Source organism: Promicromonospora sp. NPDC023805, from assembly GCF_040639635.1.
Lineage (GTDB): Bacteria > Actinomycetota > Actinomycetes > Actinomycetales > Cellulomonadaceae > Promicromonospora.
Genome location: NZ_JBFAAH010000021.1, coordinates 1 through 57,063, shown reverse-complemented (window position 1 = coordinate 57,063; position 57,063 = coordinate 1). Strand labels below are relative to the sequence as shown.

Sequence of the window (57,063 nt, the reverse complement as noted above, 5' to 3'; positions counted from 1 at the left end):
GTGGACGCCGGCAAGGTCAAGTACCTCGGCCTCTCGAACGCCGACGAGGACACGATCCGGCGGGCGCATGCGGTGCACCCGATCTCGGTGGTGCAGGAGGAGTACTCGATCTTCGACCGGGAGTCCGAGGCTCTGCGGCCGGTGCTCGAGGAGCTCGGGATCGGGTTCGTCGCCTACTCGCCCCTGGCGCGTGGCTTCCTGAGCGGCGCTACCAAGCCACGCGACCAGTACGAAGCCGACGACGTACGCCAGATGATCGGCTGGTGGGCTCCCGAGAACTTCGACGCCAACGTCGAGATCGCGAGCCGGCTCGGCGAGCTCGCCGCGAGCAAGGGCATCACGCTCGCGCAGCTCTCGCTGGCCTGGCTGCTCGCCCAGAAGGACTACGTCGTGCCGATCCCGGGGTCACGCAGCCCTGGGCGCGTGGCGCAGAACGTGGCGGCGGTCGGCATCACCCTGACGGACGACGGCCTGGCGCGGATCGCTCAGATCGTGCCGGACGGGGCGGTGGGGAGCCGGGGCGTCTGACGCTGGGGTCCTAGGGGCTCGGGGCGAAGAAATGACCATGCAATTGCTGCCAAGCTGCTGCGCGTCCTGGCAGCAACTGCATGGTCATCTCGCCTGATGCGGCCGCTATCGTGCCGGGATGACCGGTGCCGCGCGCCCCATCCTGTTCCTCGACGTCCACGGGACGCTCCTACCGTTCGGTGGATCCGGCATGCCGACCCTGCCGGAGTGACGCCTCGCCACGCTTGTGACATTGCTGGGGCGGTGGGAGCAGGGCGGATCCGGTCACGGGCGGGTCGAGATCTGCTGGACCGACCAGGCGTTGCCGTCCGGGTCGTTGAAGAAGCAGAATCCCACGTTGTCGAGCGGCTCCGGCATCGGCGTCGGGTTCTCGCCGAGGACCTGGACCTCGCTCACCTCGACACCTCGTTCGGCCAGCTCCGCCCGAGCCTTCGTGACGTCGTTGACGACGAGCTGCAGGCCCTTGAGCGATCCTGGCGGCATGGCCGCAACGACACCTTCGCCGATGACGACCGAACATCCCGATCCAGGCGGGGTGAGCTGGACGATGCGCTGGCCCTCGCCGATCTTGGTGTCGTGGTCGACGTGGAAGCCGACCTTGTCGCTGTAGAAAGCCTTGGCGCGGTCGACGTCGGAGACCGGCACGACGACGACTTCGAGGGTCCACTTCATGGTTGCTTCTCCTGTGCTCTGGCGAGTTCGGTGAGGATTGCGTCGAGCCGGTCGTACGCCTGACCGACTCCTCGGGTCATGGGGTAGCGGAGCACGATCTCGCGCGCTTCCGGAGACGGGTAGCGCAGCGTGCTGGTCAACGTCGTGGCGTCGGCGCGCTCGGTGAGCTGGTGCTCGATCAGCGTCTCGCCGGGATAGGACTGGTCGTCGAACACCTCGGTGTAGACAAGCCGCGACGGTCGCTCGACCTCGCGGTACGTCCCGGACTGGGCCAGCTCGGCGTCGTCGGGGCCGCGGGAGACGAACCGGTAGTGCCCGCCGACACGCAGATCGATCGTGCAGGTGACGAGATTCCAGCCGCGGGCGCCGTACCAGCGGGTCAGCAGCTCTGGTTGCGTCAGCGTGTCGAAGAGGAGACCTGCGGGAGCGTCGAACGTCCGCGACAGCACGATCTCGCGGTCACCCGGCGCGGCGACGCGCAGGCGACTGTCGGCACTCACGACCGGCCGTCCTGAGGGGTCGCGGCGGAGCCCCCGTCGGCCGTGAGTTCGGTGAGTAGCGCATCAAGCCGTTGATAGCTCTCGCCCCAGTAGTCGCGGTAGTTCGCCAGCCACGCGGTGGCGTCCCGCAGCGGCCCTGCCTGAAGCCGACACGGCCGGCGCTGCGCCTGCCGGCTCCGCGTGACCAGTCCCGCTCGCTCGAGCACCTTCACGTGCTTCGAGATTGCGGGCTGGCTGATGTTGAACGGCGCGGCCAGCTCTGTGATCGTCGCTTCGCCCGAGGCGAGCCGGGCCACGATGGCGCGGCGCGTCGGGTCGGCGAGGGCGGCGAATGTCGCATCGAGCCGCTCAGCGGTGACGGTTCCCATAACCAACCAGTTTCATAACCATATGGTGATGGAACCGCATCTGCGGCCGGCCTGTCAAGACTGGGGGTCGTGAGCGGTGCGGCTGGTGACTTCAGGAGCGTTTGGAGCGCTCGAAAAGCAGTGGATCAGCGCTGCTGTGCGCCATTAGCGTGCTGCCGAACGAAGTCGTCGAGCCAAGGTCGTGCCGTTGTACACCCTGTGAGATCTCCCGAGTGCTGATGTGTCGCGCGTCGCGCCTGTGCGCCGCGCACCTTTTTGCTGCGGACCTCTCACTGAGACCGGTGTACTTCTATGCTCAAAACCTGGGCAGTCATGCCCACCTGCCTGCCGCTCGTTCGCCGCCGTTGTCACGCGTGCGAGTCCGAGCGCTTCCGGGCAAGCGGAAAATTCCGCGTCAACGCACACCACAAAATCATCGACGCCTGGCTTCTCGCGCTCTGTACCGTCTGCGAGGAGACCGTCAAGCTCACGGTTCTGGAACGGGTCAAGGTGCGTTCCATCCGCCCTGAGCTACTGGACCGGCTGCACAACAACGATCCTGGCCTGATACCTCAGGTGCTCCAGGATCCGGCGGTGCAGCGCCGCAATCGCATCACCCTCGACTGGGACGGCGCCTGGCGTCTCGACACGGGCGGACCGGACGGCCTGGACCACTCGGATGAACTGGACCACGAGGTGCTCGACGTCTCGGTCCGTTTCGCGGCGCGGATCCCGGTCCGGCCGATGCGACTGATCGCTGAAGGGTGCGGTCTTTCGCGGGGCGAGGTCGAGAGGCTGCTCGTTGCGGGGAAACTCGTCTCGGCGGTCCGGTTGAGCGGCAAGCTCTCCGGCGACTTCGCCTTCACGCTCAAGCGCTGACCCGCGCTTGGGATTGCGGCCTGTCCGGCATCATCTGCCGGACAGGCCGCACTGAGCCCGGGTCTACTCGGAGACGAACGTCCGAGCCAGCTCCACCATCGCGTCCCTGACCTCCGCCAGGTCTCTGCCCTCCTCGGTCAGCCAGTGCGCGATCATCTCGCCCGACAGCGCCGCCAGGAGCGCGTCCGCGCGCAGCACGGGGGAGGGCGTGCCGGCGAGGCTCAGCAGATGACGGCAGTGCGTGCGCCAGAGGGCGTGCGCCCCGCTGCGGAACCGCGCGCCCGGAGCCGCCGTCTGCGACAGCAGCACCAGCTCCAGCTGTTCGGCGACGAGCTCGGTGTACCCGGCGACGAACGCCGTCAGCCGCTCGACAGGCTCCGCTCCCGGGCCGAGCGGGGGAGGCCCGGAGATCATCAGCTCCTGGAACTGGCGCTCGCGCTCGCCGAGCAGGGCCATCGCCAGCCCGGCCTTGTCGCCGAAGCCCCGATAGAGCGTCCCAACGCCGACGCCGGCCTCCTTGGCCACGGCCTGCATGGTCACGCGCTCCACACCGTCGCGCGCGAAGAGCCGCTCCGCCGCGTCGAGCACCTTGCCCTGGTTGCGGGCGGCGTCCGCGCGCCGGGTGCGGGCCGCGCCTTCAGGCTGCCCGTGCACGGGCAGGGGAAGGCTCGTTGACAAAGCGGAATCGGTTCCGCTAACTTCCTTCATGAAGCGGAACCTATTCCGGTTTCGCGTTGCCGTCGATCCGACACACCGGAGCTGACCATGACCCGACTGTTGCATATCAGCGCTTCCCCACGCGGCGAGGCGTCCGAGTCCCTGGGCCTTGCCACCGCGTTCCTGGACGCTTATGGCCAGGCTAACCCCGGCGTCGACGTCGAGCACTTCGACCTGTGGGACGGCACGCTGCCGGAGTTCGGCCCCGCCGCGGCGAAGGCAAAGATGGACGTCTTCGCCGGCGTCGAGCCGAGCGGGGAGGGCATCGCCGCGTGGGAGGCGGCCAAGGCGACATTCGCCCGGTTCGACGCCGCCGACCGGTACCTGTTCAGCGTTCCGATGTGGAACTCGGGCGTGCCCTACGTCCTCAAGCAGTTCATCGACGTCGTCTCGCAGCCGGGCATGGTGTTCGGCTTCGACCCGGTGACCGGCTACGAGGGCCTGCTGACGGGCAAGAAGGCCGCGGTGATCTACACCGGCGCGGTCTGGGGCGAGGGCCGCGGGCCGGAGTTCGGCAGCGATTTCCAGAAGCCCTTCTTCGAGGGGTGGCTGCGGTGGGCGGGGATCAGCGACATTGCGAGCGTCCGGTTCCAGCCGAATCTTGCTGCGGCGGATGTCGACCTGGCGCGCAAGAAGGCGCATGCTGCGGTGCTCGACACCGCTGGGTCGTTCTGAATCTTGGTCAGCCGCAGGGATCTCCGCCCGAGTAGCACGGGTCGTAGTCCACGTTTTGCTCCACGGGTGGGGGATCGTTGAGGGATCGCCAGTCCACCTGGGGAACGATCAGCAGCACGATCGCCGCGACCGCCCAGATCCCGACCAGCACGTGCCAGATGTACGCGATGATGCGCGCGTTCCGCCGTCGGGCAGAGAGGAAAGTCCAGGTGACACCGGCCAGCATGATCGCGGCGACGACCGCGTAGAAGGTGGTGTGCCGTGGCTCGGGTGTGGACGGCGCCAGGAATCCGTAGGCGTCCACCGTGTTCATCAGCAGCGCCACGGGGCCCGCGAGGGCGACGAGCGATGCGACAACTTCGAATGCCACGCCGGGACCTGCGTTGGCGAGTCTCTCGTCCTGGCTGCTCATCGTGACGGCTCCTGATCCTCAAAGGTGGCATGGTTCCGTGAGAGATCAGGCGAGGAACCGCGAGGCGCGCGCGATCAGGCTCTCATCCCGGGCGATCACGGCCCATCCGACGGCGGTACCGAGGCGGTTGCGATCCTCGAACAGTTCGCGGGCGATAGGGCCGAATATCTTCCGGGCGGCGGGGATGTCCCGCACTTCATTCAGGACGATGGCAACGACGCGCCAGGCCCAGTGGTCCTGGCGCGCGATCCTGACGAGGACTTCCCCTTCCTCGGCCCCTCCGTGCAACAGGTACAACGCTGCCGCGGCGGTCGGGCGCATCGCCTTGCTGTCGTCGAGGAGCTTCCGCAACCTGGCGACGTCGGACCCTGTGGCATGCGGCCGGGTGGCGATATACGGCAGGACGTGGTCGGACAGCGACACGGCATCGTGCCTCGTCGTGATCGCCGCGTCCAGAACCCGGCTCAGGGTCTGGTCGCCGAACACGTCGCGCCCGGTCAGGCGGCGGTAGGCCCAGGCAGCAAGGCCGTCGTCCTGCTCGGCACGCCGCGCGAGCAACCGTGCCGCACGACGATGCTGACCGAAAGCAACCGCACTGAGGCTCCCGATCGCCAGGGCTGCATGCCGCCACTTCTCGTCATCCTTCAGCAGGTCCACGACGCCTGCGGGCACTTCTCCGCGAATATCCCAGTCCTGGAGCACCTCGGCCAGGCGTAGCGTCAGGAAGGGCCGTTCGTTGCGGGCCATGGCGCGCAAGACGTCCGCCAGCAGTGCATCGGCGTACGCGTGCAGGGGGCGCACCAGGTCGTCGATACTTACGTCCCGCACGGTGAAGTAGGAGCCGCCCGAGCTGTACTTCGTCGCAGAGAACAGGTTCGTGCGCCCATCCAGCTCATCGCGTACGTACGGCAGGCACCTCGGGTCACCGATCCGAGCCATTGCCCAGACGGCGGCCGCTGCGACCACTCGGCGAGCGTGGCGCTCCTCGTTGATGGCTCGGTCCTGGAGCAACAGGGCAATCTCGTCGGCGTAGGGCCGGGCAGCATCGCCCGTGCAGGCGAGCAGGTAGCAGGCTGTGTACCGCACGCCAGGGTCGGGAGACGCTAGATAGGGAGCGATCAGAGGCACCACCTGGCCGGCCGCATCGCGCTGACGCGACAGCAGTCGGCCGCAGCCTTCCAGTGCCCGCTGCGCGAGCTCGTCAGGCACTGCCTCACCCGCTTCTGGGGCGAGGAACTTCTTGAGCAGCTTGAGGTAGGTGACTTGGTCCGGTAAGACGGCGTTCAGAATCGCGAACAGCACACCACCCGCACCGACGTCGTAGGCCGCTGCTTCCTTCCACGGCCTTGCATCCATGTCGACGAGCGACTGTGCAGCGACGACTAGACGCACGGCGCGATCCGTGGCGTCTGGGAGCTCAAGCAGCGCCGCGATCGACAGCTGTGCGTCGCCACCAGTGGCAGTCTCCTCCAGCACCGCACGCACCCGCGCCCGCTCTGGGTCGCGCTTGAGCACTACCGACAAGGCATCGATGAGGTCGATCCGCGTCGCCTGGTCCAGCTCGGTTTCCCATAGGCCGAGCAGCAGCGTCTCCGCTGCCTGTGGCTCGAGCAGCCCGGCCGCTACATGGATTGCCGGCCGACGTACCAGTGGATCGTGGTCCGCGACCACAGCACGGACCCGCGGTTCTACGGAACGGACGGCCGCCGGCCACGCGCGGTCGATCCATTTGTCGTCCGCCGTCTGCCACGTGAGGCAGTGGTCCCAGACCAGGTGTACGAACGCGGCCCGGTGGTGGGTCGCGGAGGCGGCGAGGTGTAGAAGGAACGGCAAGGCGGCTGACGACGCCGAGCAGATCCAACCTCCTTGGTGGTGCAGCGCGCTATCGAGTTCTGAGATCGCCTCGGCGACTTCATCGGCGTCGGTGGATGTGCAGCGCTGCAGAAGGTGTGGGATGTCCGCGGCAGAGCCGTAGTTGTGCTCCAACGACGCCCAGTCGATCCCGTCCCACGCTTGCATTCCCAGACGGTACGACACTTCCCAGGGGTGCCGGGCTGGTCACCGCGCGGGTTCCTGGCAAGGTGAAGGACCTCGCCGCCCGGGCAGAATCAACCCCATGAACAACGACGCCACGATCGAGTCCGTACGCGCCAGGCTCCGCGACTTCGCTGCAGCTCGGGACTGGGGTCAGTTCCACAAGCCAAGAATCTCGCGATGGCGCTCGCGGGCGAGGTGGGTGAGCTTCTCGCCGAGATGCAGTGGCTGACGGACGATCAGGTCCACGAGAAGCTGGCGGACCCCGAGACTCGAAACGGTGTCGAGGAAGAGTTTGCTGACGTCTTCCTATATCTGGTGCAGCTGGCCGACGTCTGCGGCGTGGACCTGGTCCAGGCGGCGCACGCGAAGATCACGAGAAACGATCAGCGGTTTCCACCGGGGCAACCGAGAACCCGGCTGTAGGTGGTCAGCAACTCGCCGACGGTCAAGGCCCCGAATCCGGAGTCATCGTCTGTGGATGCTGTTGCCGCTGTCGACGTCGACCTCGAGAAGTGCATGTGCAACTGCTCGACTTGCTCGGCGGTGAGCGTCCACGGGCTGCCAAGTTCCACGGGATGCCGCCAGCCTTGCCGCCGCATCCAGCCCCGCATTGTCTTCGCGGCTATACCAAGCTCCACTGCGAGCTCTGAAACGGTAGGTGTGGTCCTATCCATCGCCAGAGGTTAGCGCGAATCGATTTCCGAGAGACGTGTAACGACCGATGCCGAAGACTGTGGACCAACGGGGGACTGCCTCAGGAATGGGCGACACGTCGGTTGCAGTCGGCGAGAGCTCACACGGCTGACAGTCGTCGGTCACTTAGCCTTCCGTGTCGTTTCCCCGCCGACGGAGCGCTCGCTCGGCAATCCCGCTGGATAGCTTGCCCGTCACGGAACGGGCCTTGTCGAAGGTTTCGTTCCCGAGGCGCCTAGCTGTGCCGACGCCCTCGGCTCCGGTCTCGAGCGCCTTGTCCTTCACCTCAGTGGCCGCATCGACCCATCGCCTCGCCTCCAGTGCCTGTCGATCGCTCTCGATCCCGAGCAGCCCATGGAAGTCGACGACGGCGGTCGTGACACGGCTGCTCGAATACACCACTGCTCGTGACGTGGTCGGGTGCAGCAACACTTTCGCGTTCGCAATGCCCGCTGCCGTCTCGATCCGGTCCATTAGGTGCTTGGTGCTCTGCGAGATGAGATCCAGGCGGTTGCGACGGGCGACCCTCAGTGCGAGACGATGCTGATCTAGTTCATCCGGCGATGCATCTAGCACGCGGTCCAGCTCGAGCACGGCGATCGCATCCTGCAGCTGGAAACAACGTGCCAGAACGGCGAGCCACTCCAAAACCTTGGACTCGGCTTCCTTGGATGTCTTGGCGAGATCGGCGACGTTGGCCTTGTGCTCCAACTTCTCCGCGAGGGCGTCGAGCTGACGCAACACATACGCCTGAGTTCGTGCGATCGTCATCGGTGTGGCTTGGACCTTCGACCAGGTGACCTCGGAGACCCGACCTACATGCTCTCGGACGGTCATGGCTTCTTCGATAACGAGGTTCACGCCGATCATGTCCGCCAACACAGCGTCCTTCTGGGCGCGGAGCACGTCGTCGACTTTCTCGTCGATCGTTGCGAGGTAGTCGGCTATCTCGTCCATGGCCTGTTGCATCGCGAGCTGCGCCATGATCCCTGCGGCACCAGCAAGGATCGCCGGGTTGGTCAGAAGAGACCCGTGCCCCTTCGCGAATTCGACGAACCCCTTGATCTGACCGCTGTTCCCCTTCAGTACACCTGAGCTGAGCCCTGTTTTCGAACTCGTCCTCAGCCCGTGTTCGGTGACAAGCCGAGCCGACTCCTCAGTTAGCTTGAGCCAGCGACCGGAGTTGGCAGCGATCTCGGAACTTGCCTGCGCGGCCCCAGCCGCGGTGCCAAGGACCGGCCCTAGCCGGTGCAGTCCGAGGTCCTTCGACGGCAGCCCTTTAGAGTCAAGGAAGCGTTCGACAACCATCGGATCGCCGATGAGCGCTAGACCATCGCCGTCACTGATCAGCTGAATCCCGTGGTCCACCGTTGGCTCCTGAGATGTGAAGGTAGTGGTCTGCGATGGACTTGGACTACTCGGTGGTGTCGCCGGTCCCCACTGGAAGTCCGCGGCGCTGCTCGTCCGTATCGACAAACAGGACGCCAAGTCCTGCTCGAACCTAGCCGCTGGATGGGCGCTGCCTACGGATCAGGGCGGGTGAACCTGCGAAACCCGACAACAGCGCGTCGTGCGGCGCAGTGCCGCCGGCTACGACATGGGAATCGAAAACACCACCCGAGACTCGGAACCGGTGCAGCCGGTGGGCGTTTCCTCTCCAGCGTGCCTGAAACGGCGCAGCGACGGGCCGTGGAAAGGCACCACGACGACGGTCACGCCAGCCAGCTAGATGCCCGGAGAGCCGTGCGTCGACGACGAAAACTGTTTCGGCTGATTGATCCCGAACAGCTCGCGGACTGGCAGCACACCTTCGAGCGTGATCTCAGCGCGGAGATCGTCTGGGCGGGCATCCCATAGCTCTTGAGCCATGCGGTAGCGGTTCTCGATGGCCGAGTGCCCTTCTCGAGGGACCAGCCTCGACCCGTTTGCCGCGTACCCAACGCGTCGGGAGACGGCGTTCGAGGCAGGATTATCGTCGTAGGCCTCGCTGAGCATCTCTGCGGCATCGAGTCCTTCGAAAGCCAGGTGCAGCGCCATGAGCCGCATCCGGGTACCGATGCCTTGGCCGTGGTGCTGGAGCCCGAGCCAGGAGCCGGTGTGCGCGGAACGCGTGACCGGGAAGTTCTTCGCAGAGATCTGTTGTTCCCCGACGATCTCGCCGTTCCGGACCACGGCAAGTGACAGCACCCAGTCGTCGGGTGCGGCCCGAGCCCGGTTCTTCCACTTGTGCGCGAGGACATTCCGCTTGACGTCCTCGCTTGTGCCGCGGGTCCACGCCCAGGAGAACGGGACGACCTCGGAGTTGTGCACGCCATCGGCCGCGAGGTCGGCGAGTGCGAGGAGCTCGGCATCGTCGGGCAGCCGAAGCTCCAAGTCATCCCAACGGACCCGAAGCCCGAACGTCGGCATGACAGCGCTCAGAGCGGCCCTGGTCGGCCAATAGGACTCCATGTCGCCGCGTCACATCCTCTCGGGAGCCCGGATGCCGAGGAGGTCCAGGCCGGCAGCGAGGGTCCGACCGGTGAGGTCGCACAGAGCCACGCGGTTGGACCGCACGGCGTCGTCAGGGGCCCTCAGGACGGGGCAGGCCTCGTAGAACTTGGTGAACGCAGTTGCCACGTCGTACAGGTACCCGCACAGTCGGTGCGGTTCGAGCGTGACTCCGACGTCGTGCAGGGCAGCGCCGAAGGCATCGAGGGTAAGCGCGAGGCTCTTCTCCGTGGCGTGCGCCGGGAGAGTGGCGTCCACGAGGCCGACGCCGGTCGCGGCCGACCCGTCCGACGTCATCGCGGCGGACGCCTTGCGCAGGATGGAGCGGACGCGTGCGTGCGCGTACTGCAGGTAGACGCCGGTGTTGCCGTTCGTGGCGACCATCTGGTCCACATCGAACACGTAGTCCTTGGTGCGGGTGTTGGACAGGTCGGCGTACTTGATCGCTGCGATCCCGGCGGCGTGGACGATGGCGTCGAGCTCGGCGTCGGTGAAGTCGTGCTCCTTCGACTCGAGGACGGTGCGGATGGCGGCCTCGGCGTCGTCCAGCAGGTCGGCCAGCCGCACGGTCTTGCCGGAGCGGGTCTTGAACGGCCGCCCGTCGGTGCCGAGCACCGTGCCGAACGGGACGTGCTCTGCCTGGACGGTGTCGGGCAGCCAGCCGGCGCGGCGGGCTGTGTCGAAGACCATGCGGAAGTGCAGGGCCTGTCGGGCGTCGACGACGTAGAGGATGCGGTCGGCCTTGTAGTGGTCCACCCGCAGCTGGAGCGTGGCCAGGTCGGTCGCCGCGTAGCCGAAGCCGCCGTCCTTCTTCCGCACGATCAACGGCACGGGCTCGCCCTCGGGCCCGGTGACGCCGTCGGTGAAGGTGACCACGGCGCCGTCGGACTCGGTGGCGATCCCTGTGCGGAGCAGGTGGTCGACGACGTCGGCCAGGGCGTCGTTGTAGCGGGACTCGCCGTCGAAGTCTCCGCCGTCGAGCAGGATCCCGAGCCGGTCGTAGATGACCTCGAACGCCTTCTCCGACTCGGCGACCAGGTCCCGCCACACGGCCAAGGTCGCGTCGTCACCGGACTGCAGGGCCACGACGCGGGCCCTGGAGCGGTCCGCGAATGCCGGGTCGGCCTCGAACTCGGCCCGGGCAGCCTTGTACAGGCCATCGAGTGCAGACATCGTCTCGGCGCCTCGGCCCTTCCACGACACCTGGGGGTGTTCGTCGAGGTACTGGATGAGCATGCCGAACTGGGTGCCCCAGTCCCCGATGTGGTTCTGGCGGGTCACGTCCGCGCCCAGCTGCGTGAGGACGCGCACGAGTGCGTCGCCTATCACGGACGAGCGTAGGTGGCCGACGTGCATCTCCTTGGCCACGTTGGGCGCCGAGTAGTCGACCACTACCCGCTCGCCCGAGCGGGGTGTGGTCAGGCCGAGCCGGTCGTCGGCGAGCCGTGCCGCGACGGCCGACCACACCAGGTCGTCTGGGACGGTGATGTTCAGGAATCCCGGACCCGAGACCTCGGCCGTGAGTCCGGTCAGGCGCTCGGCGACGTCGGTCCCGATGTCGCGCGGGGCGCGGCTGGCCTTCTTGGCCACGGCGAGTGTGCCGTTGGCCTGGAAGTCGGCGCGGTCGGATCGTCGGACCACCGGGTCGGTGTCGGCCAGCTCGGCCGGGAGCACCTGGGACAGGGCGGCCTGTACGGCTGCCTCAACCTGGTCCTTGATCGCCACGACGTCGTGCACGCGTGAGCCTTTCCTTTGAGTTGTGTGAGACCTCTACGTCGCTGAGGGTGCCATGCGGGGTGGTGGCACACCACGTGAATTAGGTGCCGAGCAGGGCGGCCTCGTCGCCGAGCTTGAACCTCCGGATGATGGAGCCCTTCGCGCCGCGAGGGCCGGCATGAGCGACGTCGATGTGTGCGACTCGGCAGCCAGCGATGCGCTGGTCCGCTCGGGTCAGTAGGTCGTCGACGGCGACGCCGTGCTCGTCGACGACGGCGACCGTCAGGTGGGGCTCGTCGGTAGTACGCCCCAGCCCGCTCAGGTGGTTGGCGATCCTCGCGCGCAGAGCGCTTCGCCACTGACGAATCGAACCCGGCAAGTACACGTCGGCCAACACGTATCGTCCGGTGACGGCCTTCCGGGCAACAGGGCCGAAGGCAAGCAGGAAGGGCTCCGTCGTGCGGGCAGCCTTCTCTACGAGTGCGATCACGTGGGCAAGCGAAGCCTGATCCGCCTCGCCCAGTGCGACCGTCACATGTGGCCGGCTGTTCCCGTCCCGGCCGAACCTGACTTGGGAACCGAACGAGCCCGCGATCGCGGTGTGCAGTCGGACGACGTCGTCTGCGGCAGTGCCTTCGACGGCAAAGGACACACCTATCTTCTGTGACACCTCAGACACGGGGACGTCGCCTCCTTCCGGTTCACGATGTCGACCGTCAGGCTGACCGCTCGGTCGGTTGCTCGGCAGACCGCCCGGCCGCCGACCGCAGCAGCGATGCCAGCACCACCGCAGCGCCGTCCTCGTCGATCGTGCCGGTGACCTCGTCGGCTGCCTCGCGCACGGCCTCGGCAGCGTGACCCATCGCTACGCCTCGGCCGGCCCAGGCCAGGGCTTCGATGTCGTTGGCCCCGTCGCCGATCGCGACGGTGTGCTCGATAGCGACCCCGAGCTTGGCCCGGAGTCGCTCGAGCGTCGTGGCCTTCGAGACGCCCGGTCCGGTCACGTCGAGCCAGTCCGGTCCCGCGGTCGTGACGGTCATTCCCGTCGCTCGCAGCGCTTCCAGGTGCAGTCGGATCTCAGGTGCGGCCAACGAGATCCGGCAGGCCGGCCCCGCGCATAGATCCACCACGGTGGCCTGCGTCTGCTCGCCGTTGAGCAGGCTCGGGTCGAACGGGCGGTTCACCTTCCAGCCTCTGACGAGTTCCTCGACCCCGACGAGGACACTCGGAGCGAGTGAGAGGGCAGCCTGGATCACTACTGCCGGGTCGAACATCCGAGCGTTCGCGAACCGGTAGCCGTCCGGAGCGCTGGGATCCAGACGGATCGTCAGCCCGCCGTTGGCCGCCACGGCATATCCGGTGGTCAGCCCGAGCCGTTCGGCGATCGGTAGGAGCCCGTCCAAGCCTCGACCGGTAGCGAGAATGAGGTGGTGCCCGGCGGCTTGGGCGCGGTCGATCGCCTCGTGGACGACGTCGCTGATGTGGCTGTTGGCGTGCAGCAGGGTGCCGTCGATATCGAGGGCGATCAGCATCGGCGAAGCGATGTCGACGTTGTCGTGTGTGGTCACGGTGATCTCCGATGGGTCAGGTCTGAGGTGCCCGACGTCGGCGGGGGAGCCATCGCCGTCAGGCAGAACCACCCTCCCGCTGCCTACGGGTGGAAGATCCGCCTGTCCAAGGAAGAACGCGATCCGAGTCTAGGTGCAGCAGGAACGTGGTCTCGGGCCTCCACAACTTCCAGAACCTGGAAACTTCCGCCAAGCGAAGGGCCCCGACAAGCTGCCGTCACTACGCTGTCTAGAGGCGGACGCCGACAGCACGTTGTGAGAACGGAAAGGAGGTGGGGAGTGGCCAAGAGCGCGAAGGCATCGCGGGAGCAGATCCGGCAGGAGCTATTCCGTCGAGGCATGCCTGCCAAGGATGTCGCGGTCGAACTGGCCCACCGACTGCACGTGCGGCCGCGCGTGGCCTGGCGATACGCGATGGGCTGGCCGCAATGGAAGCTCGTGCAGGAGTTCCGTTCCGACAACCCGCATCTGGCCGTTCGTGAGAGTCGCGTCTCCGAGTGGGAGTCATGGCCGTTCGGCGGATCGCGCCCGTCCTTGGAGGTCCTCGCCGCGCTCGCCGCTACGTTCGGCCATGGCTGCGTGGTCGCCGACCTCCTTGACGAGGCAGACCTCGACCGAATGTCGGCTGCGGAGCGCCGACTCGTGGCGGTGACACATGGTCGCACCGAGCCGGATCGGTCGTCGTTCCGAGTCTCTGCTGCACACGTGGAACGGATGGCGCCTGGAGCCCCCAAGCCTGAGCCCGCGAGCGCGTTCGAGAGCCTCGGTCGGGCGCTGACCGCGTACGCGCCGGCTGATCTGTCCCAGTACGCGTCGGGTCAGATGCTGGAGGTGAGTGTTGCTGCGGCGTTCACCGCCTTTCAGGCGTCGGACTTCGTGCTCGCAGCGGTCCACGCCACGAAAGCGCTCGGGATGGTCGACGCGATCACAACGTCGGACCGCACTTGTGCGTTCGCCTACCAGATCGCCGCCGCCCTGCTCTCGAAGACCGGACGGGTGGACTTGTCCTGGATCGCGGCGGACCGCGGCGTCGCGGCCGCTAACAGGAGCAACGATCGAGACGTGCACGTGTCGCTGCTGCGTACGACGGCATTCGCCATGGCGTCTTCGGGTCGACCAGCCGATGCTCTCGAAGTGATCGCGGGCACGGCACGGAGCCTCCAGTCGGAGATGGCGCGGACATCGACTTCGGCCTCGGTGTACGGCACGTTGCTGCTGACAGGTGCCGTGATCAGTGCCGGTCACGGCAACATGGCGGATGCGAACGCCTACCTGGATGAGGCCGATACTGCGGCCGTCGTGGTGGGGAGCGATCGCAACGAGCTCTGGACTGCCTTCGGGCCGACGAACGTTGTGATTCATCGGGCGAACGTGGCTGCCGCGGTGTCGGACATGGACACAGTCCTGACGACCGGCGGAAGCTTGCACGTGGACCACATGCCGACCGAGCGGCGTGTGCGGCTTCACCTCGACATCGCGCGTGCAAGCCTCGCAGTGGGGGACAGGGAGGATGCACTGGCTACGCTCGTGCGGGCCGAGGCATCGGCACCTTCCCAGGTCCGCCACCACCGCATCACGAAGGACGTTGTGAACTCTCTCGTCGAGACCGCCGCCAGACGCCCCGGGGTCGAGCTGACCCGGCTCGCACGCGCGGTGGGAGTCGCCGTATGACCGCCGATCCCACTGCACGGTTCGCGACGCCTCGTGTCGCGGCGGGCGCTCTGTTCGCGACAGACGATGCTGTGTTTCTGGTGCACAAGACCTACAGCAACGGGTGGGACCTTCCAGGCGGATACGTCGACATCGGGGAGTCTCCAGCTGCGGCATGCGAGCGGGAGTTACGTGAGGAACTCGGCCTGGAGCGGATTGCGCGGCGGATGCTGGCCAACGACTGGGCGCCGAACGATCGTGAAGGGGACAAGATCCTCTACCTGTTCGACTGCGGTCCGCTGGGCGACGACGAGTCACTGATTCGACTGGACGACGTAGAGCTTGATGCTTATGAGTGGGTCGATCTCGGAAAACTGAGTGACTACCTAATTCCCCGCCTTGAGCGGCGGATCCGGCAGGCGCATATGGCATGGCTCGCTGAGAGTGCCGTGTATTTGGAGCATGGTCGATCGCGGTAATCGCGGTTCAGCTTGTGCCGCCTGTGGCCAAGGCGTGGGTGCCCACGCGGCAGGGCATCATGAGCCCATGAACGACGACGCCACGATCGAGTCCGTACGCGCCAGGCTCCGCGATTTCGCTGTTGCCCGAGGCTGGGGCCAGTTCCACAAGCCCAAGAATCTTGCGATGGCGCTCGCGGGTGAGGTGGGCGAGCTTCTCGCCGAGATGCAGTGGCTGACGGACGACCAGGTCCACGAGAAGCTGGCGGACCCCGACACTCGAAACGGTGTCGAGGAAGAGTTCGCAGACGTCTTCCTGTATCTGGTGCAGTTGGCCGACGTCTGCGGGGTGGACTTGATACAGGCGGCGCACGCGAAGATCACGAGGAACGACGAGCGGTTTCCGCCGGGGCAACCGGTGGTCTGACTACGCGAATCACCCCATGTGTTGCCCGGCCCTCGACGCCTGACCTGCATAGACTCGCACTGCCCACGCGGCATCGACGGACTTCCGCTCCGACAAGCGGACATGTCCCCGCCGCACGTTCATTCGTGCTGCTCAGGGGACGTTCTTGTCGGTCATCCGCTATTCCGCGGCATCGTTGTCGTCGTCGCTCAACTCAGACTCATCTGCCGTGGAGACACACCTCGCTGAGCAACTCTCGCGCCAGGGCGTGCACGTAGGAGTGGGGGAGCGCCGTTCGTGGCACAACTCCCTGCCCGCGCTCGCGCGCGACCTCACTGATGCAGGCCTGGACCAGGTCGAGGTGCTTCTTGAGCACCGGCTACCGCTGACGTCGAAGCGCGCTGACGCGATCCTTGCTGGTGTGCACCCACGGACGGGGAAGCACTCTTATGTGGTCGTCGAGCTCAAGCAGTGGAGCCAAGCGAACCTGTGGGAGGACAACGACGCGCTCGTCGAGATCGATGGCGCCCGCTATCTGTCGTCGCATCCGAGCACCCAGGTCGCAGGCTATGTCCAATACCTGCGCGACTTCTCGCGAGCCTTTGAGCACACGCCCGAGGAACTGCAGGGAGTCGCTTACCTGCACAACGCGACCGACTTCGGCGTCAGCGATCTGCTTGCCAGCAAGGAACTTGCGCAGGCGCCGATGTTCACGGGGGAGCGTCGTGGCCAGTTCATTGAGCATCTGCAGTCGCTCCTGGCCAAGGGCGCGTCAGGCGTCGACGCTGCAGATCGACTGGTGAGCTCGAAGACCGCGCCGTCGAAGCAGTTGATGGCGGTCGTGGCAAAAGAGATTCGCGAGCAGGAGCAGTTCGTCCTGCTCGACGAGCAGAAGACGGTCCGTGATGTGGTCCTGCATCAGGTGAAGAAGGCGGCGTCGGCTGACTCCAAGTCGGTAATTCTGGTGACGGGCGGCCCCGGCTCCGGGAAGTCGGTGATTGCTCTGTCGCTGATGGGCGAGCTAGCTCGCGAGGGGCGCGCGGCGATTCACGCAACCGGATCACGGAGTTTCACCCAAACCCTGCGGAAGGTAGCTGGCAAGGGGTCGTCGCGGACGCAGGGGCTGTTCAAGTACTTCAACAACTTCATGGAGGCCGAGCGCAACGGTCTTGAGGTACTGATCCTGGATGAGGCCCACCGCATCCGCGAGAAGTCCGTCGATAGGTACACCCGCAAGGAGCTTCGAGAGAAGGCTCGTGCACAGGTGGATGAGTTGCTCGACGCCGCTCGGGTCCCGGTGTTCCTCCTGGACCAGAACCAGGTCGTGCGTCCTGGAGAGATGGGGACGCCGGACGATATTCGCATCGCCGCAGAGTCCAAGGGCCTCCAGGTCCACAAGATCGACCTCGCCGACCAGTTCCGTTCAGGTGGGAGTCTCGCGTATATCGAGTGGGTAGAGAGACTCCTCGGTCTGCGCGATGTGGAGGCCGGCCCTCAGCCATGGGAAGGTGTCGACGAGAACTTCGAGGTCGACGTCGTGGACTCACCCCAGGAACTTGAGGGTCGACTGCAGGCATACCGCAACACGGGCAAGGGCGCTCGCATGACGGCGGGCTTCTGCTGGCCTTGGTCTGATCCGCGTGACGACGGTTCCCTGGTTTCCGACGTCAAGATCGGGTCCTGGGCGCGTCCATGGAACCTCCGAGGTGAACGTTCGGTAGGTGGGGCTCCTCCCTCGGCTCTCTGGGCGACCGACCCGGCTGGTTTCGGCCAGGTCGGCTGCGTCTATACGGCACAGGGCTTCGAGTACGACTGGAACGGCGTGATCCTAGGACCGGACATGGTCTGGCGGCAGACAGCCGACGGCGGTCGAGGTGCCTGGTTGGTTCGGCGTGCGGAGAGCCGCGACGGAGAACTGACCAAGAAGAGCGTCACAGACGTGCAGTTCGACAGGCTCACTCGGAACACTTACAAGGTATTGCTCACCCGCGGGATGGTTGGCACGCTGATCTACTCGACGGACGAGGAGACGAGAAGGTTCCTCAAAATTATGGTGCCTACGGGAAGTGCCACCCAGGCGCTGACACCTGAATAGGTTCGTCTGCAGCACGGCATCGACCTTATGGAGCTGCTGTCGCCACGAACTTGAACGAACTGAGCACCTGAATCGTGACCGAGAATTAGGCACGCGCCGCTCGTCGGCTGCTGCAGCTCGGGTCCTGACCGGGTGTCGTCGTCGCAACGGCTCTGCGAAATCACCCCGAGTACCGTTGCAGGAATCAGTCGGACCGGCCACGCTCAGAGACCAGTCTGGCACTACATGCCTTGGAGGCGCGCCATGTCCGATCTGCCGGTACGAGTACGGGTTGGCGAACACACGGTGCTCGTGATGGCCGAAGCCATCGGAGATAGCGGCGCAAGACTAGAAGGCGAGAGCCCGGTCAGCGAGCGGACACCGCGCATGGAAGAAGCGATCGCCGCGGCTGCTTCTGCTGCAGAAGAAGCCGCGCGCGCCTTCCTTGCTGGAGGAATCGCGTCGGTCACCGTTGAGATTGGCATCGAGTTCGCCATCGAGAGTGGGAGCCTTATCGCGGTCATCGGAAAGGCTTCGTCGAAGTCATCGATTAAAGTAATCGCGAACTATGAGCGCCCTGCGGGTTGATTGGCTCAAATGAGCTCAACAATGACAGGCGAGGACCTTGTCCGGGGCGTAACTTATCTCGTGGAAGCGGTGTATCCCGACAGTGATGGTCGGGGAACCGCATTCGCAGTCACTCCGCGGCATCTTCTAACCGCTCGACACGTGGTTGAAGGTGCGGAAAGTATCACCATCGTTGGACCAGTGTCAGCCGATGGCGCGCCGATTCCACGACAGGTGAGCGTGCTCTGGAGTTCAGAGACCCACGGTTTGGACTGTGACGTTGCCATTCTCGAACTCGATGAAGGGTCAGACTTACCCCTGGTCCCATTGCTTGGATCACCTAACGTCGAATACCCGGAACTGTCGGGATTTGGCTTCTCCTCCGGAAAGTACACCGCTGGCGGGGACCCGTTTCTTGTTAGGGTCCTAGGCGGCGGGAAACTGTCAATTGCCGGACCGGAACTCTTTAAGCTAGAGGGTACCCCGATCCACTCCGGAGTGAGCGGAAGCCCGCTCTTTGACGCGGCGACCGGGTTCATATGTGGTGTCGTTGTCGTATCCGACCGAAATGGGGTTGCTCGGGCTTTTCCGACGGCCCATCTGTTCGAGAGGTACCTGTCTCCCAAACTCGCGAACGTGAACGCCTACCTGGCTGATAGAACGACTTTCGACGCGTGGGTGGGACATCTCGAGGATACACAGATTCGGACAGCGAGACTGCCGCGTGTCACTCGAGAACTGCGTCGTTTCATCTCTACGGTGGGTGCTCATGCCGCGCAAGACCGATCCGGCGTACTGGCGGAAGATGGCGAACTACCTCCGCTCGCCAACGTTTACGAAATTCCAACACTCGTCCGGCACGACACCGGAACGAAAGACGTGCGTTCTGCAACATTGTATGACCTGCTCAAATCCGATGAATCGTTTATTCTAGTCGCTGGACCAGGCGGCGGAAAATCTGCGGCTCTGAGAATGTGTTGCGTCGGAGCAGAGGTAGCAATGGGCATGCACGGCATTCCTCACATTGTTCCGGTACCTGTGCTGGCGTCGGATATCGACCCCAGCGAGCCAATCACATCTTCCTTATGGCGATCGCTCAATCGCATTCCATCGTTCTCGGAATCTAAATGGTCGGAAGATCTTTTCGACAACGCGCCAATCCCAGGTCACCGGTGGTGTCTCCTGGTGGACGGACTCGACGAAGTGGTCGACCGAAATAGGCGTGTAAGAATAGTGGCAAAATTGCACGAAGTACTACGGTCGCATAAGCAATTGCGAATCGTAATTGCGACACGGCCGCTGGCGCTAGCCGAGCATTCTGGGCTCGGTCGACTCGTTGGGCCTGTTTGGTTGCTAGAGCCGCTCACGCGACTCCAGCAAGTTGCGGTCGTCAGGAGATGGATTGGCGACGCCGGCGACGCCGGCGACGTTGATCGCCGTGTTGTCGGTATTCTCGCGCAGACCCCAGCAGACTTGCTGGGGAACCCACTTCTTCTCTCCATTGCTTGTCGTATCCGGGCGATCGATGCCTCAGCTGAAATCCCTGGCTCGCGATACGGGTTGCTGCAAGCCTATTGCGACGCGGTGCGGCGGGTGTTCTATCGGCCGGAAGGGCGGCCGCTGATCGACGAGGCGATTGAAGCGGCGGCTCCATTTGGTCCAAGAAGCAAGCTTGCTGCGCAGGAAGTCATCGAAGGGACGTACCATTACCTTGGTGGATCTGCGTTGTCATGGATCGAATCCGGTCGTGATCGGCCGATCGTGGAGATGCCGTCACCTCCTGCCGGCTCGGGAATGGGCAAAGCGGAGTGGGAAGATCTCTGTCGCAACATCTATCGGCGCAGTGGTCTAGTGCATCTCGAGGAGCATGAAGTATTATTCGTTCATCAGATAGTTGCTGAATTTGCCGCGGCCGACGAGTGCGCCCGGGACGAGGTTCGCGGTGCGCGGCTTCTGACGGTGCTTGTCGGTGAGACTCCTCCAATGGATATCTGGGCGAACCATTCGTTTATGCGGTTTGTTTCGTCACGATGGATCGAAGAAGATCGCTTTCTGGAGTATCTGAGTGTATCGATTGCTCGCGGCGACCAGCATGCCCTCGATTTAATAGCCGGCCTAGCTGCCGATCGAATCGCGGTGCCGCGTTCCCTGGTTCCCATTGTTTCCGCTGCGATGGCCATGTCTTTCGATGACCATACCGACCTTTTTGCCTTAGAGATGGCGATTGACGTACGAACGGCGATCGCGGACTTGCAACTAGTGCCGGATCTTTTAACTCTCAGCGAGTCGTCTGAGGCGCGGCCGGACGTTCGGATGCGCGCATATCTGGCTGCGGTGGGGCGCCACATGGGTTCAGCCAGCCCGAGCGACGGTGAGCTAGTCGGTTGGAGCGACGGTCTCAGGTTCGACCTGAGGAAATGGTTCTCGGGCACGGAGGAATGGATTCTGAACGGGGCGGTCAGCCTGGCACGCGACGACCGAATTGGGTACTTTGATCGGCTGGAACTAGTTGAAGCTCTTTCCTTTGTCGGCAACGAAGCCGCGTCAGAGTTAAGTGGAATTCTTGGCCAAAGTCGTATCGTTCCACTACTGCGTGCTGTTCGCAGCGGTCACCCAAACTCGGATGTCGCGTTGATCGAGCGTGCATTTCAGGTGGCTGAGAGGGCTCATCGAGGGCAGGCGAATAGGAACAGTGACTCGTACGTCACGCATCCGGTCGCTGTGGCCACGATCCTTGCGGATCTCGGTTTCGAGGGCACCACGATTGCTGGAGCGATGCTGCGCAATACGGTGGGGGAAGCCGACTATTCGCTTGATCTACTTCGTAACGACTTCGGTGACGATGTCGCGTTGCTTGTTGACGGTGTAGCCCAGTTGGACAAGGTCCAATACGGAGACAGTGCGCATGCTGACGAGGTTCGTAAGATGGTGGTCGCGATGGCGAAGGATATTAGGGTGCTCGTCATAAAGCTCGCGGATCGGCTGCACAACGCCCGAACCTGGTTGGGCGAACGGTCGAAGTCTGCGGAGCGGAGTGCGATCGAGACTCTTGAGATCTATGCCCCGTTGGCTCATCGACTCGGTATGGGCGTAGTGAAACGGGAGTTGGAGGAGCTGTCTTTCCAAGCGCTGTATCCCAAGGTATACGAAGAGATCGTCCACCTTGTGGCCGAGCGGACACCGGCACGTGACGAGGCTCTCAGAGAGGTCAATGATTGGATCGATTCCGACCTGCGTGCTTCAGGCATTGAGGCAGTTGTGACGGGGCGTCCGAATCATTACTACTCGATCTATCGGAAGATGGTCGTACGTGGTCATGACTTCGCAGAAACGTACGATTTGACTGCAACCCAAATCTTGGTTGACTCGGTAAGTGACTGCTATGCAGCTCTTGGCGTGATGCACGCTCGATGGAATCCGATCCCGGGTACATTCGAAGACAAGATCGCGATGCCTGAGTTCGGTATGTATCAGTCCTTGGAAACAACTGTGATTGGCCCAGGCGGAAGGCCGGTGGAGATCCAGATTCGTACGCACGACATGCGTCGCCGCGCTGAGTACGGCATCGGTGCTGGTCTGAGAAAGCATAAGGAGGAGGCGGATAGGCGTGCGGGGGCAATTGCGCTTGGAGGCGACTCGGAAGGCGAACCTGGTCAGCCGGAGATGGAGTGGCTGCGCCAGTTGGTCGATTGGCAGCGTGAGACGGCCGACCCGCTGGAGTTCTTAGATTTTCTCCGCTTTGAGATCAGCGGCGGCGAGGTCTACGTTTTCACGCCGAAGGGCGCGGCGATGGCGCTGCCCGCTGGCGCAACTCCGGTCGACTTTGCCTATGGTTTGGATGGTGACGTGGGCCGTCGAACCATGGGGGCGCGGGTAAATGGCCGCTTGGTGCCGCTGGATTCGCCTCTGGAAAGCGGCGACGTCGTCGACATTCTCACCTCGAAGTCAGAAGCCGCCGGGCCGAGCGCTGACTGGCTAGCGTTCGTGAAATCGCCAAGGGCGCGGAACAGGATCCGGCAGTGGTTCACGAAAGAGCGCCGCGAGGAGGCGATTGGCAAAGAGGCGATAGCCAAATCTATGCGGGACCAGGGTCTGCCAAGCCATCGAATTATATCGGACGAGACGCTTATAGAGGTCGCGAATGCGATGGGTTTTTCTGATGCTTCCGGACTTTATGCGGCGGTTGGCGAGGGGCGGATAGCTGTTGTCGATGCGGCACTTAACCTCATCGAGGCATCGACGGCACGTTTGAGGCTGGCGTCAAGCAGAGGGTCTATTTCGGGCGGTGTCGCGTCGCGGCGTGTGCGCGCGATCGACCCGGGCGTCGTACTTAAGCGCTCCGGTTCCTCAACTGTATGGATCAAACTCGCTAAATGCTGTGCCCCGCTACCGGGTGATGACATTGCTGGTTTCGTAACGCGTGGCCAGGGTATAAGCGTGCATCACACGGACTGCGTGAATTTGGTTAGGTTGGGTAGGCAGCCGGAGCGTACAGTCGAGGTGGAATGGACTGACACGGAAGGCAGCATTGTTTGGGTGCAGATTCACGTTGAGGCGCTGGACCGGACTGGGCTGCTCTCCGACATCGCGCAAGTCCTGGCAGACAATAGAGTGAATATAATATCGGCCTTTGGATCAGTTTCACAGGAGCGGCTGGTTACCTTGCGTTTCAGTCTTCAGTTGGCTGAGCTTGCGCAGTTGGGGAAGGCTTTCGTGGCAGTGCGGGCCGTCGACGGTGTTTTTGACTTGACGCGTTCATCGAGCGTCGAGGCAGAAGACCGCCGGCACTACCCGATCTGAACTAGGTCGACATTCGTCTGGATACCCGTGCCTCGCCCTCGGCATCCTGCAGTTGCTGCCTAGCACGTACGGCGTCCAGCCTCCGACCAGCCCTGCGGCGGCCAGGGCTGAGGACATGGGAGGCCAACTGCTCGGTTACGTCACCTACGCCAACCGGCGCGACGACGACTTCATTTCGTTCGCGGCCGCCACCGGGGCGGCGTACTGCCTGACACGACGGGAAGTTGAGTCAATCCTTCGGATCAGCCAGCACGAAGCTCCCAGGTGCCGCGTCCACCAACGGAACCGTCCGCTGAGCAGCATCGCTCACATGGATCCGCGGGTGCGCAGGGAGATCCGCCTCGTAGTACGTGCCCGGACCGTAGAACTGCCCATACCGAACCACGACCCCACCCGCGTCCAGCACGGCAGCCTCGTGCCAGGCCACGGCGTCGCCCCGCCCAGGCGATCGACTGCGCCAGCATCCGCGCCCCACCCGCAGCCAACGCCGCCGCGAGCAGATTGGCCGTCCCCTCGGTCCGCATCCGTGAATTCGCGGCGGCGCGCGCCGGGATGTCCGCGGCGTTGTCAGGCAGGTCTGTGAGTTGGTGCATCACCAGATCAGGCTGGGATTCGATGACGGCGGCGGTGAGCGCGTCGACGTCGTACACGTCCACGACGACCGGAGTGCCGCCGGCCTTCTCGATCATGCCCGCGCGCTCGGCCGAGCGTGTCGTCCCCGTGACGTCATGGCCGGCGGCAACGAGCAGAGGTAGGAGTCGGGACCCGATCACGCCGGTCGGTCCGGCAAGGAAGATGCGCACCGGACAACCCTAGGAGACGTGCCGGATCACGCGGCCGAGCCCGGCCAATTGCCCACGGACCGCGACCGTAGCGAACCCACCCGTGTAGAAGGCGTCGATCATCTAGAAGCGAGGCCCACCGCGACGACGAGGAGGGTGAGTGCGACCCCAATCCCGCTGAGAGCGGTGGCCCACACCACGCTGCTCTGACGGTTGCCGGACTGGAGCTCGAGGATCGAGACGGCCAGGCCAGCTATCGCAACCAACGGACCGAAGGGTGGGAGAAGAAGCATGGGGAGGGCCGCTATCCCGAGGCCGAGCGCCCAGCGCGCCCGGGTCTTGCTGCGGAGAGTGCTTGCCAAAGCAGGCTGGGGCCGCCGCGCCTTTGCGGGAGGTACAAAAGGAGTCTTGGGTGCACCCCATGTTGATCCGTCCCACCAGCGCTCCACACCGGGGTCGATCGGATCCGGGTACCACCCTGGACCAGCCGAGCCTGCGGAATTTGGGTGCGTCACTGAGTCTCCTGTGTGTCGTCTCGCAGCGCGACGTCGTTGCGCCTCCCCAATGAAAGCCGACCGCTGACGCGCGGTTGACCACATGGCGGGTGATCTTCATTGCGGCGTGTGATTCACCTGGCCAGCAGTTTTACGTAGCCTTGAAGCCTGTCCGTACGCGAGGAGGTCGCTGATGGCTGGTCTATGGGGTAGGAAGTCTCGCGCGAAGAGCTTGAAGCGAGGCACGTGGGGAAGCACGACAAAGGGCCGCAGCAAGAGCCTGTTCAAGAGGCTGTGGGGCGGCGGTAGCAGCACCAAGCGCCGCAAAGGCGGCGGCCTGTGGTGAACGCATAAAGCGAAGGGCCTGGACCGTCGAGATCGACGGTCTGGGCCCTTAGGGCATCACGACTCCAGATACCGAGCATCGCCTACCCGGTGTGAAGCCCAGCACAACCCCTTCCCGCGCCCGTGATTCCTGCCTGTCAGTGACCCGTGGAACCATGGCGTGCTGTGACCACCCCCGCAGATGATCAGCAGCTCCCGGACAGCACTGATACAGCGGTGCCGTCTGGCGCGTATGCCCCGTTCACCTATCTGAACACGCCCAACGCCGCCCTGTACCGGCGGGTCATGCGTGCTCTGGTGACAGAGAAGGAGCGGTTCACGGTCCACGTGCGCCCCGAGCAGGTGCACAGGGCGCTGCATGCGGACGGCGGCGAGCCCGTCACCGAGGACGCCGTGGCCGACGCGCTCGGGAGGCTGGCGAACCCGGTGTGGGGCAACCTGCTCGCTTTTCCGGACTCCAGCCGGGTCACCGCGCTGGAGGACTTCTACCGGCGGCGCATGCTGTATCAGCTGTCCCGTGAGGGGGAGGCCGCCGAGCGCGCGCTGGCGCAGTACGACACCGCGCTCGGCACCCGGGGTGCGCTCCAAGCCGTGGCGCTGGAGGACATCGTGGTGCTGCTGACCAGTTTGCGGGACGCCACGCGCGGGCGGGCCGACTTGGCGCCGGGGGCAGATGCCGCGACGACTCACCAGGCGATGCGCAGCCTGCGGGAGCGGTTCACAGAGCTCGCCGACAACGCCGTGGCGTTCATGGGGTCGATCCAGCGCACCATCGACCTGCACGACGCTGACGTCGAGGCCTTCCTGGCCTACAAGGAACAGCTGATCGAGTACCTGGAGCGGTTCATCGACGACCTGGTCACCCGGGGCGCCCGGATCGCGGCCCTGCTGAGCGAGATCCCGCCGGACGCCGTCCGGCTGCTCGTGACGGTGGCTGCCGAACGCGAGGCGCAGGACGCGGCGCCGGGTGAGGCGGAGAGCGCGGTGGTCACGGCCCAGGAGACCTGGCTACGGCAGTGGGCGGGCCTGGCCGACTGGTTCGTCAGCACGCCTGGTAGGGAGAGCGAGGCCAAGCTCCTGCGGTCCCGCGCCCGCGCTGCGATCCCTGCTCTCCTCGCCGTCGTGCGCGCCTTGCACGACCGCGCCGGCGGACGCACAGACCGAACCCAGGACTTCCTCACCCTGGCCCGGTGGTTCGCCGACCTGCCGGACGACGGCGCCCGCCATCGGCTGTGGCGTTCGGCGTTCGGGCTGTCGTCGGCGCGGCACCTGACGGTTACCGGGGAGACGGTGGAAGCCTGGGAGGAGGCGCGACTGGGCAACTCCGTGCCGTGGGCCGAGGCTCCGCCGCTGGAGATCAGCCCGCAGCTGCGCCGCACCGGGTCGTACGAGCGGCGCGGCAAGCCCAACCGCGTGCAGGACAGGCGCGAGGCCAAGGCGATCCTCGCCGCGCGCTCCCGGCACCAGGCGGAGCAGACGGCGGCTGCCCGACGTCACATCCTGACCTCTGGGCCGCGTCCTCTGTCAGCCTTCGGCGAGCTGGACCCGCAGGCCTTCAAGCTGTTCCTGGGGCTGCTCGGGGACGGCCTGGCCGCGATGGGTCCCGACGCGACCACGGCGCAGGTCCACACGTCCGACGGCGAGCTGACGGTGACGCTCACCCGGGTTCCAGAGGCGGGCGTCGCCGTGCTGCGGACGCCGGACGGCGAGTTCTCCGGACCGGACCACCTCGTGGACATCGCATCTTCGGTGGCCGGACCGGAGCAACCGCCGCCGGTCATCACGGACGACGCGCGCCAAGCCGTGGAGGTCCCGGTATGAGTCGAGTCGAGCTGGCCGGGCACATCTCCGGCGCCCTCGAACGGCACGACGCTGAGGGCCGTCGTCGCGCACTGCGAGCGCTGCTCGCGCGTCCCGTGCTGCGCTCGCCGGCCGACGGCGAGCTGTTCCGTCTCGCCCGGCGGCACGCCGACGAGCTGCGGCAGTGGTTCGACCGGGAGACCGGGTGGCGGTTGGTGGTCGAGCCGCAGACCATCCGGCTGCTGGTCTCGCACGTCCCGCAGGGGCCGACGGCGGTCTCCATCGCCGAGCGCCATCCGGCCCGGGCCCGCAGGGGTGACGCGCCGTTCACCCGCCGCCGATACGTGCTGTTCTGCCTCGCGTTGGCGGTCCTCGAACGGTCGGACCCGCAGATCTCCCTGGCCCGCCTGGCGGACTCGATAGTGCTGATCGCGAGGCAACCCGGCTTGGAGAGCGTGGAGTTCACCCTGGCCGGCCGGGAGGAGCGGTCTGACCTGGTCGCGGCGATCAGGCTGCTGCTCGGGTACGGGGTGCTGGCCAGGGTCGCCGGTGACGAGGAGTCCTATGTGGCCTCCGGCGGCGACGCGCTCTACGACGTCGACCGGCGGGTGCTGTCCACGATGCTGTCCACGGCCCACGCGCCGGGACTGGTGGCGGGCCGGCTTGGTGAGCACCCGGCGATCGCGGACATGGAGGTGGCACTGCACGAGCAGCCGCCCGCGTACACCGAGGAGGAGGCCAACGTCCGGCTGCGGCACCGGGTGTCGCGACGCCTGCTGCTGGACCCCGTCGTCTACTACTCCGAGCTCGACGAGGCGGAACGGTTCTACCTGACCCACCAGCGCGTGAACGTCACGGCCCGGCTCGCCGAGGCTACGGGCCTGATCCCAGAGCTTCGCGCAGAGGGCATTGCTCTGGTGGATCCCGATGACCAGCTCACCGACGTCCGGATGCCGGAGTCCGGCACCGACGGGCACGCCACGCTGCTGCTGGCCGAGAAGCTCGCGACGTCCGGTCCCACCACGGTCGCCGTGCTGCGCGGGCTCGTCCGCCGGCTGGCGCGGGAGCACGCCTCGTACTGGCGCAAGACCGCCCGGGAGCCCGGCGCGGAGAACGCTCTGGTTGACGCCGCGCTCGACCGTCTGGTCGGACTCGGCTTGGCCGCTGTGGTCGACGGCGGAGACCCGGCCGATGCCGTGGTGCATCCGCTGCCCGCCCTCGGAAGGTTCGCTGTCGCCGCCCCCACGATCCGTGAGAGGAAGACCCGATGACCACGACCACCACGCCGCCGGGGGACACGAACTGGCTGTATCCCGGGCCGATCACCGAGCCCGGAGCATTGCCGCGGGCGACGACCCGGCGCTGGCAGCCGCTCCGGCTCGGCCTTGTCGACTTCTTCTATTACGACGACGAGCAGTTCTGGTTCCACGACGGCCGGCTGCTGCTGCGTGGGAACAACGGCACCGGCAAGTCCAAGGTGCTGGCGCTCACGCTCCCGTTCCTGCTTGACGGGCGGATTGACGCCCACCGGGTGGAACCGGATGCGGACCCCAAGAAGAAGATGGAGTGGAACTTGCTGCTGGGCGGAGCCCATCCGCACAACGAGCGCACCGGGTACTCGTGGATCGAGTTCGGGCGGGTGGACGCCGATGGTGTTGAGCACTACTGCACTCTCGGTATCGGGCTCAAGGCGGCTACCGGCCGCGGGATCGTGAAGCGCTGGTACTTCGTCACGGAGCGCCGGATCGGCGACCTGCGGCTCATGGACCAGACGCGGACGGTTCTCAGTCAGGAGCGGCTGCGTGATGAGCTCGAGGGCACAGGTACAGGCCAGGTGTTCAGCACGCAGGAGCCCTACCGCCGCGCCGTGGACGAGGCGCTGTTCCGGCTCGGTGAGGAACGCTACGGCGCACTGGTGGACCTCCTGATCCAGCTGCGTCAGCCGCAGCTGTCCAAGAAGCCGGACGAGAAGGCGCTGTCCGCGGCGCTCACCGAGGCGCTGGCGCCGCTGGACCAGGCAGTGGTTTCCGACGTCGCGGAGTCGTTCCGGTCGCTGGAGGAGGAGCGCGACGGGATCGCCGCCCAGACCGCGACGCTGAGCGCCGCGAACCGGTTCCTCGACCAGTACCGCGGCTATGCCCGCGTGGCCGCTCGCCGGAGCACGACGACGGTGCGTCTGGCCAACAGCGACTACGAGCAGGTGGGTCGCGACCAGCGTGAGGTCGACGCGGCGCTGGAGGCCGCGGAGGCCGAGGTCGAGGCTCTCGCCGAGCAGCAGACCGCCGCGGAGGTGCGGCAGAACAAGCTTGAGGGTGACGAATCGGCGCTGCGTGCGAGCCCCGAGATGCGACAGGCCGAGCGGCTCGACCAGGAGAGCCGGGCCGCCGCCGACGCCGAAGCACGCGCTGAGAGCGCCCGCACCGAGATGGAGGCTGCACGCGGGCGGGCCCAGCGGGCGGACCGGGACGCGGAGGCAGCCGCGGGTGCGCAGGCAGTAGCAGAGCTCGAGGCGCAGGAGCGCGCCGAGCGCGCGAGCAGCCTGGCCGCGACAGTGGGTCTGGGCGCCGACCACGAGAGGCTCAGCGGGGACGAGGAGGCAGCGCGACGTGCGTTGGCTCGTCGCCAGGACCAGGTCACGCACGTGCGCGGCCTGGTGTCGGACGCCGGATCCGCCCGTCGCCGCGCCGACCGGGCGAGCGAGGCGGTGGACACCGCTGCCACGGTCGAGGCGACACGGCAGGAGGCCGCCGGCCAGGCAGGCGCCCACGTCGATGCCGGCGTCGAGCGCTACCGGGACGACGTCCGCACGTACCTGGGCGGCCTGTGGGCGATCGAGCTGACCACCGATCCGGACGAGCAGGCCGCCCTGGCCGAGGACTGGGCGCGAACCCTGGACGGCGAGCCGCCGACCAAGGGGGTAGTCGAGGGCGCCGCTTCGCGTCGGCTGACCGACCTGCAGCGGCGTAGGGCGCGGGCCGAGCACGAGGCGTCACGGCTGGCGGCGGAGCAGGTGGCGGTCGGGGAAAGGATCGCTGAGCTGGAGTCCGGGCAGGATCCTTCGCCGCCTGCGGCTCCCGGGCGCGATTCCGCCGCTCGCGCGGGCATTCCTGGCGCACCTCTGTGGCGGCTGACGGACTTCGCTCCCGGTGTGGCCGAGGGCGAGCACGCCGGGATCGAGGCTGCGCTGCAGTCCTCCGGGCTGCTGGACGCCTGGGTGTTCCCCGACGGCACGGTCGAGGCCGACGGCGACGTGGTGCTGAGTGGCGTCGGCGACGAAGGGATCGACCACGGCACGGTGGGGAACGAGACGTTGGCCGAGGTGCTCGTCCCCGCCGTCGGACCTGATGCGGATGTTCCCGCGGAGGCGGTGGCGGCTGTGCTGCGGCGGGTCGGGCTGGGCGCCGCATCCGGGGCATCGTTCTGGGTGGATCATGCCGGCCACTGGGGTGCCGGGCCCGCGCGAGGGTCCTGGGCCAAGGAGTCGGCTGCCTACATCGGTGCCGGCGCGCGTGACGCTCATCGCCGGGCGCTGCTCGCGCAGGCGCGGGCTGAGGCGGAGGACCTGGATCTGCGGGTCGGCAGTGCGCGGGCCGAGGCGCAGGACGCCATCGAGCAGGCGGAGCAGGTCATCGCGGAGCGGGAGGCGTACCCGACGTCCGCCGAACGTGTGCTGTTCGCCCTGCACGCGAAGGCGGCCGAAGCCACGCGAGAGCTGGAGATGGCCCGCACGACTCTCGCGGACGCACGGACCAAGTGGTCGCAGGTAGGCGGCGAGGCGCGAGACGCCGAGAGCGAGCTCGCCGACACCGCCGCCCAGCTGGGCCTGCACCCCACCGCGGAGGGCCTGGACGAGACGGTGGCGGCCTTGAGCGGGTATGCCGTGGCGCTGGCGGAGGTGCGTGCGTCGGCACGTGCGGCGGCGGGGCTGTCGCGCGCGTCCGATGACGCCGCCGAGCGAGCCACGGAGGCGCGGGCCGTTCTCGAGGGCCGTGAGCTCGCACTCAGGGGGCTGCGTGGCGATGCTGCGCGGCTGCGGGCGGCGGCGACCATGCTGCAGCAGACGGTCGGTGCGTCCGTGGCGGAGCTGCAGGAGCGGCTCGCGGCGATCGGCGTCGCGAAGAGCGACCTGGTTCGCGAGCTCAGGGCACTGGCGAAGGCCCAGCTGGCGGCTGCAACGCTCCTCGGCGGGCTGCGGGAGAAGAAGGGCGACCTCGCCGTCCGACGTGACGAGGCCGGCGCGGCGCGGACAGCGGCCATCGAGGCGCTGCGCGGCTTCGCCGGGACCGGCCTGCTCCGCGTCGCGCTCGCGAACCTGGACGTCCCCAGTCCATACGAGCCGGAGGCATGGAGTGTGAGTGCGGCGCTCGCGGTCGCGCGAGCCGCGGAGCAGGAGCTCGCGGCGATGGACGGGTCCGACGACGCCTGGAGCCGTGTGCAGCAGCACGTCTCCACCGCGTCGAACGAGCTGGCCGCCCAGATGAGCCGGCACGGGCACAACGCCTACGTGGAGCAGCACGGCGAGGTGCTGGTGGCTCGTGTGCGCTACCTGACCGATGACCTGGATGTGGACCAGCTGGCAGGGCGGCTCGAGGAGGACATCGCGGAGCGCGAACGTCTGCTCAGCGCCCGTGAGCGGGAGATTCTGGAGAACCACCTGGTCAACGAAGTCGCCGGGCACCTGCACGAGCTTCTGCTGACGGCGCAGGACCAGATCGATCGGATGAACCGCGAGCTGGCTGACCGCAAGACGTCCACCGGCATGCAGCTGCGCGTGACGTGGCTGGAGCGGGCCGACGGTCCCGCAGGGTTGGCTGCGGCGCGCGACCTGATGACGCGCGCGGATGCCACCTGGACCAAGGGGGACCGGGCCGCGATCGGGGAGTTCCTCCAGGCGCGGATCGCCGAGATCCGCGAGGCGGACCCGACGGCCGGATGGCAGGAGCACCTCGAACGCGCGCTCGACTACCGCCAGTGGCACACCTTCGGTGTGGAGCGAAAGCAGAACGGACAGTGGCGGTCGGCGTCGGGCCCGGCGTCGGGTGGCGAGCGGGTGCTGGCAATGTCCGTCCCGCTGTTCGCCGCTGCGTCCTCGCACTACAACTCCGCGAGCGAGCACTCGCCGCGGCTCATCCTTCTCGACGAGGCATTCGCAGGTGTGGACGACGACTCCCGCGCCAAGTCGCTCGGTCTGCTGGCCACGTTCGACCTCGACGTCGTCATGACGAGCGAACGGGAGTGGGGCTGCTACCCGCAGGTTCCCGGCCTGTCCATCGCCCAGCTGTCCCGGATCGAGGGGGTGGACGCCGTGGGCGTGACCCGGTGGCGCTGGGACGGCAGGGTTCGCGACCGGCAGCAGGATGTCGGCACCGGTGCGCTGGCCGCGGCTCCCAGCGGGACGGCCACGGTCGACGGTGAGGACGCCGCGCCGGGTCTGTTCGACGCATGACGGTCGAGCACGAAGGTGATGGCAGCCGGAGGGCGATCGGGGCGTTGCTCGGTGACCCCGGCGCCGCGTGGATCGTGGACCGCGTTCGACGACGGCTGGAGTCCGATGCGACCGGTGAAGGGCTGCCCCTGCTGTCGGGCGTCGTGCGGTTGGCGGGTCCGACGGCCGAGGAGCGGGCTGCAGCCGTGCGGCTGGTCGGGCGCCCGCGCAAGGTCGGTGCGGGGCTGAGCGTCGACCTCGCTGTGGTGGAACAGATCCTTCGGCGCGGCCCGTGGCCAGCGGGTCTTGCCGACGCGGTCGTGACGCTCACGGGGCCCTTGGCCGACCGTCGTGGTGATGTCGCCCGAGCGGCGGAAGCCTGGCGGCGGGCTGAAGCAGAGCTGGAGCCGGTCGTCCGAAGGTTCGACGGGCTCAGCGCGTGGTGGCGGGACTGGTGCGCGGCTGGGGGACTCAAGCGAGCCGCGCGGGCTGAGGTGGCGCGACGGACAGGGCAGCCAGGCGGCTCGCGCGAGGGTCTCGCGGACGCCCCGATGGTGGCCGCAGACCTCGTCAGGTCTGTTCGCGCTGTCCTGGAGTCTCTCCCCGCCTCGGGTGAGCCGATAGCGGTCCTGGCACGGCGGACGCTCGGCGAGGCCCATGGCCTGGACAGCAGCCGCGCCCTGGGCCGCATGACGGTCGCCGTGGTGGACGCTGCCTTCGGCACCGACGAGCCCCCCGACCAGGTAGCGGGAGAGGCTTCCGCGCGGGTCGCGTGGGCCCGTGCGGGGGTCGTCCTGTCGAACGTCGCCTCCACCGTCCTCTGCCTGGGGGTGCCCGGGGCGACCGACGTTTCGGCCGCAGGTCTGGCCGGCACTGCCACGGGCCAGGTGCTGGAACAGACGCGCGCCGCCCGCATGCCCGTCGTGCTGACCCTGGACCAGGTCCGGTCCGGAGGTGTTGGCGTCCTAGCGTCCGACATGACCGTGCACGTGTGCGAGAACCCGACGGTCGTCGAGGTGGTCGCCACGCGCTGGTCGGCAGCCGAGACAGCGGGGCAGCGACGCGAGCTCGTGCTGGTGTGTACGTGGGGCCAGCCGAGCACCGCCGTCGTCGAGCTGCTGGGCATCATCGCGCGTGATGGTGCCCAGGTCCGCTATCACGGGGACTTCGACTGGGCTGGGCTGCGCATCGCCGAAGGGCTGCGGCGCCGGGTGGCGTGGGTGCCGTGGCGGTATTCGGCGGCCGACTACCGGGCTGCGGTGCACGGCGACGGGCCATCGCTCGCGCTCACTGGGGTTCCTGCGGCGTCGCCGTGGGACGAGGAACTCAGTGCGGCGATGTTGGAAACAGGGCATGCCGTCGAGGAGGAAGCGGTGGTCGACCTGCTGTCCGGCGACCTGACAGGGCTCGGGTAACCGCCCGCCGAGCTCACGACTCCAGGTACCGCAAGATCGCCTGCACCCGCCGGTTGTACCCGTCCTCGGCCAGCAGCCCCAGCTTGTCGAAGATCGCGTTCGAGTGCTTCTCCACCGCCGACGTCGACACGTACAGCGCCGCAGCGATCCCTGCGTTCGTCCGCCCCTCGGCCATCAGCCCCAGTACCTCCCGCTCCCGCTCGGTCAGCACCCCGAGCGGGTGCGACGTGTCCCGGAACAGCTGCCGCACCACGTCCGGATCCAGCACCAGCCCGCCGCCAAACACCCGGTCCAGCGCGTCGAGAAAGTCGTCGACGCCCATCACCCGGTCCTTGAGCAGGTACCCGACGGCGCGCGCGTCGTCCCCGAGCAGCACCTGCGTGAACTCCCGCTCGACGTACTGCGACAGCACGAGGATCCCCACCTCCGGCCAGCGCGCCCGGATCTGCACCGCTGCCCGGACGCCCTCGTCGGTGTGCGTGGGCGGCATACGCACGTCCAGCACAACGACGTCGGGGCGCTCGGCCTCCAGCCGCTTCATCAACCCCTCGGCGGAGCCGTACGCCGCGACGACGTCGTGCCCCTCGTCCGTCAGGAGGCTGCGGATGCCCTCGCGGAGCAGGGTGGAGTCCTCGGCCAGCATCACTCGCACGGGAGGGTCACCTCGATCTTGGTCGGGCCGCCGAGCGGGCTGTCGACGGTGAGGGTGCCGCCGGCCGTGGCTACTCGGCCGGCTAGGCCGGCCAGGCCATGGCCGGGATGGGGGAGGGCGCCGCCCGTGCCGTTGTCGGTCATGGTGACGTGGACTTTGGCGGTATCGGGGTCTCGACAAGCTCGACCAACGGTGGCCGGGTCGGATGCGGGAGCTCGACCAACGTGGACCCGCACCTCCGACCGGCTGGCACCCGAGTGCTTGGCTACGTTTGTCAGAGCCTCCGACACCACGTAGTAGATCGTCGTCTCCACATCCGGCGGGAGCCGCTCTGGGGAGGCCCAGTCCAGCACCGTCGACGGCTCAGCACGCGACACCAGCTCCGCCAGCACCGGCGCCAGCCCGTGCGTGTCCAACGTCGTCGGCCGCACCCGCCACGCGACATCCCGCAGGTCCGTCACCAGCAGCTCAGCCTCCCGCGCAGCCTGCTCCAACAAAAGAGAACCAGACGAAGCCCCAACAGCCCGCCGCGCCCGATTCACCAGCAACCCCAGCGCCACCGCCCGCTGCTGCACCCCGTCGTGCAGATCCCGCTCGATCCGCCCCCGCTCCGCGTCCAGCGCGGCGAGCAGATCAGCCCGGCTCACCGTCAGCGACTCGACCTGCGCCGCCAGCCGCTCGCTGCGACTCGGCGCCAGCCACCGCGCGGCCGCCGACCGGTCCAGCAGCGCCACCCCGATGAGCCCCATCAGGTCCAGGTACAGCAGGATCGCGCCGACCGGGATCATCCCGAGCACACCGGCCGTCGACAGCCCGTCGCCCTGGAACGCCTCGTCGACCGTGAGCCGCACGTCGAACAGCCACGACGCCAGCCCCGCGACCACCGCGAACATCCCGTACGCAAGCAGCCCGAGCACCAGTGTGCCCACCAGCCCCACACCCACGCGCCAAAAAAGATACCGAGCGGCCCGGGGAGAGGTGAGCACAACCCCGTCGTCCGCCCACCCGAGAAAGCGCACGGTACGACGGCGGTGCCAGGCGACCAGCGACCGAACCGGCCCGAACGGCGTCGGGCGTCGCAGCAGCGAGACCACGGAAAAGACCAGGTCCACAGGCCACGTGACCGCGCCGAGGGTCGCGCCCCACAGCATGCGGGCAGGGGTGCTGCGCCAGACGGCGGGGGCGGGGTCCACCTCGCCAGGATAGGGACGCCGCAGGACGCGCGGACTGCGGAAAACCACACCCCACCTGCGGCATATCCGCACGAGCCGACGGTGAACCGCAGTCAACCGACCCCCTCGTCGTCAAATAGCGTAGGGGCCATGACGACACAAAGCTTCGCCACGACCGTCGCCGACTGGGCCGTCGGGCTCATGGAGACCCTCGGCGCACCCGGCGCTGGCGTAGCAATCGCCCTCGAGAACCTGTTCCCGCCCCTGCCGAGCGAGGTGATCCTGCCGCTGGCAGGCTTCACCGCCGCGCAGGGCACCCTCGTCCTGTGGCACGTGCTCATCTGGACGACGGCGGGCTCCGTGGTCGGCGCCGTCCTCCTGTACAGCCTGGGGGCGTGGCTGGGCCGCGACCGCCTGCGCGCCATCGTCGACCGCATGCCGCTCGTGTCGCTGGAGGACGTCGACAAGGCCGAGGCCTGGTTCACCCGGCACGGCGACAAGGCGGTGCTCATCGGCCGGCTCATCCCGATCGTGCGCAGCCTGATCTCCATCCCCGCGGGCGTGGAGCGCATGTCCATCTGGCGGTTCCTGGCCTTCACGACGCTGGGCTCCGGCGTCTGGAACACCCTGCTGGTCGGCGCCGGCTACATGCTGGGGGACCAGTGGCACATCGTCGAGCAGAGCGTCGGCGTGTTCCAGAAGGTAGTCATCGTCGCAGTGGTCCTGCTGGTCGTGTGGTGGCTGGTCAAGACGCTGCGCGGTCGCCAGGACCAGGACTCGCCCCGGCACGTGCGGAAGCGCTGAGCGTCTCCAGGCCCTCGGCGATCATCCGCAGCGCCTCCTCGAAGTCACCGCTCTGCGCGGGCTGCGCGCTCGCGGTCTCCGGGTCCAGCGACTCGGCCGCGGGCAGCAGCCCGAACGAGTCCGCGCTCAGCCGCTGCTGCTCGTGGAACGTGTACCCGACAACGAAGTGCATCACGGCCTCCGCGGCGACCCGCGACAACGAGTCCGGGACGCCGTCGCGGCGCGTGACCGCCAGCAGCTGCGGGCGGACCGGCGAGTCGACGAGCCCGAGCGCCAGCGAGCTCGACACCAGCTCGGCGGCGTCGCGGTAGGCGAGCAGGCACTCGCGCAGCCGTGCGCCCAGCCCGCGGACGGCCTCGGACACCGTCATGTCCTCGACCCGCACGTCCGCCATCGGCCCGAGGATCCGCGCGCTGACCGAGGCCAGCAGCGCCTGCTTGTTCGGGAAGTGCCAGTACAGCGCACTCGCCCGCACCTCGAGCGCCGTGGCGATATTGCGCATCGTCAGGTCGGGCAGCCCGTACTCGTCCAGGAGGCGGAGGGCCATGTCCGACACGTCGTCACGGCTGTGTCTTGGTGATCCGCTCATCGCCACAGTATGGTGCAGAACGCCGTTCAGGTGAACACTGTTCAGGATCATGTTCAGGATGAAGCGAGGACTCAAGTGCGAGACGACAACGGAACACCGCGCAGAGCGTTCGAGGCGAGCGACCTCGCCCGCGTCGCGGTCTTCGCCGCCCTCATCGCGGCCCTCGGCCTGCCGGGCAGCTTCAGCGTCTTCGGCGGCGTGCCGATCACCGCGCAGACCTTCGGCGTGATGCTCGCCGGCGCGATCCTCGGGCCGCGGCTCGGGGCGCTCGCGGTCCTCGCCCTGCTCACGCTCACCGCGGCCGGACTCCCGCTCCTGGCCGGCGGACGCGGCGGCATCAGCGTCTTCGTCGGGCCCTCCGCCGGGTACCTGATCGGCTGGATCGCGGGGGCGTTCGTCGTCGGCCTGATCGTGCACTCCTCCGCCCGCAAGCCCACGGTCTGGCGGACGGCGCTCGCGATGGTCGTCGGCGGCATCCTCGTGATCTACGCCTTCGGCCTTCCCGTCCAGAGCCTGGTCACCCGGCTGTCGCTTCCGCAGACGGCGGTGGCGAGCCTCGTGTTCGTCCCCGGCGACCTGGCGAAGGCCGTGCTGGCGACGGTCACCGTCTCCACGCTCCTGCGTGCCTACCCCCGCGCGTTCCGGCGGAACTGGCGCTCGGTAGTGGGCCGGGGAGTCGAGAGCCGGGGAGCCGAGAGCCGGGAAGCCGACGACCGGACACCGCCGGCCCCATGACTCCGCGCATAGTCGTGCTGGACGGCGCCACGCACGGGCTGGTCGACCGCCTCCGTGCGGTGCGCGCGGCCGGCGATGTCCCGCTCGCCGACGACGTCCGCCGGCCCGCGGCGCAACGGGAGGCCATAGACGCTCTCGTGCGGGACACACGGCCGCCGGCCGACGCCGCCTGGGCGACGCTCACCTCCGGGAGCAGCGGCACGCCGCGCATAGTGCTGCGCACCGCCGCGTCCTGGGCAGAGTCGTTCAGCGCCGTCTCTGCGCTCCTCGACGACCCCGGCGTGCCGGACGCCGAACGCGTGGTCGCCCTGCCCGCGCCGCCGTCGTCCTCGCTCACGCTGTTCTCCCTGGCGCACGCGCTGGACGGCGGTCCGCGTCCGGTGTTCCCGGGGCAGGACGGGGCGCACGACGGCGGCCTCGCCGAGGCCACCTCGTTCCATGGCACACCTCAGGCGCTGCGCGCCCTGCTCGACGGCGGAAAGATCCCGCGCGTGCGGACCGCCCTCGTCGGCGGCTCCCACCTGGACGAGAACCTGCGGGCGGACGCCGAGTCCCGGGGCATCCGCGTGATCGCCTACTACGGTGCGGCGGAGCTCTCGTTCGTCGCGGTCGACGACGGCTCCGGCCTGCGCCCCTTTCCCGGAGTGGACATCGACGTGCGCGACGGCGAGCTGTGGGTGCGGTCCCCGTACGTGGCCCTCGGGTACTTCGGGGCCGGCGGTCCGCTGCGGACCGACGGGGACTGGGCGACGGTCGGTGATCTCGCGGAGCTCGATACTGGGCTCGATTCCGTGGCCGACTCCGTGCCCGATCCAGGGAACGCGAACGTGGACGGCACCCGGACGCGCACGCTCAGGCTCCGCGGCCGCGCCGACGGCGCCATCATCACCGCCTCGGCGACAGTGATCCCCGAGGAGGTCGAGGCCGAGCTCCGCCGGCTTCCCGCCATCGCGGACGCCGTCGTCTTCGGACTTCCCGCGGGAAACGTCGGAGCCCTCGTCGCCGCGGTGGTAGAACCGGCCCCCGGTGCCCCCACGATCACCGCGGGCGCGCTGCGCAGCACCACGTCGCTCCGCCTGGGCCCGGCCCACCGGCCACGGGTCTGGTTCACCGGCGAGCTGCCGCGCAACGCGTCGGGCAAGCCGGCTCGCGCCGAGATCGTCCGCCGGGCGCTCGCCGGGGAGGTGACCCGGGTTGCCGGATGAAGCGGTGGTCATCGCCGCCCGCCGGACGCCGATCGGCACCCGCGGGCGGGCCCTCGCGTCCCTGAACGTCGAACAGCTCGCCGCACCCGTCCTACGCGCCGTGCTCGCCGACGCGGAGGCCGCGGTCGGACGTCGGCTCACCGTCGCCGACGTCGTGCTCGGCAACTGCATGGGCCCCGGCGGCAACCCGGCCCGCGTCGCCGCGCTGGCCGCGGGGCTGGGGGTCGAGGTACCCGGCGCGACAGTGGACCGGCAGTGCGGCAGCGGCCTCGCCGCGGTGCTCGACGCCGCGACGGCGATCCGGGCCGGGGACGACCGGCCCCGGATCGCGGGCGGCGTCGAGAGCCCGTCGACCGCCCCGGTCCGGTCGCTCGACGGCGTGCCCTACGACCGCGCCCCGTTCGCCCCGCAGGGGTGGCCGGACCCGGACATGGTGCGGGCCGCCGAGGACCTCGCCGCAGCCGACGGCATCAGCAGGGAACGGCAGGACGCCCACGCCGCACGCAGCCACCAGCGGGCGCGGGCCGCCCGCGACGCGGGGCGTTTCGCGGCCGAGTTCGTCCCGGTCGCGGGACTGACGGCCGATGACTCCATCGGCGTCGCCGAGCCGCTGCTGCCCCGACTGCCCCTCCTGTTCGAGGGCGGCACCCTCACCGCGGGGACGGCCACGCGGATCAGCGACGGGGCCGCGGCGGTCGCGATAGTGCCCCGCCGGCTCGCGGGCCGCGCCCCGGGCCTTGTGCTGCGGGGGCATGCGGTGGTCGGCTGCGACCCCGCGCTGCCCGGCGTCGGGGCCGCGCCGGCCGTGCGCGCAGCCCTCGACACCGCCGGAGCCAACCTCAGCGACGTCGCGGCCTTCGAGATCGTCGAGGCGTTCGCCGCCCAGTCCCTGGCGGTGCTCGACCGCCTCGGCCTCGACGACGACGATCCGCGCGTATGCGCCGACGGCGGAGCCCTGGCCCTGGGTCATCCGTGGGGCGCGAGCGGCGCGATCAGCGTGGTGCGGCTGTTCGGGCGGCTCGTCCGCGCGGGCGCCCCCGCCGGGACGCTCGGCGTCGCGGCGGCGTCGGTAGGCGGCGGGCTGGGCGTCGCGGCGGTCTTCGAGGTGATCCGATGAGCGGTATCGAGCTCCAGGGTGCTGGCGTGCGCCTGGGCGACACGGAGGTGCTGCGCGACGTCACGCTGTCGCTGGACGCGCGGACGATCGCCGTCATCGGCGAGAACGGTTCCGGCAAGTCGACGCTCGGGCGGCTGCTCAGCGGCCTGGTCCCTGCCACCGCCGGCACGGTGCGTGTCCTCGGCCTGGACCCGGTGCGCCAGGCCGCTGAGCTGCGCCGCCGCGTCGCGGTGATCTTCAGCAACCCGGACGCGCAGATCATCATGCCCACCGTGGCGGAGGACGTCGGATTCTCGCTGCGCACCGAGAAGCTGCCGCGCGCGGAGAAGGCAGAACGGGTCACCGCCGCGCTCGAGGAGTTCGGGCTGGCCGATCTCGCGGACCGGTCGTCGCACGACCTGTCCGGCGGCCAGAAGCAGCTGCTCGCCCTGTGCGGGGCGTTCGTCCGGCGTCCGGACCTGGTGGTCGCCGACGAGCCCACCGCCTACCTGGACGCGCGCAACGCCCGCCGGGTCGCCGACCACCTGCTCGCGGACGCGTCCCACTCGGGTACCTCGCACCGACTGGTGCTGGTCACGCACGACCTGGGGCTCGCGGAGCGCTGCGACACTGCGGTGCTGATCCAGGACGGGACAGTGGCCGAGGTCGGAGCGCCCGCGCAGGTGATCGCCACGTACGAGGCGGGCATCCGGTGGTGACGACATGGTGACCTTGTACCGCCCCGGGAACGGCCCATGGCACCGGCTCCGAGCGGGTCCGAAGACCGCCCTGCTCCTGCTGATAGTGCTCGGCATCTGCCTGCTGCCGGTCACCTGGTGGGCCGCCGCGGTCATGGCCGGCGTCTGCCTCGCGTGCTACGTGGTACCGGGCGCTGGGCTGCGTGAGCTCGGCCGCCAGCTCGTCACGATCCGCTGGGTGATCGGCCTGACCCTCGTCGGCCAGCTGATCTTCCTCGGCCCGGAGAGCGCCGCGGCGAACACGACGCGGGTCGCCGTCGCCTGCGCGCTCGCCGCGCTGCTCGCCCTGACCACCCCCGCGACCGAGCTGCTGGAGACCATCGAGCGGGCGATGCAGCCGCTGGCGTTGCTACGCATCGACCCGCGGCGCGCGGCGCTGACGCTGTCCGTGACCCTGAGCACGCTGCCGGTGCTCGCCGGCCTGGCCCGGGACGTGCGCGAGGCGCAGCGCGCCCGCGGCGGCGGGCGGAGCCTCCGGCACTTCGCCATGCCGTTCCTCGTCATGGCGCTCAAGCACGCGGACGAGCTCGGCGACGCCCTCGCCGCACGAGGCGTGCGATGAGGCCGGAGGTGCTCGGCCCCACGGTCGACGAGCAGACCCGGTGCATCCACTACCGGACACCGCTGGACATCGTCGCCATCCGGTTCGCCTGCTGCGGCCGGTACTACCCGTGCCACCTGTGCCACGACCAGACCGCCGACCACCCGTCGCGGCCCTGGCCGGCCGGTGCGGGGGACCGGCGGGCGGTGCTCTGCGGAGCGTGCTGGACGGAGCTGACCGTCACGGAGTACGTGGGCGCCGGGAGCTGCCCGGCCTGCGCTGCCCCGTTCAACCCCGGGTGTGCCCGCCATCATTCAATCTACTTCGGTTAGTGGCGCCGACCTGAGAGAGTCGTCCCCGTGACTGACGACCGCACCGCGCAGACCCTCCGCTCGATCGCCCCCTACCTGGCCGACTGGGCCTCGTTCCAGGCCGCCTACCACGGCATGCCCGGCCTGCAGCTGGCCGTCGGCCGCCGCGGCGAGATCTTCGTCGACCTGGCCTGGGGCAAGGCGAACCTGGAGACGGGGGAGGCCCTGACCAGCGACCACCTGTTCCGCGTCGCCTCCCACTCCAAGACGTTCACGACCGTCCTGGTGATGCAGCTCGTCGAACGCGGCGAGCTGCGCCTTGACGATGGCGTCGGCGCGCTCGTCCCGGAGCTCGACGGCTCGACCGCCGCCGAGATCACCGTCCGCGAGCTGCTCGGCCACCAGGCGGGCATCATCCGCGACTCGTCGGACGGCGACTTCTGGCAGTACGAGCGGCCCTTCCTCGACCGCGAGCAGGTGCTCGAGTGCGTCCGCACCGAGGGCGTCGTGTTCGAGCCGAACGAGCACTTCAAGTACACGAACATCGGCTACAGCCTGCTCGGCATCATCATCGAGCGGGTCACCGGCAAGACGTACGACGAGGTGGCGCGCGCCGCCGTGATCGAACCCCTGGGCCTGACCCGGACCGGGACCGAGCTCGACCCCGCCCGCGCGGACGAGTACGCGGCAGGCCACACCGGCCGCATCACGCACGACGACGCCCGCCGCGTCATCCCGCACGTCGACACCCGCGCCATGGCCGCTGCCACGGGCTGGTACTCCACCGCGCTCGAGATGGTCCGCTACGGCGCAACGCACGTGCTCGGCGACACCACGCTGCTTACCGACAAGAGCAAGCGCCTGGTCCAGCGTGAGGAGTCGACGGTAGCGGTCCGGGGCCTGGAGCTCGGCCGGTACGGCGTCGGCATCGAGCTCGGCAAGGTCGGCGACCGGCAGCTCGTGGGGCACTCCGGCGGCTACCCCGGCCACATCACGCGCACCTGGATCGACCCCGTCGACGGCCTCGTGGTCTCCGCCCTGACCAACTCCGTCGACGGCATCGCCACCCAGATCGCCAACGGCGTCATCCAGATCGTCAACCTGGCGCTCGCGGCGGCGGACGAGGTCGCGGCGTCCGCGACCGGCGGGAACCTGGTGTCGCGCGTCCCGGCGGACGCGCCCGTCGGGCGTTTCGCCAACCTGTGGGGCGTGTACGACGTCGTGGACCTCGGCGGGATCCTGCACACCATCAACCCGCGCTTCCCGCGGCCGGACGAGGCGGCACAGCGGCTCGTCGTGTCCGACGGGCGTCTCGTGCAGGAGCCGGTCGCCGGGTTCGGCGCGGTGGGGGAGCCTGTGCTGGTCGAGCGGGACAAGGCGGGTGCCGTCGTCGCCGCCCGCTTCGGCGCGATGACCGCGTGGCCGGTCGAGGAGTACCGGGCGCGGGTGCTGGGCGGGTAGAAGCGGCGGGGGCTCGGTCAAAGGCTGGGCGGCGGCGGTCTTCAGGTGACCGCGTCCCCGTCGCGGTAGCGTTGTCAGGTGACTTTCAACGAGGGCGGTCAGTTCGAGGGCGGTCGGGTCCGCAAGGGCGGCGGACGCCGGGGCGCCGTCGCTGCGGGCGGTGGCGGCGGCATCGCGATAGTCATCGCGCTCGTGTACATGCTGGTGACCGGCAACAGTCCGCAGGACATCCTCGGTGGGACCACGTCGGGCGGTGGGGACACCGGCGAGGCGGGCTACATCGGCGAGTGCACGGCCGAGCAGGCCAACACCGATCCGGAGTGCCGCCTGAACGCCGCGGTCCAGTCGCTCGACGCCTACTGGGCGACGACCCTCCCGGAGCAGGGCGGGATCGAGTACCAGATGCCCGAGGTCGTGAGCTTCACCGACGCCGTCGACACGGGCTGCGGCTCGGCGACGTCGTCTACCGGGCCGTTCTACTGCCCCGCCGACACCACCGTGTACGAGGACCTCGCGTTCTACGACCAGCTCTCCAGCCAGTTCGGCGCCGAGGGCGGGCCGCTGGCCGAGATGTACGTGACGGCGCACGAGTTCGGGCACCACATCGAGAACCAGCTGGGGCTGTTCGAGCGGGCCGACCGGTCGGGCACCGGCCCGGAGTCCGACTCGGTACGCATCGAGCTGATGGCCGACTGCCTCGCCGGCATGTGGGCCGGCACCGCCGCCACGACCGAGGACCCGGACACGGGAGTCACGTTCCTCGAACCGATCGAGCGAGCGGAGCTGGAGCAGGCGCTCTCCGCGGCGGCCGCCGTCGGCGACGACAACATCCAGCGGCGTTCGGGCGGCGAGGTGAACCCCGAGGCGTTCTCGCACGGCTCGAGCGAGCAGCGCGTCAAGTGGTTCACCACCGGCTACAACGGCGGCACCATCCAGGACTGCAACGCGCTGGACGCGTCGTCCCTCTGACCTTAGGGTTGTCGCATGCACCTCAGCGCACGTACGACGACGCCGGACCCCTCCGGCGCGCGCTGACCCTGCACTCAGCAACCCAAGCCCCGGAGCTCGCTCCGGGGCTTTTGGTTTGCCCGGCACCGGGGCGGTTCCTCCACCGAAGGAGCAACCATGAACGACGTCGCCATCGCCGACCAGCACGAGCACCCCGCGCAGCCCGAGCCGGGCGCTGACCGGCGCGCACCGGTCCTCGACCACCGCGAGCTCGGCCGCGACATGCGGATCTTCGAGTCGAGCCCGCTCGTCGGGCCGGGCCTGCCGCTGTGGCTGCCCGCCGGCGCGGCCGTGCGGTACGAGCTGGAGCAGTACGCCCGCGAGGTGGCGCTGCGCACCGGCTGCGAGCCCGTGTACTCGCCCGTGCTCGGCAAGCGGTCGCTGTTCGAGCGGTCGGGACACTGGGCCAAGTTCGCCGACGACATGTTCCCGCCGATGGCCATGGGCGACTCCGACGTCGACCCGCTGGTGCTGCGTCCGGCCAACTGCCCGCACCATGCGCAGATCTACGCGTCCGAGCCGCGCTCGTACCGCGACCTGCCCGTGCGGTACTCGGAGCTCGCGCCGATGTTCCGGGCGGAACGGTCCGGGGTGCTGTCCGGGCTGAGCCGGGTGCGGCAGATCAATCTCGACGACGCGCACGTGTTCTGCCGTCCCGACCAGGTGGCGGACGAGGTCCACGTCGCGCTGGCCGCCGTCCTGGAGGTGCTCGACACCCTGGGTATCGAGGTGTCGTACCTGCGGCTGTCCGGCCGGGACGACTCGGGCAAGTGGCTCGGCGCGCCCGAGCAGTGGGCGGCGGCGGAGGAGGCGCTCCGGGTTGTGCTGGCCCGGCTCGCTGGCGGGCTGGAGTGGCGCGCCGAGGCGGGGGAGGCGGCGTTCTACGGGCCCAAGATCGACGTCCAGGTGCTCGACGCCCGCGGGCACGAGGAGACCCTCGCGACAGTGCAGCTCGACTTCAACCAGCCGGAGCGGTTCGACCTGACCTACGTCGCGGCGTCCGGCGAGCGGGAGCGGGTGGTGATGATCCACCGGGGCACCGTCGGCGCGATGGAACGGATGGTCGCGTTTCTCCTGGAGCGGCACGCCGGCCGGCTGCCGTTCTGGCTCGCGCCGGTGCAGGTCTGCCTGCTGCCGCTGGGCGGTTCCGGGGTCGACGGCGGCGCGGGTGACGGCGGCGCGGTGGACCAGGTCGATGAGCTGGCCGCCGACCTGCGCGCCCGCGGGCTGCGCGTGCGGGTGGAGCGGGACGGGTCGCTCGGCAACCGCATCCGGCTCGCTCGTCAGCGCCGGGACGCGCTGCTGGGCGTGCTCGGGCCGCGCGAGATCGAGGCGGGGGTGCTCGCGGTGACCGACCCGGCGTCGGGCGAAAAGTCTTCCGTACTGCTCTCCGAGCTGGGGGACAGGCTGGCGGAGGCGGCAAGGAAGCGGGTGGCGCGGGTCGGGTTGTGAGGGGTCTCGACCAGCGGAAGGAGCGGGGTCAGGGGGCCCAGGTGCGGTGGTCTCGGGCGGCCAGGTGGACGATCTCGAGCTCGCGTTCGGTGAGCATCGGCCGCCGGCTCTCGAGCCACGGCACCAGCTCGTTCGCCGTGAGCACCTCGACGCCGTCGCGCGGGCCCTCCACGCGAGGCTGATCCGTCCGGACGAAGACGATGAGCGCCTGCACGTTGATCGGCACGCGGGTCGCGCGGCCCAGGATCTCCTGGGTGCGGCGCGCGGCGTCCCGGGCGAGGTCGGCGGTCACGTCCTGGGTGGGGCGGTACACGGAGTGGATGGTGTAGACGCCGGACGGCCCGATCACGAGCTGGTCGAGCTCGAGCTCCGCGGGGCGCTGCCCGGAGCGTGTGGTGGGGGCGGACCGGACCGACTGGAGGACACGCCAGACGGGACGCTGGGCCACGAGCTCCCAGAGCTCCTGGGCGACGGCCCGCACGCCGGCGATCCGGCGGCTCAGCGCCCGGTGTCGTTCGTCGGGACGTCCGGCAAGCCTGCCGCGCAGCACGGTCGTGAAGTGCTGCCGGGTGTAGGCGCGACGTTCGTCGAGGAGATGCTTGGCCGGCCGGTTGTTCGTCAGGTCATCTCCGCGGGCCAGGCGGCCGGTGCGGAGATTGGGTAGTGCGTCGGCGACAGTGACGGGAACGCTCGGGGAGTCTGTGCCCATGGGCGGACCGTACGTCCGAGACGCCTATACCGCGCGCTCTGGCGGTGAAACGTCGGCTGGATCACCCGCCGGCCGCCCCGTGAGCCGCCGCGAGCGGCCCGGCGACCTACTCCGCCGTGTCCTGTTCCGCCGCGGACTGCTCCACCGCGGACTGCTCCACCGCGGGCCCCGCCGGGAACGCGCGGCGGGCCACGAGCACCACGACCAGCGCCGCCGCGACGAGAGCCACGCCGACGTAGGGCACTGCGGCGAGCCCGACGCCGTCGAGCACCAGCGCCCCGAGCGCCGCCCCGACGCCGATCCCGATGTTGGCGCTGGAGTTGACGAGCGCCCCGACGACGTCGGGCGAGGCCCCGCGGGTGCGGATGGCCGCCGTCTGGAAGACGGCGGCGGCCGCGCCGAAACCGATGCTCCACACCGCCGCGGCCGCGAGCGTGCCCACGGTGCCGGGGAACGCGAGCCCGAGCGTCAGGATCCCGGCCGCGATGACTCCGAGCGTGACGACGGTGGTCTGCCGGAGCCGCACGTCGAGCCGGGCGGCGGCGTACCAGGCGCCGAGGAGGCCCAGCGCGCCGATCAGGAGGAGGGCCGGGCCGAGCGCCGCCGTCGCGAGGCCGGCCGCGAGCAGCAGCACCGACACGTAGGTGTAGACCGTGTAGTGGCCGAGGTACGCGAGCGCGTTCGCCGACGTGACCTGGGCGAGGGCGGTGCGGCGTGCGCCGCGGGCGGCGTCGGCCGGGGGAGTGCCGCCCCCGGCGACGGACGGCAGCAGCAGCGCGGTGAGTACCGCGGCGAGCGTGCACGCCCCGGCCAGCACCAGGAACGAGGTGCGCCAGCCGACGGCGGCGCCGAGCGACGTCGTCAGCGGCACTCCGAGCACAAAGCCCGCGGACGCGCCGAGCGTGACCAGCGCGAGCGCGCGCCCCGCGAGGTGCGGACGCACCAGCCGGGACGCGTACCCGATGCTCACCGAGAAGAAGACCGCGTGGGCCGCGCCGCCCAGCGCCCGGGCCACCGCGACGAGCGCGAACGTGGGCGCGACCGCGACGATCACGTTGCTCAGGACGTAGATCCCGAGGGTGGTGAGCAGCAGCGTCTTGCGGGGCAGCTTGCGCGTGGCCGTCGTCAGTGGCACAGCGAGCACGGCGACCATGAACGCGTAGGCGGTGACGAGCAGGCCGGCGGTGCCTTCGGAGACGTCGAGGTCGTCGCTGATCAGGGGGAGCAGTCCTACCGGGACCAGCTCGGTGGTGATGGCGACGAACGTGGCGAGCGCCAGGGCGAACAGGCCGCCGGCTGCGTCGCGCACGTTGCCGGGCTGCCAGGTCGGACGTATGCGCGGTGTGGCCATGGGCTCCATCCCAGACCGGACGAGCCTGGCTCGCAAGGTGATTCAGGCCGGCGTCGCCGGGAACGCCCGGCGGGCGAGCAGCACCACGACCAGCGCCGCGACGACGAGCACCACCCCGGCGTACGGCACGGCGGCGGCCCCTGCGCCGTCGAGCACCAGTGCCCCCAGGGCCGCGCCGCCGCCGATCCCGATGTTGGCGGTGGAGTTGACCAGCGCCCCGACGACGTCGGGCGAGGCGCCGTGCGTGCGGATCGCCGCCGTCTGGAAGACGGCGGCGACCGCGCCGAAGCCGATGCTCCACATCACGGCGGCGGCGACCGTGCCGACCGTGCCGGGGAAGGCGAGGCCGAGCGCCAGGATCCCGCCCGCGACGACGGCGAGGGTGATGACCGTGGTCTGCCGGGGCCGGACGTCGAGCCGGGCGGCGGCGAACGCGGCGCCGATGAGGCGGAGCGCCCCGATGAGCAGCAGGGCGGGTCCGAGGGCGGCCGTCGCGAGCCCCGCGGCCAGGAGCAGCACCGATATATACGTGTAGACCGAGTAGTGGCCGAGGTAGGCCAGCGCGTTCGCCGAGGCGACGGTCGCCAGCGCGGTGCGGCGGATGCCACGGGCGCCGTCGGCCGGGGGAGCTCCGCCGCCCGGGACGGACGGCAGCAGCGCCGCGGTCAGCACGCAGGCGAGTGCGCACACCCCGGTCAGGACGAGGAACGTCGTGCGCCAGCCGACGGCCGCCCCGAGCGCCGTGGACAGCGGAACGCCGAGCGCGAACCCGGTCGACGCACCTAGCGTGACGAGCCCCAGCGCGCGCCCGGCGAGGTGCGGACGCACCAGACGGGCGGCATACCCGATGGTGACCGAGGCGAAGACCGCGTGCGACGCGCCGCCCAGCGCCCGGGCCCCGGCGACGACGGCGAACGTTGGTGCGAGCGCGACGACCACGTTGCTCACCGTGTAGATGGCCAGGGCGCCGACCAGGAGCGCCTTGCGCGGCAGGCGGCGAGTCGCCACGGTCAGAGGCAGCGCCAGTGCGGCGACCATGAACGCGTACGCCGTGACCAGCAGCCCGGTGATCGGCTCTGAGACGGACAGGCCGTCGCTGATCAGGGGGAGGAGACCGACGGGGGCCAGCTCGGTGGTGACGGCGACGAACGTCGCGAGGCTCAGCGCCAGCAGCGCGCCCGCGGCGCCGCGCACGTCGCCGGCCTCCCAGGACGCGGCCGACTGGCCAGATACGGGCATGCCGCCCATCCTGACACCGCCCGGCCCCGTTGAGTGCTGGATATTTGTCCTGTCGGAACGTTCCGACAGGACAAATATCCAGCACTCAACGGTCTCGGGTTAGGCCAGGGAGCGGAGGCGGAACTGGGCGAAGGTTGCCGTTGTCGGCGGGGTGGCGCCGCTGCCCGCGTAGATGCCTATCCGCGGGGTGGTGTTGGCGGGGAGGGTCCAGGTGGCGCCGAAGCGCCAGGTCCGGCCGTCGCGCGACGACGCCGCCCGATACTCGTGCTCGCCCGTGTCCGGATCGGTGGTGTGGAACAGGCGCAGGTGCATCGTGTCGGCGACCGGCCCGGAGACGTGGCCGCTGAACCAGGTACGCCCGTCTGCCGTGAGCTCCTTGCCGAACTCCACCTGGCGGGTCTGCCAGATCGACACGGGCGCGAGCCGCAGGAAGTCGTCGTCGCCCGCATGCACCAGCAGACCGGCCTGCTGATAGTTGCGCACCATGTTCTCGCCCAGCGGCAGCGTGACCGTGGCCTCCAGCACGAAGTCGCCCTCCGGCGCGTCGCGCAGCAGCGCGGGCGCGTCGTTGGCCGAGCCGACCAGGTCGTGGCCGGTCAGCGGCCAGGCCAGGGCGCCGTCCGTGATCTCGACGCCGTCCGGCCCGGTCGGCGAAGCGTGCAGCCAGCTCCAGCCCGGGTCGAGATCGCCGTCGAACTCCTCGGCGAACGTCACGGCGCCCGCCCGCGGTTCGGCAACCCGCCGGGTCACCGGCTCGTGCGCCGGCACGACGGTCAGGTTGTCGAGCTGCACCTCACCGCCGTCCGCCGCCAGGCTCACGGGAGCCCTCCGGGGGAGCGAGGTACGCGGCTCGAACCGCACCTCGGCGTCGACGTCGCCCAGGCCGCTCGATGACAGCCGCGCTGCGACCGCCCCGTCGCGCGCCTCGACGGTCAGCACATGCCAGTCGCGCAGGTCCGCGTTCGCGGGCAGCGCGGCCCGCAGCTCCCGACGCCCCTGCCCGACGACGAGCTCGCGCGCCTCCGCGTCCAGCCGCACCGACACGGCGGTCCGGCCGTGCCCACCCAAGGTCGCCGTGAAGGAGGCGTCGGCGGCGGGCAGCCGCACGTCGGCCTCGGTCCGCACGTCACGCGGGGCGGGGGCCGTGCGCACGACGGCGGCGTCCCGCCGGCCCGGCACCAGCCGGGCGAGCGCACCCGCGTCGCCCGAACCATCGGTGCCCCTGACAAACGTGCCAGAGACCCGCCGCAGACCAGACCCCGACACCGGGTCGCCGCTCACGATGCCGAGCCCGCTCGCGGCCACCGGCCCCGGCTGCGGACCCTCGCTCGGCCCCGCACCCGCGTTGACCACCGGCCACCCGTCTATCCAGTCCATCCGGTCGATCAGCGTGGGGCGCCGGTTCACGCCGCCCGGCTCGACGAGCCAGGCGGCGTCCTTGTCTATCGCGTGGTACAGCATCCAGTCCTGCCCGGCGGCGTCGGTGAGCACCGCGTGGTGTCCGACGCCGATCCACCGGTTCCCGTTCTGCGCCACCACCTGCGTGCCGCCCACCCGCGACTCGTTCAGGCTCACGCCCTCGTGATCCGTGAACGGGCCCAGCGGCGACCGCGACCGCCCCGCGTACACGCTGTACCCCGTGACCGGCCCGGCGCAGCAGTTCGCCGACGACCCCATCAGGTAGTACCAGCCGTCCCGCTTGACCACGAACGCGCCCTCGTAGCGGTCTCCGACGGTGACCCGCGTGAGCTCACCCACCGCCCGCGTGCCGGTCTCGTCCAGCCGCGTGACCCAGAGGCCGCCGTTGAAGCCGCCGAGGTAGAGGTAGCGCGACCCGTCGTCGTCGGTGAACAGCGCAGGGTCGATGGTGTTCAGATAGGTGTCGCCGCCCGCGGGGCGCGGGTCCAGGACCGGCCCGCCCGAGTCGGTCCACGGCCCCGTCGGCGTCGGCGCGGTCGCCACGCCGATCGTGTAGTCCCACGGGTCGGGGTTCGCCGCCGTGTCGGTCACCGTGTAGTACATGACGTACCGGCCGTCCACGTACCGGATGTCCGGCGCCCAGAAGTACGAGGCGCTCGCGGCCCAGGACGGCCGGTTCTCGTCGTCGAAGATCGTGCCCACGTACTCCCACGACTCCAGGTCGCGGGACTTCGAGACGTGCATGTTGCCGAACGGCCCGCCCGAGACCAGCGGGTCGCTCGTCGCGTACAGGTACCACCAGCCGTCCTTGCCGCGGAGGATCGCGGGGTCGGCATAGGTGTCGGCGAACGGCGCGGTGATCGGGTTCGTGAAGGTGGTGGACGGAGGCTGCGCGCTGCCCGACGGCGGTGGCGCTGCCGCGGCCGGGGCGGCACCACCGCCGTCGGGCAGCGCCGTGGCGCCCAGGACCAGTGCGAGCGAGGCGAGGACGGCGACTGACCGTGGCTGCATGGGGTTCTCATCCCTTCAGGCGGCGCGCCACGTCATCGGCGACGTGGCCCGTCGCTCCATCACAACGGACTGATTGGTACAACGTAGTACCAGACGTGAAGGTACCGTCGCCGGGCCGGTCCCGTCCAGGGTGGCGCCGACGTGAGGCAACGCACCGTAATCCCTGGACCGCTGGCACTAGACTGGAAGGGCCCCCGCCGCTGTGGGCCGAACGACAAACCACCACCCCAACCGTGAGGAACACCTGCGTGATCACTGCCCATGGCGTCGAGCTGCGCGTCGGCGCGCGCGTGCTGCTGAGCGAGGCGAACTTCCGCGTCGCCTCGGGCGACCGGATCGGTCTGGTGGGCCGTAACGGCGCAGGCAAGACCACGCTGACCAAGACCCTCGCGGGTGAGACCCTCCCGTCGGGCGGGCAGATCGTGCGCGGTACCGACATCGGTTACCTGCCGCAGGACCCCCGCACCGGCGACCTCGAGGTCCTCGCGATGGACCGCGTGCTGTCCGCGCGCGGCCTGGACAAGGTCATCTCCAAGATGCGCCAGGCAGAAGGCGAGATGGCGTCCCTCGACGAGGCGACGCAGAACGCCGCGATGGAGCGCTACCCCAAGCTCGAGGCACGCTTCCTGGCGGCGGGCGGCTACTCCGCGGAGTCCGAGGCGCAGATCATCACCGCGAACCTGGGCCTGGACGAGCGTGTCCTGGCGCAGCCGCTCGGCACGCTCTCCGGTGGCCAGCGCCGCCGGATCGAGCTGGCGCGCATCCTGTTCAGCGGCGTCGAGACGCTGCTCCTTGACGAACCCACCAACCACCTCGACGCGGACTCCATCATGTGGCTGCGCGACTATCTCAAGGCGTACAACGGCGGGTTCATCGTGATCAGCCACGACACCGACCTGCTGCGCGCCACGGTGAACAAGGTGTTCCACCTGGACGCGAACCGGGGTGAGCTCGACCAGTACAACCTCGGCTGGGACAGCTACCTCGAGCAGCGCGACACGGACGAGCGGCGTCGTCGGCGGGAGCGGGCGAACGCCGAGAAGAAGGCGGGCACGCTGCTCGCCCAGGCCGAGAAGATGCGCGCCAAGGCGACCAAGGCCACCGCGGCGCAGAACATGATCAAGCGCGCCGAGAAGATGCTCGGCGGCCTGGAGGCCGAGCGCGTCACCGACCGCGTGGCCAACCTGCGCTTCCCGACGCCGGCGCCCTGCGGGCGCACCCCGCTCACCGCCAACGGCCTGTCGAAGGCGTACGGGTCCCAGGAGGTGTTCGCCGGGGTGGACCTGGCGATCGACCGTGGGTCCCGCGTCGTCATCCTCGGGTTCAACGGTGCGGGCAAGACGACGCTGCTGCGGATCCTCGCGGGCGTCGAGGCGCCCGACACCGGCGAGGTGGTGCCGGGGCACGGCCTCAAGCTCGGCTACTACGCCCAGGAGCACGACACGCTCGACATGAACGTGACGGTCGTGGAGAACCTGCGGCACGCCGCGCCCGACCTCACGGACACGCAGGTGCGCTCCGTGCTGGGCTCGTTCCTGTTCAGCGGGGACGACGCCTACAAGCCGACCAACGTGCTGTCCGGCGGAGAGAAGACGCGGCTCGCGCTGGCGACGATCGTCGTGTCCGGCGCGAACGTGCTGCTGCTCGACGAGCCGACGAACAACCTCGACCCGGCGTCGCGCGCCGAGATCCTTGGGGCCCTGAAGACGTACGAGGGCGCTGTAGTGATGGTGACGCACGACGACGGCGCCGTGGAGGCCCTGGAGCCGGAGCGCGTGCTGCTGCTGCCCGACGGCGACGAGGACCTCTGGAACGACAGCTACCAGGAGCTCGTCTCCCTCGCCTGATCCGGCTTCGCCGAAGTAGAGCGTGCGTCCGGACACGCGCTCTACTTCGGCGACAGGGGTCAGCGGAGCTGGGCCTCGATCAGCGCGTCTTCCTCGTCCTCGGCCGTCTGGCGCCGCTCGCGGGCCGGCCTGCGCGCCCGCACGCCCTCGCCGTCCGCCGCCTCGCCGGAGGCCAGCAGCAGGTCACCCGCCGACACGGACTCGCCGCGCAGCGCCCCGCGCTCCCGGCGCCACAGCAGCACGTACCCGCTGATCGCGCCGATCGCGAAGATGCACCACTGGAACGCGTACGACAGGTGCGACCCCGGGTCGGTGTCCGGCTTGGGCAGGGAGGCCAGCCCGGTCTGCGGCGCCGGCTCCTCGGCCCGCAGCGCGCCGTACGCGCCCACGGTGCGGCCCTCGGCCCAGGAGGCGCCGTCCGGCCCTGCCGCGAGCACCTGCTCGGTCGAGATCGCCTGCACCTGCCCGGGCGGCGCGTCCCGGTCCGAGGCGGGTTCGTCGGCCCGCAGCGACGCGACGACGGTCACGGTGCCCGACGGCGGCGCGGGAACGGCGTCGGGCCGCGACCCGTCGGCGCCGAGCGGCACGAACCCGCGGTCGATCACCATGACGACGTCCTGCCCGCCGACCCGCGCCTCGAACGGGACCAGCACGTGGTACCCGCCCTGTCCGCCCACCGGCCGGTTGCGCAGCAGCACCGTCGCGTCGGTGACGTACTCGCCGGTGAGCTCCACCCGCTGCCAGACCTCGTCCTTCGGCACGACGGCGCCCGGCCCGGCCAGGACCTCGTCCACGGGCACCACCGGCGCCGACCAGTTGGCGTTCACGAGGTCGATCTCGGCGTTGCGGGACTCGGCGCGGTCCCACTGCCAGCGGCCCGCCACCAGGCACAGGGCGGCGAGAACCACGGCGGCCACCGCCAGGATCACCCACTGGCGCGTCGTGCGCGGGCCGCGGGACTCGTCGCCCAAGGGGCTCGCGGCGGCGTCGCTCACGACACCCGGTCCAGTTCCGCCACCGCCACCGTCTGCTTCCAGAACGACCGCGACGCGAGGAACTGCTCGAGGTGCTCACGGTGGTCGTCGCACGCGAGCCAGACCTTGCGGCGTTCGGGCGTGTGCAGCTTGGGGTTGTTCCACAGCAGGCCCCATGCCGCCTGCTCGCGGCAGCCCTTGGCGCTGCAGATGAGCTCGCCCTCGGGCACGGGGTCGGGTGCGGGGCCGGAAAGGCCGAGGAGATCCATCGGTAGTTCTCTCAGTCGTCGACGTGGTCGATGACGCGCCCGGCGCCGGGCGCGTCCGGGGCGGGAGCACCCGGGGCCCGCGGTGCGTCGGGGGCGACGTCGGACAGCTCGGTGAGCGCGGGCGCGGCCGCGGGCGTCACGGGCGAGGTGCCGTACGTGACCTGGTCCCGCCCGGAGTTCGCGATGAGCACCGCGGAGTAGGGCAGTACCACAGCGGCGGCGACGAGCGCCCAGCGGACCCAGCCGTCCACCAGCACCGCTCCGACGATGCACACCACGCGGATGGACATCTGGATCAGATAGCTGCGTGTGCGGCGCGCCTGGTCCACTGCCAGCGGCTCGGGGGCCGAGGTGATGGACGGAACCGGCTCGCTCATCTCGCCAGTCTACGTCCGGGACCTGCCCGTCAGACACGCCGTCGGACGTCCGCACGCGCGGCGTTGCTCACCGGTTGTTGTAGAAAACCCACAAGGACCGGTGGAACCCTGTGGGTCCGCCGCGCGCGGCGTCCACCCGACGCGCGGGGTAGCGTCGCAACGGACCCGGATCGAGCCAGGTACCGGCCGCCGCCCCAGCCTCGCGCGGCCTCATGCGAACGTGCATCATCACAGCATCGAGGAGTTCAGGTGACCACCACGCCCGACACACAGAGCATCGCCGCAGGTCCTATTGGCCGGGTAGTCGTCGTGACGGGTGCCGCGCGCGGCATCGGCCGCGCGATCGCCGAGCGTTTCGTGGCCGACGGCGACCGCGTCGCCACCATCTACCGCGGCGGCGACCTGCCCAAGGGCGTCGAGGCCTATGTGGCTGACGTCACCGACTCCGCCGCCGTCGACGCCGCCTTCACCGCCATCGAGAAGGACATGGGACCCGTCGAGGTGCTCGTGGCCAACGCCGGCGTCACCAAGGACCAGCTCCTGATGCGCATGAGCGACGACGAGTTCGAGTCCGTGATCGACGTGAACCTCACCGGGACCTTCCGCTGCGTGCGCCGCGCGTCGAAGGGCATGATCCGGGCCCGCAAGGGCCGCATCGTGCTGATCGGCTCGATCGTCGGCATGTCCGGCGGCCCGGGTCAGGTCAACTACTCCTCGTCGAAGGCCGCCCTGGTGGGCATGGCCCGCTCGATCACGCGTGAGCTGGGGCAGCGCGGCATCACGGCGAACGTCGTCGCGCCGGGCTACGTCGAGACGGACATGACCGCCGCGCTGTCCGAGGACGTGCGTGCCAGCTACCTCAAGTCGATCCCGGCCGGGCGCTTCGCTTCGGCGGACGAGATCGCGTCCGTGGTGTCGTTCATCGCTTCCGACGCCGCGGGCTACGTCTCCGGCGCGGTCATCCCGGTCGACGGTGGTCTCGGGATGGGGCACTGAGCCGTACTCTGGCCGCCGCGGCCTGCGGTTTTGCCCGAACATATCCACCACTTTTGCCATGAGGCACGGCGCGGAGTTTCGTTCCACGCCGCAACTCGCATTACGCTCGCACCCAGCGCAGGGGTCGCCTCGGCACGCCTGCGCCCGATCGGAAGGACAACATGGGTCTCCTCGAAGGTAAGAAGCTGCTCGTCACGGGCGTGCTGACGGACTCGTCGATCGCATTCCACGCAGCTCGGCTCGCTCAGGACGAGGGCGCCGAGGTGGTTCTCTCGTCCTTCGGGCGGCAGATGAAGCTCACGCAGGCCTTCTCGAAGCGCCTGCCGGTCGAGGCACCGGTGGTCGAGCTGGACGCGACCAGCCAGGAGAACCTCGACGCCCTGGCCGACGCCGTGCGCGCGGAGGGCTTCGACAAGCTCGACGGCGTGGTGCACTCGATCGGGTTCGCCCCGCAGTCCGTCATGGGCGGCAACTTCCTCACGGGCACCTGGGAGGACGTCGCCACCGCGCTGCACGTCTCCACGTTCTCGTACAAGTCGATCGCCGTGGCGGCGAGGGAGCTGATGACGGACGGCGGCGCCGTCGTCGGGCTCACGTTCGACGCGCAGTTCGCCTGGCCCGTCTACGACTGGATGGGCGTGGCCAAGGCCGGCCTGGAGTCCGCGAACCGCTACCTGGCGCGCGACCTCGGCCCCGAAGGAATCCGCTGCAACCTCGTCTCGGCAGGGCCGATCCGCACCACCGCCGCCAAGTCCATCCCGGGCTTCGCGACGATGGAGGACGCCTGGCCGACCCGAGCCCCGCTCGGCTGGGACCAGACCACCGCGGAGCCGGCGGCACGTGCCGTGTGCGCGCTGCTGTCGGACTGGTTCCCGGCGACGACCGGCGAGATCGTGCACGTCGACGGCGGCGTGCACGCCATGGGTCAATAGATGGGCAGGAGGCACTGATGGGCAGAGCGTCGGGCACGGAGCCCACCACGTCGCCGGTGCGGCGACTGGTGTTGCTCCGGCACGCGAAGGCGGAGCCGCCGTCGGAACTTCCCGACGAGCAGCGGCCGCTCGCGTTGCGTGGCCGGGACCAGGCGGCGAAGGTCGGTGCGGCGTTGGTCGCGTCCGGCCTCGTGCCCGACGCCGTCCTCGTCTCCGGGGCGGTACGCACCCGGCAGACGTGGGACCTCGCGCGCAAGCATCTGGGGGAGCCGCCGGTGGCGTACACCGACGACCTGCTGGGAGCGATGCCGCGCGGCGTCCTCGCGCTCGTGCGCGAGCTCGACCCCGCCAGCCGGACCGTGCTCGTGATCGGTCACGAGCCCGCGATGGCGGGTACCGCCGAGCTGCTGGCCGGCCCGGGCTCGGAGGACGGCGCGCTCGCGCAGGTCCGCGTCGGCGTCCCGACGGCGACGTACGCCGTGCTGGAGGCCGACGCCTCGTGGGCGGAGTGGGACCGCAAGCTGGCCCGCCTGACCGAGGTGACCCGCCCCGCCTGACCTGACGACGTGTCAGACGCCGACGGACGTGTCAGACGCTCAGGTCACCCGGGTGCGCCACGACAGCGGGCCGTCGTCGCTCTACCTCGACGGGGTGGTGGCGTTCTGGGAGCGCACCGAGTTCCCGGTGAAGCTCTGGAACTCGGTG

At 69.1% G+C, this 57,063-nt stretch carries 51 protein-coding genes and 1 pseudogene (1 of these 52 only partly in view); 29 read left to right on the top strand and 23 right to left on the bottom strand.

The window, feature by feature from the left end:
• Positions 1-528, top strand: partial view of an aldo/keto reductase gene (locus tag AB0F70_RS19660; protein ID WP_357451939.1) — the 3' portion only. Its footprint begins 411 nt before the window's first position; 528 of the gene's 939 nt are visible here — the last part of the coding sequence; its start codon lies beyond the left edge, outside the window; its stop codon occupies positions 526-528.
• Positions 529-792: 264 nt separating this feature from the next.
• Here AB0F70_RS19660 and AB0F70_RS19655 read toward each other — a convergent pair whose 3' ends face one another.
• Genes AB0F70_RS19655 through AB0F70_RS19645 form a run of 3 tightly spaced genes read right to left on the bottom strand, consistent with a single transcriptional unit; the run spans position 793 to position 2,068 of the window.
• Complete coding sequence (locus AB0F70_RS19655) at positions 793-1,200, bottom strand: VOC family protein (RefSeq protein ID WP_357451936.1); 408 nt, start codon at positions 1,198-1,200, stop codon at positions 793-795.
• A complete protein-coding gene (locus AB0F70_RS19650; protein ID WP_357451933.1) occupies positions 1,197-1,700 on the bottom strand; it encodes an SRPBCC family protein in 504 nt (167 codons plus the stop codon). Before AB0F70_RS19650 ends, AB0F70_RS19655 begins: the two co-directional genes overlap by 4 nt.
• Positions 1,697-2,068: a metalloregulator ArsR/SmtB family transcription factor gene (locus AB0F70_RS19645; RefSeq protein ID WP_357451930.1), complete on the bottom strand. Its 372-nt coding sequence runs from the start codon at positions 2,066-2,068 to the stop codon at positions 1,697-1,699. The genes AB0F70_RS19650 and AB0F70_RS19645 overlap by 4 nt, the downstream gene beginning before the upstream one ends.
• A 291-nt stretch (positions 2,069-2,359) precedes the next feature.
• On the opposite strand from AB0F70_RS19645, the gene AB0F70_RS19640 reads away from it, so the two are divergent.
• On the top strand, positions 2,360-2,926 hold the full coding sequence (locus tag AB0F70_RS19640) for a DUF1062 domain-containing protein (protein ID WP_357451927.1): 567 nt from the start codon (positions 2,360-2,362) through the stop codon (positions 2,924-2,926).
• A 63-nt stretch (positions 2,927-2,989) separates the two neighbouring features.
• Here the strand turns inward: AB0F70_RS19640 and AB0F70_RS19635 are convergent, their stop codons facing one another.
• Positions 2,990-3,580, bottom strand: a complete 591-nt coding sequence (locus AB0F70_RS19635; RefSeq protein WP_357451924.1) for a helix-turn-helix domain-containing protein — start codon at positions 3,578-3,580, stop codon at positions 2,990-2,992.
• Between the two features lie 111 nt (positions 3,581-3,691).
• Here AB0F70_RS19635 and AB0F70_RS19630 point away from each other — a divergent pair, with 111 nt between their 5' ends.
• The gene (locus tag AB0F70_RS19630; RefSeq protein ID WP_357451921.1) at positions 3,692-4,318 is read left to right on the top strand and encodes an NAD(P)H-dependent oxidoreductase; all 627 of its coding nucleotides are present in this window, start codon (positions 3,692-3,694) and stop codon (positions 4,316-4,318) included.
• A gap of 7 nt (positions 4,319-4,325) precedes the next feature.
• Here the strand turns inward: AB0F70_RS19630 and AB0F70_RS19625 are convergent, their stop codons facing one another.
• Positions 4,326-4,688 carry a DUF6234 family protein gene (locus AB0F70_RS19625; RefSeq protein ID WP_357451918.1) on the bottom strand — a complete coding sequence of 121 codons (363 nt, stop codon included), beginning with the start codon at positions 4,686-4,688 and terminating at the stop codon, positions 4,326-4,328.
• Between the two features lie 87 nt (positions 4,689-4,775).
• The gene (locus AB0F70_RS19620; protein ID WP_357451915.1) at positions 4,776-6,749 is read right to left on the bottom strand and encodes a hypothetical protein; all 1,974 of its coding nucleotides are present in this window, start codon (positions 6,747-6,749) and stop codon (positions 4,776-4,778) included.
• Positions 6,750-6,944: 195 nt separating this feature from the next.
• Between AB0F70_RS19620 and AB0F70_RS19615 the strand changes: the two genes are divergently transcribed.
• The gene (locus AB0F70_RS19615) at positions 6,945-7,190 is read left to right on the top strand and encodes a MazG-like family protein (RefSeq protein WP_357451912.1); all 246 of its coding nucleotides are present in this window, start codon (positions 6,945-6,947) and stop codon (positions 7,188-7,190) included.
• A gap of 396 nt (positions 7,191-7,586) precedes the next feature.
• Here AB0F70_RS19615 and AB0F70_RS19610 read toward each other — a convergent pair whose 3' ends face one another.
• The 5 genes from AB0F70_RS19610 to AB0F70_RS19590 all read right to left on the bottom strand — a co-directional run bounded on the left by AB0F70_RS19610 (position 7,587) and on the right by AB0F70_RS19590 (position 13,234).
• Entirely contained in the window at positions 7,587-8,828 is a 1,242-nt protein-coding gene (locus tag AB0F70_RS19610) for a hypothetical protein (protein ID WP_357451909.1), read from the bottom strand.
• 357 nt (positions 8,829-9,185) lie between these two features.
• Positions 9,186-9,869, bottom strand: a complete 684-nt coding sequence (locus AB0F70_RS19605; RefSeq protein ID WP_357451906.1) for a GNAT family protein — start codon at positions 9,867-9,869, stop codon at positions 9,186-9,188.
• A gap of 51 nt (positions 9,870-9,920) precedes the next feature.
• Positions 9,921-11,687, bottom strand: coding sequence for an arginine--tRNA ligase (gene argS, locus AB0F70_RS19600; RefSeq protein WP_357451903.1), 1,767 nt, complete (start codon positions 11,685-11,687; stop codon positions 9,921-9,923).
• A 79-nt stretch (positions 11,688-11,766) separates the two neighbouring features.
• Complete coding sequence (locus AB0F70_RS19595) at positions 11,767-12,345, bottom strand: 2'-5' RNA ligase family protein (protein WP_357451900.1); 579 nt, start codon at positions 12,343-12,345, stop codon at positions 11,767-11,769.
• A gap of 37 nt (positions 12,346-12,382) precedes the next feature.
• The gene (locus AB0F70_RS19590; protein ID WP_357451897.1) at positions 12,383-13,234 is read right to left on the bottom strand and encodes an HAD family hydrolase; all 852 of its coding nucleotides are present in this window, start codon (positions 13,232-13,234) and stop codon (positions 12,383-12,385) included.
• Positions 13,235-13,513: 279 nt separating this feature from the next.
• Here AB0F70_RS19590 and AB0F70_RS19585 point away from each other — a divergent pair, with 279 nt between their 5' ends.
• From AB0F70_RS19585 to AB0F70_RS19555, 7 genes and pseudogenes are all read left to right on the top strand, one after another.
• Positions 13,514-14,905 (top strand): hypothetical protein, encoded by a 1,392-nt coding sequence (locus AB0F70_RS19585; RefSeq protein WP_357451893.1) that lies wholly within the window; start codon positions 13,514-13,516, stop codon positions 14,903-14,905.
• Positions 14,902-15,363 (top strand): NUDIX hydrolase, encoded by a 462-nt coding sequence (locus AB0F70_RS19580; protein WP_357451890.1) that lies wholly within the window; start codon positions 14,902-14,904, stop codon positions 15,361-15,363. Before AB0F70_RS19585 ends, AB0F70_RS19580 begins: the two co-directional genes overlap by 4 nt.
• A gap of 67 nt (positions 15,364-15,430) precedes the next feature.
• On the top strand, positions 15,431-15,769 hold the full coding sequence (locus AB0F70_RS19575) for a nucleotide pyrophosphohydrolase (RefSeq protein ID WP_357451887.1): 339 nt from the start codon (positions 15,431-15,433) through the stop codon (positions 15,767-15,769).
• A 208-nt stretch (positions 15,770-15,977) separates the two neighbouring features.
• On the top strand, positions 15,978-17,843 hold the full coding sequence (locus AB0F70_RS19570; RefSeq protein ID WP_357451884.1) for a DUF2075 domain-containing protein: 1,866 nt from the start codon (positions 15,978-15,980) through the stop codon (positions 17,841-17,843).
• A gap of 243 nt (positions 17,844-18,086) precedes the next feature.
• A complete protein-coding gene (locus tag AB0F70_RS19565; protein ID WP_357451881.1) occupies positions 18,087-18,410 on the top strand; it encodes a CU044_2847 family protein in 324 nt (107 codons plus the stop codon).
• A 9-nt stretch (positions 18,411-18,419) separates the two neighbouring features.
• Positions 18,420-18,926 (top strand): annotated as a pseudogene (locus AB0F70_RS19560) (serine protease); the annotation flags it as partial.
• Positions 18,927-19,025: 99 nt separating this feature from the next.
• Positions 19,026-23,189, top strand: coding sequence for a bifunctional (p)ppGpp synthetase/guanosine-3',5'-bis(diphosphate) 3'-pyrophosphohydrolase (locus tag AB0F70_RS19555; RefSeq protein WP_357452100.1), 4,164 nt, complete (start codon positions 19,026-19,028; stop codon positions 23,187-23,189).
• A 242-nt stretch (positions 23,190-23,431) separates the two neighbouring features.
• Here AB0F70_RS19555 and AB0F70_RS19550 read toward each other — a convergent pair whose 3' ends face one another.
• Positions 23,432-23,962 (bottom strand): NAD(P)H-binding protein, encoded by a 531-nt coding sequence (locus tag AB0F70_RS19550; RefSeq protein WP_357452097.1) that lies wholly within the window; start codon positions 23,960-23,962, stop codon positions 23,432-23,434.
• 128 nt (positions 23,963-24,090) lie between these two features.
• Positions 24,091-24,570 carry a DUF2510 domain-containing protein gene (locus AB0F70_RS19545; RefSeq protein WP_357451878.1) on the bottom strand — a complete coding sequence of 160 codons (480 nt, stop codon included), beginning with the start codon at positions 24,568-24,570 and terminating at the stop codon, positions 24,091-24,093.
• A 405-nt stretch (positions 24,571-24,975) separates the two neighbouring features.
• Between AB0F70_RS19545 and AB0F70_RS19540 the strand changes: the two genes are divergently transcribed.
• From AB0F70_RS19540 to AB0F70_RS19525, 4 genes are read left to right on the top strand one after another with little or no spacing between them, the layout of a single operon-like run.
• Positions 24,976-26,631 (top strand): TIGR02677 family protein, encoded by a 1,656-nt coding sequence (locus AB0F70_RS19540; RefSeq protein WP_357451875.1) that lies wholly within the window; start codon positions 24,976-24,978, stop codon positions 26,629-26,631.
• Positions 26,628-27,881, top strand: a complete 1,254-nt coding sequence (locus tag AB0F70_RS19535; protein WP_357451872.1) for a TIGR02678 family protein — start codon at positions 26,628-26,630, stop codon at positions 27,879-27,881. The genes AB0F70_RS19540 and AB0F70_RS19535 overlap by 4 nt, the downstream gene beginning before the upstream one ends.
• Positions 27,878-32,056: a TIGR02680 family protein gene (locus tag AB0F70_RS19530; protein WP_357451869.1), complete on the top strand. Its 4,179-nt coding sequence runs from the start codon at positions 27,878-27,880 to the stop codon at positions 32,054-32,056. Before AB0F70_RS19535 ends, AB0F70_RS19530 begins: the two co-directional genes overlap by 4 nt.
• The gene (locus AB0F70_RS19525; protein ID WP_357451866.1) at positions 32,053-33,450 is read left to right on the top strand and encodes a TIGR02679 family protein; all 1,398 of its coding nucleotides are present in this window, start codon (positions 32,053-32,055) and stop codon (positions 33,448-33,450) included. The genes AB0F70_RS19530 and AB0F70_RS19525 overlap by 4 nt, the downstream gene beginning before the upstream one ends.
• A 13-nt stretch (positions 33,451-33,463) precedes the next feature.
• On the opposite strand, the gene AB0F70_RS19520 is transcribed toward AB0F70_RS19525, so the two are convergent.
• Complete coding sequence (locus AB0F70_RS19520) at positions 33,464-34,102, bottom strand: response regulator transcription factor (RefSeq protein ID WP_357451863.1); 639 nt, start codon at positions 34,100-34,102, stop codon at positions 33,464-33,466.
• Complete coding sequence (locus AB0F70_RS19515) at positions 34,093-35,295, bottom strand: histidine kinase (RefSeq protein ID WP_357451860.1); 1,203 nt, start codon at positions 35,293-35,295, stop codon at positions 34,093-34,095. The genes AB0F70_RS19520 and AB0F70_RS19515 overlap by 10 nt, the downstream gene beginning before the upstream one ends.
• A gap of 129 nt (positions 35,296-35,424) precedes the next feature.
• Between AB0F70_RS19515 and AB0F70_RS19510 the strand changes: the two genes are divergently transcribed.
• Positions 35,425-36,078, top strand: coding sequence for a DedA family protein (locus AB0F70_RS19510; RefSeq protein ID WP_357451857.1), 654 nt, complete (start codon positions 35,425-35,427; stop codon positions 36,076-36,078).
• Here the strand turns inward: AB0F70_RS19510 and AB0F70_RS19505 are convergent.
• The gene (locus AB0F70_RS19505; RefSeq protein WP_357451854.1) at positions 36,020-36,667 is read right to left on the bottom strand and encodes a TetR family transcriptional regulator; all 648 of its coding nucleotides are present in this window, start codon (positions 36,665-36,667) and stop codon (positions 36,020-36,022) included. The genes AB0F70_RS19510 and AB0F70_RS19505 overlap by 59 nt on opposite strands.
• 75 nt (positions 36,668-36,742) lie before the next feature.
• Here AB0F70_RS19505 and AB0F70_RS19500 point away from each other — a divergent pair, with 75 nt between their 5' ends.
• From AB0F70_RS19500 to thrS, 9 genes are all read left to right on the top strand, one after another.
• Complete coding sequence (locus tag AB0F70_RS19500; protein ID WP_357451851.1) at positions 36,743-37,402, top strand: biotin transporter BioY; 660 nt, start codon at positions 36,743-36,745, stop codon at positions 37,400-37,402.
• A complete protein-coding gene (locus tag AB0F70_RS19495) occupies positions 37,399-38,607 on the top strand; it encodes a class I adenylate-forming enzyme family protein (RefSeq protein WP_357451848.1) in 1,209 nt (402 codons plus the stop codon). The genes AB0F70_RS19500 and AB0F70_RS19495 overlap by 4 nt, the downstream gene beginning before the upstream one ends.
• Positions 38,597-39,724: a thiolase family protein gene (locus AB0F70_RS19490; protein ID WP_357451845.1), complete on the top strand. Its 1,128-nt coding sequence runs from the start codon at positions 38,597-38,599 to the stop codon at positions 39,722-39,724. Before AB0F70_RS19495 ends, AB0F70_RS19490 begins: the two co-directional genes overlap by 11 nt.
• Positions 39,721-40,422, top strand: a complete 702-nt coding sequence (locus AB0F70_RS19485; RefSeq protein ID WP_357451842.1) for an ABC transporter ATP-binding protein — start codon at positions 39,721-39,723, stop codon at positions 40,420-40,422. The genes AB0F70_RS19490 and AB0F70_RS19485 overlap by 4 nt, the downstream gene beginning before the upstream one ends.
• A gap of 4 nt (positions 40,423-40,426) precedes the next feature.
• Positions 40,427-41,023, top strand: a complete 597-nt coding sequence (locus tag AB0F70_RS19480) for an energy-coupling factor transporter transmembrane protein EcfT (protein WP_357451839.1) — start codon at positions 40,427-40,429, stop codon at positions 41,021-41,023.
• Complete coding sequence (locus AB0F70_RS19475; protein ID WP_357451836.1) at positions 41,020-41,334, top strand: CHY zinc finger protein; 315 nt, start codon at positions 41,020-41,022, stop codon at positions 41,332-41,334. The genes AB0F70_RS19480 and AB0F70_RS19475 overlap by 4 nt, the downstream gene beginning before the upstream one ends.
• Before the next feature lie 27 nt (positions 41,335-41,361).
• Entirely contained in the window at positions 41,362-42,774 is a 1,413-nt protein-coding gene (locus AB0F70_RS19470) for a serine hydrolase domain-containing protein (RefSeq protein ID WP_357451833.1), read from the top strand.
• A gap of 78 nt (positions 42,775-42,852) precedes the next feature.
• Positions 42,853-43,743 carry a neutral zinc metallopeptidase gene (locus tag AB0F70_RS19465; protein ID WP_357451830.1) on the top strand — a complete coding sequence of 297 codons (891 nt, stop codon included), beginning with the start codon at positions 42,853-42,855 and terminating at the stop codon, positions 43,741-43,743.
• A 156-nt stretch (positions 43,744-43,899) separates the two neighbouring features.
• Positions 43,900-45,234, top strand: coding sequence for a threonine--tRNA ligase (gene thrS / locus AB0F70_RS19460; RefSeq protein WP_357451827.1), 1,335 nt, complete (start codon positions 43,900-43,902; stop codon positions 45,232-45,234).
• A gap of 28 nt (positions 45,235-45,262) precedes the next feature.
• Here the strand turns inward: thrS and AB0F70_RS19455 are convergent, their stop codons facing one another.
• The 4 genes from AB0F70_RS19455 to AB0F70_RS19440 all read right to left on the bottom strand — a co-directional run bounded on the left by AB0F70_RS19455 (position 45,263) and on the right by AB0F70_RS19440 (position 50,963).
• Positions 45,263-45,943 carry a hypothetical protein gene (locus tag AB0F70_RS19455; RefSeq protein ID WP_357451824.1) on the bottom strand — a complete coding sequence of 227 codons (681 nt, stop codon included), beginning with the start codon at positions 45,941-45,943 and terminating at the stop codon, positions 45,263-45,265.
• Between the two features lie 106 nt (positions 45,944-46,049).
• Positions 46,050-47,294: an MFS transporter gene (locus tag AB0F70_RS19450; RefSeq protein ID WP_357451821.1), complete on the bottom strand. Its 1,245-nt coding sequence runs from the start codon at positions 47,292-47,294 to the stop codon at positions 46,050-46,052.
• A 42-nt stretch (positions 47,295-47,336) separates the two neighbouring features.
• Positions 47,337-48,533, bottom strand: coding sequence for an MFS transporter (locus AB0F70_RS19445; RefSeq protein ID WP_357451818.1), 1,197 nt, complete (start codon positions 48,531-48,533; stop codon positions 47,337-47,339).
• A 99-nt stretch (positions 48,534-48,632) separates the two neighbouring features.
• Positions 48,633-50,963 (bottom strand): family 43 glycosylhydrolase, encoded by a 2,331-nt coding sequence (locus AB0F70_RS19440; RefSeq protein ID WP_357451815.1) that lies wholly within the window; start codon positions 50,961-50,963, stop codon positions 48,633-48,635.
• 248 nt (positions 50,964-51,211) lie between these two features.
• Here AB0F70_RS19440 and abc-f point away from each other — a divergent pair, with 248 nt between their 5' ends.
• A complete protein-coding gene (abc-f, locus tag AB0F70_RS19435; RefSeq protein WP_357451812.1) occupies positions 51,212-52,810 on the top strand; it encodes a ribosomal protection-like ABC-F family protein in 1,599 nt (532 codons plus the stop codon).
• Positions 52,811-52,869: 59 nt separating this feature from the next.
• On the opposite strand, the gene AB0F70_RS19430 is transcribed toward abc-f, so the two are convergent.
• From AB0F70_RS19430 to AB0F70_RS19420, 3 genes are read right to left on the bottom strand one after another with little or no spacing between them, the layout of a single operon-like run.
• Positions 52,870-53,805 carry an SURF1 family protein gene (locus AB0F70_RS19430; protein WP_357451809.1) on the bottom strand — a complete coding sequence of 312 codons (936 nt, stop codon included), beginning with the start codon at positions 53,803-53,805 and terminating at the stop codon, positions 52,870-52,872.
• Positions 53,802-54,053, bottom strand: a complete 252-nt coding sequence (locus AB0F70_RS19425) for a hypothetical protein (protein ID WP_116674915.1) — start codon at positions 54,051-54,053, stop codon at positions 53,802-53,804. Before AB0F70_RS19425 ends, AB0F70_RS19430 begins: the two co-directional genes overlap by 4 nt.
• 11 nt (positions 54,054-54,064) lie before the next feature.
• Positions 54,065-54,430 carry a DUF3099 domain-containing protein gene (locus tag AB0F70_RS19420; protein ID WP_357451806.1) on the bottom strand — a complete coding sequence of 122 codons (366 nt, stop codon included), beginning with the start codon at positions 54,428-54,430 and terminating at the stop codon, positions 54,065-54,067.
• Between the two features lie 249 nt (positions 54,431-54,679).
• On the opposite strand from AB0F70_RS19420, the gene fabG reads away from it, so the two are divergent.
• From fabG to AB0F70_RS19405, 3 genes are all read left to right on the top strand, one after another.
• Complete coding sequence (gene fabG / locus AB0F70_RS19415) at positions 54,680-55,426, top strand: 3-oxoacyl-ACP reductase FabG (RefSeq protein ID WP_357451803.1); 747 nt, start codon at positions 54,680-54,682, stop codon at positions 55,424-55,426.
• A 161-nt stretch (positions 55,427-55,587) separates the two neighbouring features.
• A complete protein-coding gene (gene fabI, locus AB0F70_RS19410) occupies positions 55,588-56,358 on the top strand; it encodes an enoyl-ACP reductase FabI (protein ID WP_357451800.1) in 771 nt (256 codons plus the stop codon).
• Positions 56,359-56,375: 17 nt separating this feature from the next.
• Positions 56,376-56,915 carry a histidine phosphatase family protein gene (locus AB0F70_RS19405; protein WP_357451797.1) on the top strand — a complete coding sequence of 180 codons (540 nt, stop codon included), beginning with the start codon at positions 56,376-56,378 and terminating at the stop codon, positions 56,913-56,915.
• The last annotated feature ends 148 nt before the right edge of the window (positions 56,916-57,063 follow it).

What these genes read in the sequence shown, in the direction of transcription:
- AB0F70_RS19655 (WP_357451936.1), bottom strand. Translation starts at nt 1,200, where the DNA reads ATGAAGTGGACCCTCGAAGTCGTCGTCGTGCCGGTCTCCGACGTCGAC.
- AB0F70_RS19645 (WP_357451930.1), bottom strand. Translation starts at nt 2,068, where the DNA reads ATGGGAACCGTCACCGCTGAGCGGCTCGATGCGACATTCGCCGCCCTC.
- AB0F70_RS19640 (WP_357451927.1), top strand. Translation starts at nt 2,360, where the DNA reads ATGCTCAAAACCTGGGCAGTCATGCCCACCTGCCTGCCGCTCGTTCGC.
- AB0F70_RS19630 (WP_357451921.1), top strand. Translation starts at nt 3,692, where the DNA reads ATGACCCGACTGTTGCATATCAGCGCTTCCCCACGCGGCGAGGCGTCC.
- AB0F70_RS19620 (WP_357451915.1), bottom strand. Translation starts at nt 6,749, where the DNA reads ATGCAAGCGTGGGACGGGATCGACTGGGCGTCGTTGGAGCACAACTAC.
- AB0F70_RS19615 (WP_357451912.1), top strand. Translation starts at nt 6,945, where the DNA reads ATGGCGCTCGCGGGCGAGGTGGGTGAGCTTCTCGCCGAGATGCAGTGG.
- AB0F70_RS19605 (WP_357451906.1), bottom strand. Translation starts at nt 9,869, where the DNA reads ATGCCGACGTTCGGGCTTCGGGTCCGTTGGGATGACTTGGAGCTTCGG.
- AB0F70_RS19580 (WP_357451890.1), top strand. Translation starts at nt 14,902, where the DNA reads ATGACCGCCGATCCCACTGCACGGTTCGCGACGCCTCGTGTCGCGGCG.
- AB0F70_RS19575 (WP_357451887.1), top strand. Translation starts at nt 15,431, where the DNA reads ATGAACGACGACGCCACGATCGAGTCCGTACGCGCCAGGCTCCGCGAT.
- AB0F70_RS19565 (WP_357451881.1), top strand. Translation starts at nt 18,087, where the DNA reads ATGTCCGATCTGCCGGTACGAGTACGGGTTGGCGAACACACGGTGCTC.
- AB0F70_RS19545 (WP_357451878.1), bottom strand. Translation starts at nt 24,570, where the DNA reads ATGTGGTCAACCGCGCGTCAGCGGTCGGCTTTCATTGGGGAGGCGCAA.
- AB0F70_RS19535 (WP_357451872.1), top strand. Translation starts at nt 26,628, where the DNA reads ATGAGTCGAGTCGAGCTGGCCGGGCACATCTCCGGCGCCCTCGAACGG.
- AB0F70_RS19530 (WP_357451869.1), top strand. Translation starts at nt 27,878, where the DNA reads ATGACCACGACCACCACGCCGCCGGGGGACACGAACTGGCTGTATCCC.
- AB0F70_RS19525 (WP_357451866.1), top strand. Translation starts at nt 32,053, where the DNA reads ATGACGGTCGAGCACGAAGGTGATGGCAGCCGGAGGGCGATCGGGGCG.
- AB0F70_RS19510 (WP_357451857.1), top strand. Translation starts at nt 35,425, where the DNA reads ATGACGACACAAAGCTTCGCCACGACCGTCGCCGACTGGGCCGTCGGG.
- AB0F70_RS19505 (WP_357451854.1), bottom strand. Translation starts at nt 36,667, where the DNA reads ATGAGCGGATCACCAAGACACAGCCGTGACGACGTGTCGGACATGGCC.
- AB0F70_RS19495 (WP_357451848.1), top strand. Translation starts at nt 37,399, where the DNA reads ATGACTCCGCGCATAGTCGTGCTGGACGGCGCCACGCACGGGCTGGTC.
- AB0F70_RS19485 (WP_357451842.1), top strand. Translation starts at nt 39,721, where the DNA reads ATGAGCGGTATCGAGCTCCAGGGTGCTGGCGTGCGCCTGGGCGACACG.
- AB0F70_RS19480 (WP_357451839.1), top strand. Translation starts at nt 40,427, where the DNA reads ATGGTGACCTTGTACCGCCCCGGGAACGGCCCATGGCACCGGCTCCGA.
- AB0F70_RS19475 (WP_357451836.1), top strand. Translation starts at nt 41,020, where the DNA reads ATGAGGCCGGAGGTGCTCGGCCCCACGGTCGACGAGCAGACCCGGTGC.
- thrS (WP_357451827.1), top strand. Translation starts at nt 43,900, where the DNA reads ATGAACGACGTCGCCATCGCCGACCAGCACGAGCACCCCGCGCAGCCC.
- AB0F70_RS19455 (WP_357451824.1), bottom strand. Translation starts at nt 45,943, where the DNA reads ATGGGCACAGACTCCCCGAGCGTTCCCGTCACTGTCGCCGACGCACTA.
- AB0F70_RS19450 (WP_357451821.1), bottom strand. Translation starts at nt 47,294, where the DNA reads ATGGCCACACCGCGCATACGTCCGACCTGGCAGCCCGGCAACGTGCGC.
- AB0F70_RS19445 (WP_357451818.1), bottom strand. Translation starts at nt 48,533, where the DNA reads ATGCCCGTATCTGGCCAGTCGGCCGCGTCCTGGGAGGCCGGCGACGTG.
- AB0F70_RS19440 (WP_357451815.1), bottom strand. Translation starts at nt 50,963, where the DNA reads ATGCAGCCACGGTCAGTCGCCGTCCTCGCCTCGCTCGCACTGGTCCTG.
- AB0F70_RS19425 (WP_116674915.1), bottom strand. Translation starts at nt 54,053, where the DNA reads ATGGATCTCCTCGGCCTTTCCGGCCCCGCACCCGACCCCGTGCCCGAG.
- AB0F70_RS19420 (WP_357451806.1), bottom strand. Translation starts at nt 54,430, where the DNA reads ATGAGCGAGCCGGTTCCGTCCATCACCTCGGCCCCCGAGCCGCTGGCA.
- fabI (WP_357451800.1), top strand. Translation starts at nt 55,588, where the DNA reads ATGGGTCTCCTCGAAGGTAAGAAGCTGCTCGTCACGGGCGTGCTGACG.
- AB0F70_RS19405 (WP_357451797.1), top strand. Translation starts at nt 56,376, where the DNA reads ATGGGCAGAGCGTCGGGCACGGAGCCCACCACGTCGCCGGTGCGGCGA.